Source organism: Kitasatospora sp. NPDC091207, assembly GCF_044768625.1.
Classification (GTDB): Bacteria; Actinomycetota; Actinomycetes; order Streptomycetales; family Streptomycetaceae; genus Kitasatospora.
This window is the reverse complement of sequence record NZ_JBIVVS010000028.1, coordinates 57,672-110,958: the sequence shown is the minus strand read 5'-3', so window position 1 is coordinate 110,958 and position 53,287 is coordinate 57,672. Positions and strand designations below refer to the sequence as shown.

General features: G+C 73.8%; 46 protein-coding genes, 5 pseudogenes and 1 CRISPR repeat array (1 of these 52 running past the window's edge). Of the genes and pseudogenes, 17 read left to right on the top strand and 34 right to left on the bottom strand.

Translation table 11 applies throughout. From position 1 onward, the window contains the following. Positions 1-451: 451 nt before the first annotated feature. Positions 452-733, bottom strand: a complete 282-nt coding sequence (locus tag ACIQTO_RS32640) for a MerR family transcriptional regulator (protein ID WP_328959228.1) — start codon at positions 731-733, stop codon at positions 452-454. Between the two features lie 1,210 nt (positions 734-1,943). Here ACIQTO_RS32640 and ACIQTO_RS32635 point away from each other — a divergent pair. Continuing rightward, entirely contained in the window at positions 1,944-2,168 is a 225-nt protein-coding gene (locus tag ACIQTO_RS32635) for a hypothetical protein (RefSeq protein WP_402395775.1), read from the top strand. 27 nt (positions 2,169-2,195) lie between these two features. Here the strand turns inward: ACIQTO_RS32635 and ACIQTO_RS32630 are convergent, their stop codons facing one another. Further along, the gene (locus ACIQTO_RS32630; RefSeq protein WP_402395772.1) at positions 2,196-2,477 is read right to left on the bottom strand and encodes a hypothetical protein; all 282 of its coding nucleotides are present in this window, start codon (positions 2,475-2,477) and stop codon (positions 2,196-2,198) included. Between the two features lie 196 nt (positions 2,478-2,673). Further along, positions 2,674-3,318 carry a tyrosine-type recombinase/integrase gene (locus tag ACIQTO_RS32625; protein WP_402395770.1) on the bottom strand — a complete coding sequence of 215 codons (645 nt, stop codon included), beginning with the start codon at positions 3,316-3,318 and terminating at the stop codon, positions 2,674-2,676. Between the two features lie 178 nt (positions 3,319-3,496). Between ACIQTO_RS32625 and ACIQTO_RS32620 the strand changes: the two genes are divergently transcribed. Beyond that, positions 3,497-3,886 (top strand): hypothetical protein, encoded by a 390-nt coding sequence (locus ACIQTO_RS32620; protein ID WP_402395768.1) that lies wholly within the window; start codon positions 3,497-3,499, stop codon positions 3,884-3,886. A 329-nt stretch (positions 3,887-4,215) separates the two neighbouring features. On the opposite strand, the gene ACIQTO_RS32615 is transcribed toward ACIQTO_RS32620, so the two are convergent. From ACIQTO_RS32615 to ACIQTO_RS32605, 3 genes and pseudogenes are all read right to left on the bottom strand, one after another. After that, the gene (locus ACIQTO_RS32615; protein WP_402395765.1) at positions 4,216-5,829 is read right to left on the bottom strand and encodes a peptide chain release factor 3; all 1,614 of its coding nucleotides are present in this window, start codon (positions 5,827-5,829) and stop codon (positions 4,216-4,218) included. Beyond that, a complete protein-coding gene (locus ACIQTO_RS32610; protein WP_402395783.1) occupies positions 5,826-6,395 on the bottom strand; it encodes a hypothetical protein in 570 nt (189 codons plus the stop codon). Before ACIQTO_RS32610 ends, ACIQTO_RS32615 begins: the two co-directional genes overlap by 4 nt. 46 nt (positions 6,396-6,441) lie before the next feature. Next, positions 6,442-6,597 (bottom strand): annotated as a pseudogene (locus ACIQTO_RS32605) (hypothetical protein); the annotation flags it as partial. Here ACIQTO_RS32605 and ACIQTO_RS32600 point away from each other — a divergent pair. Continuing rightward, a complete protein-coding gene (locus ACIQTO_RS32600) occupies positions 6,542-6,865 on the top strand; it encodes a hypothetical protein (RefSeq protein WP_402395780.1) in 324 nt (107 codons plus the stop codon). The pseudogene ACIQTO_RS32605 and the gene ACIQTO_RS32600 overlap by 56 nt on opposite strands. Beyond that, entirely contained in the window at positions 6,772-7,302 is a 531-nt protein-coding gene (locus ACIQTO_RS32595; RefSeq protein WP_402395762.1) for an IS5 family transposase, read from the top strand. The genes ACIQTO_RS32600 and ACIQTO_RS32595 overlap by 94 nt, the downstream gene beginning before the upstream one ends. Positions 7,303-7,356: 54 nt before the next feature. Here the strand turns inward: ACIQTO_RS32595 and ACIQTO_RS32590 are convergent, their stop codons facing one another. From ACIQTO_RS32590 to ACIQTO_RS32570, 5 genes and pseudogenes are all read right to left on the bottom strand, one after another. After that, positions 7,357-8,562 carry a cytochrome P450 gene (locus tag ACIQTO_RS32590; RefSeq protein WP_402395760.1) on the bottom strand — a complete coding sequence of 402 codons (1,206 nt, stop codon included), beginning with the start codon at positions 8,560-8,562 and terminating at the stop codon, positions 7,357-7,359. Between the two features lie 91 nt (positions 8,563-8,653). Next, a complete protein-coding gene (locus ACIQTO_RS32585; protein ID WP_402395758.1) occupies positions 8,654-8,872 on the bottom strand; it encodes a ferredoxin in 219 nt (72 codons plus the stop codon). 218 nt (positions 8,873-9,090) lie between these two features. Continuing rightward, positions 9,091-9,309, bottom strand: a complete 219-nt coding sequence (locus ACIQTO_RS32580; RefSeq protein WP_402395755.1) for a hypothetical protein — start codon at positions 9,307-9,309, stop codon at positions 9,091-9,093. Between the two features lie 40 nt (positions 9,310-9,349). Then, a pseudogene (locus ACIQTO_RS32575) lies at positions 9,350-9,556 on the bottom strand (hypothetical protein); the annotation flags it as partial. A gap of 61 nt (positions 9,557-9,617) precedes the next feature. After that, positions 9,618-9,716: pseudogene (locus tag ACIQTO_RS32570) on the bottom strand (GNAT family N-acetyltransferase); the annotation flags it as partial. Between the two features lie 575 nt (positions 9,717-10,291). On the opposite strand from ACIQTO_RS32570, the gene ACIQTO_RS32565 reads away from it, so the two are divergent. Beyond that, complete coding sequence (locus ACIQTO_RS32565) at positions 10,292-11,290, top strand: ArsR/SmtB family transcription factor (protein ID WP_402395752.1); 999 nt, start codon at positions 10,292-10,294, stop codon at positions 11,288-11,290. 54 nt (positions 11,291-11,344) lie between these two features. On the opposite strand, the pseudogene ACIQTO_RS32560 reads toward ACIQTO_RS32565, so the two are convergent. Then, positions 11,345-11,733: pseudogene (locus ACIQTO_RS32560) on the bottom strand (transposase); the annotation flags it as partial. Positions 11,734-12,530: 797 nt separating this feature from the next. Between ACIQTO_RS32560 and ACIQTO_RS32555 the strand changes: the two are divergent. After that, positions 12,531-14,555 carry a transglycosylase domain-containing protein gene (locus tag ACIQTO_RS32555; RefSeq protein ID WP_402395750.1) on the top strand — a complete coding sequence of 675 codons (2,025 nt, stop codon included), beginning with the start codon at positions 12,531-12,533 and terminating at the stop codon, positions 14,553-14,555. Positions 14,556-14,596: 41 nt separating this feature from the next. On the opposite strand, the gene ACIQTO_RS32550 is transcribed toward ACIQTO_RS32555, so the two are convergent. Beyond that, complete coding sequence (locus ACIQTO_RS32550) at positions 14,597-15,745, bottom strand: hypothetical protein (RefSeq protein WP_402395747.1); 1,149 nt, start codon at positions 15,743-15,745, stop codon at positions 14,597-14,599. 348 nt (positions 15,746-16,093) lie between these two features. Here ACIQTO_RS32550 and ACIQTO_RS32545 point away from each other — a divergent pair, with 348 nt between their 5' ends. Both ACIQTO_RS32545 and ACIQTO_RS32540 read left to right on the top strand, forming a co-directional pair. Further along, on the top strand, positions 16,094-16,246 hold the full coding sequence (locus ACIQTO_RS32545; protein WP_402395744.1) for a hypothetical protein: 153 nt from the start codon (positions 16,094-16,096) through the stop codon (positions 16,244-16,246). Then, positions 16,243-16,482: a hypothetical protein gene (locus ACIQTO_RS32540; RefSeq protein WP_402395743.1), complete on the top strand. Its 240-nt coding sequence runs from the start codon at positions 16,243-16,245 to the stop codon at positions 16,480-16,482. Before ACIQTO_RS32545 ends, ACIQTO_RS32540 begins: the two co-directional genes overlap by 4 nt. A 198-nt stretch (positions 16,483-16,680) precedes the next feature. Here the strand turns inward: ACIQTO_RS32540 and ACIQTO_RS32535 are convergent, their stop codons facing one another. Then, positions 16,681-17,604 (bottom strand): LysR family transcriptional regulator, encoded by a 924-nt coding sequence (locus ACIQTO_RS32535; RefSeq protein ID WP_402395741.1) that lies wholly within the window; start codon positions 17,602-17,604, stop codon positions 16,681-16,683. A gap of 237 nt (positions 17,605-17,841) precedes the next feature. Between ACIQTO_RS32535 and ACIQTO_RS32530 the strand changes: the two genes are divergently transcribed. The 4 genes from ACIQTO_RS32530 (at position 17,842) to cydC (ending at position 23,908) form a co-directional block, all read left to right on the top strand. Beyond that, positions 17,842-19,137 (top strand): cytochrome ubiquinol oxidase subunit I, encoded by a 1,296-nt coding sequence (locus tag ACIQTO_RS32530; RefSeq protein ID WP_402395738.1) that lies wholly within the window; start codon positions 17,842-17,844, stop codon positions 19,135-19,137. Positions 19,138-19,197: 60 nt separating this feature from the next. Further along, positions 19,198-20,259: a cytochrome d ubiquinol oxidase subunit II gene (locus ACIQTO_RS32525; protein WP_402395735.1), complete on the top strand. Its 1,062-nt coding sequence runs from the start codon at positions 19,198-19,200 to the stop codon at positions 20,257-20,259. Positions 20,260-20,363: 104 nt separating this feature from the next. Beyond that, positions 20,364-22,094 carry a thiol reductant ABC exporter subunit CydD gene (gene cydD / locus ACIQTO_RS32520; protein WP_402395732.1) on the top strand — a complete coding sequence of 577 codons (1,731 nt, stop codon included), beginning with the start codon at positions 20,364-20,366 and terminating at the stop codon, positions 22,092-22,094. Then, positions 22,091-23,908 (top strand): thiol reductant ABC exporter subunit CydC, encoded by a 1,818-nt coding sequence (gene cydC, locus ACIQTO_RS32515; RefSeq protein WP_402395729.1) that lies wholly within the window; start codon positions 22,091-22,093, stop codon positions 23,906-23,908. The genes cydD and cydC overlap by 4 nt, the downstream gene beginning before the upstream one ends. A 239-nt stretch (positions 23,909-24,147) precedes the next feature. Here cydC and ACIQTO_RS32510 read toward each other — a convergent pair whose 3' ends face one another. Further along, the gene (locus ACIQTO_RS32510; protein ID WP_402395727.1) at positions 24,148-24,585 is read right to left on the bottom strand and encodes a DUF1269 domain-containing protein; all 438 of its coding nucleotides are present in this window, start codon (positions 24,583-24,585) and stop codon (positions 24,148-24,150) included. Between the two features lie 402 nt (positions 24,586-24,987). On the opposite strand from ACIQTO_RS32510, the gene ACIQTO_RS32505 reads away from it, so the two are divergent. The 3 genes from ACIQTO_RS32505 (at position 24,988) to ACIQTO_RS32495 (ending at position 26,970) form a co-directional block, all read left to right on the top strand. Next, positions 24,988-25,164, top strand: a complete 177-nt coding sequence (locus ACIQTO_RS32505) for a hypothetical protein (protein WP_402395777.1) — start codon at positions 24,988-24,990, stop codon at positions 25,162-25,164. 265 nt (positions 25,165-25,429) lie between these two features. Then, positions 25,430-25,768, top strand: coding sequence for a carboxymuconolactone decarboxylase family protein (locus tag ACIQTO_RS32500; protein WP_402395724.1), 339 nt, complete (start codon positions 25,430-25,432; stop codon positions 25,766-25,768). A gap of 692 nt (positions 25,769-26,460) precedes the next feature. Continuing rightward, complete coding sequence (locus tag ACIQTO_RS32495; protein WP_402395722.1) at positions 26,461-26,970, top strand: DUF1269 domain-containing protein; 510 nt, start codon at positions 26,461-26,463, stop codon at positions 26,968-26,970. A 510-nt stretch (positions 26,971-27,480) separates the two neighbouring features. Then, a CRISPR array of direct repeats spans positions 27,481-28,363; the repeat unit is 29 nt; unit sequence GGGAACACCCCCGCGGGTGCGGGGAGCAG. Between the two features lie 307 nt (positions 28,364-28,670). Here the strand turns inward: ACIQTO_RS32495 and ACIQTO_RS32490 are convergent. The 12 genes and pseudogenes from ACIQTO_RS32490 to ACIQTO_RS32435 all read right to left on the bottom strand — a co-directional run. After that, a pseudogene (locus tag ACIQTO_RS32490) lies at positions 28,671-28,853 on the bottom strand (type I-E CRISPR-associated endoribonuclease Cas2); the annotation flags it as partial. A 213-nt stretch (positions 28,854-29,066) separates the two neighbouring features. Beyond that, positions 29,067-30,095 (bottom strand): NADase-type glycan-binding domain-containing protein, encoded by a 1,029-nt coding sequence (locus tag ACIQTO_RS32485; protein ID WP_402395719.1) that lies wholly within the window; start codon positions 30,093-30,095, stop codon positions 29,067-29,069. A 5-nt stretch (positions 30,096-30,100) separates the two neighbouring features. Next, positions 30,101-30,700, bottom strand: a complete 600-nt coding sequence (locus tag ACIQTO_RS32480; protein WP_402395716.1) for a phage tail protein — start codon at positions 30,698-30,700, stop codon at positions 30,101-30,103. Further along, the gene (locus tag ACIQTO_RS32475) at positions 30,697-32,658 is read right to left on the bottom strand and encodes a putative baseplate assembly protein (protein WP_402395714.1); all 1,962 of its coding nucleotides are present in this window, start codon (positions 32,656-32,658) and stop codon (positions 30,697-30,699) included. The genes ACIQTO_RS32480 and ACIQTO_RS32475 overlap by 4 nt, the downstream gene beginning before the upstream one ends. Then, complete coding sequence (locus ACIQTO_RS32470) at positions 32,658-33,080, bottom strand: GPW/gp25 family protein (RefSeq protein ID WP_380581228.1); 423 nt, start codon at positions 33,078-33,080, stop codon at positions 32,658-32,660. Before ACIQTO_RS32470 ends, ACIQTO_RS32475 begins: the two co-directional genes overlap by 1 nt. After that, entirely contained in the window at positions 33,080-33,397 is a 318-nt protein-coding gene (locus ACIQTO_RS32465; protein ID WP_402395710.1) for a PAAR domain-containing protein, read from the bottom strand. The genes ACIQTO_RS32470 and ACIQTO_RS32465 overlap by 1 nt, the downstream gene beginning before the upstream one ends. A 68-nt stretch (positions 33,398-33,465) precedes the next feature. Further along, on the bottom strand, positions 33,466-35,283 hold the full coding sequence (locus ACIQTO_RS32460; RefSeq protein WP_402395707.1) for a VgrG-related protein: 1,818 nt from the start codon (positions 35,281-35,283) through the stop codon (positions 33,466-33,468). Then, positions 35,280-36,101, bottom strand: coding sequence for a LysM peptidoglycan-binding domain-containing protein (locus ACIQTO_RS32455; RefSeq protein WP_402395704.1), 822 nt, complete (start codon positions 36,099-36,101; stop codon positions 35,280-35,282). Before ACIQTO_RS32455 ends, ACIQTO_RS32460 begins: the two co-directional genes overlap by 4 nt. 61 nt (positions 36,102-36,162) lie before the next feature. Continuing rightward, positions 36,163-36,588: a phage tail protein gene (locus ACIQTO_RS32450; protein ID WP_053645909.1), complete on the bottom strand. Its 426-nt coding sequence runs from the start codon at positions 36,586-36,588 to the stop codon at positions 36,163-36,165. Between the two features lie 34 nt (positions 36,589-36,622). Continuing rightward, positions 36,623-36,916: a hypothetical protein gene (locus ACIQTO_RS32445; RefSeq protein WP_402395701.1), complete on the bottom strand. Its 294-nt coding sequence runs from the start codon at positions 36,914-36,916 to the stop codon at positions 36,623-36,625. Between the two features lie 2,923 nt (positions 36,917-39,839). Next, positions 39,840-39,998: a DUF6760 family protein gene (locus tag ACIQTO_RS32440; RefSeq protein ID WP_387888261.1), complete on the bottom strand. Its 159-nt coding sequence runs from the start codon at positions 39,996-39,998 to the stop codon at positions 39,840-39,842. Next, entirely contained in the window at positions 39,995-40,489 is a 495-nt protein-coding gene (locus tag ACIQTO_RS32435; RefSeq protein WP_402395698.1) for a hypothetical protein, read from the bottom strand. The genes ACIQTO_RS32440 and ACIQTO_RS32435 overlap by 4 nt, the downstream gene beginning before the upstream one ends. 173 nt (positions 40,490-40,662) lie before the next feature. On the opposite strand from ACIQTO_RS32435, the gene ACIQTO_RS32430 reads away from it, so the two are divergent. Beyond that, positions 40,663-41,946 (top strand): RNA-guided endonuclease InsQ/TnpB family protein, encoded by a 1,284-nt coding sequence (locus ACIQTO_RS32430; protein WP_402395695.1) that lies wholly within the window; start codon positions 40,663-40,665, stop codon positions 41,944-41,946. On the opposite strand, the gene ACIQTO_RS32425 is transcribed toward ACIQTO_RS32430, so the two are convergent. The 6 genes from ACIQTO_RS32425 to ACIQTO_RS32400 all read right to left on the bottom strand — a co-directional run bounded on the left by ACIQTO_RS32425 (position 41,933) and on the right by ACIQTO_RS32400 (position 51,221). Beyond that, positions 41,933-42,373, bottom strand: coding sequence for a phage tail protein (locus ACIQTO_RS32425; RefSeq protein WP_329884140.1), 441 nt, complete (start codon positions 42,371-42,373; stop codon positions 41,933-41,935). The two genes, ACIQTO_RS32430 and ACIQTO_RS32425, sit on opposite strands and share 14 nt — an antisense overlap. 62 nt (positions 42,374-42,435) lie before the next feature. Next, a complete protein-coding gene (locus ACIQTO_RS32420; protein WP_402395693.1) occupies positions 42,436-43,995 on the bottom strand; it encodes a phage tail sheath family protein in 1,560 nt (519 codons plus the stop codon). Positions 43,996-44,250: 255 nt separating this feature from the next. After that, positions 44,251-46,359: an AAA family ATPase gene (locus ACIQTO_RS32415; protein WP_402395690.1), complete on the bottom strand. Its 2,109-nt coding sequence runs from the start codon at positions 46,357-46,359 to the stop codon at positions 44,251-44,253. Further along, positions 46,356-47,060, bottom strand: coding sequence for a DUF4255 domain-containing protein (locus ACIQTO_RS32410; RefSeq protein WP_402395688.1), 705 nt, complete (start codon positions 47,058-47,060; stop codon positions 46,356-46,358). Before ACIQTO_RS32410 ends, ACIQTO_RS32415 begins: the two co-directional genes overlap by 4 nt. After that, positions 47,057-50,311: a hypothetical protein gene (locus ACIQTO_RS32405; protein WP_402395685.1), complete on the bottom strand. Its 3,255-nt coding sequence runs from the start codon at positions 50,309-50,311 to the stop codon at positions 47,057-47,059. Before ACIQTO_RS32405 ends, ACIQTO_RS32410 begins: the two co-directional genes overlap by 4 nt. A gap of 142 nt (positions 50,312-50,453) precedes the next feature. Continuing rightward, on the bottom strand, positions 50,454-51,221 hold the full coding sequence (locus tag ACIQTO_RS32400; RefSeq protein WP_402395683.1) for a LuxR C-terminal-related transcriptional regulator: 768 nt from the start codon (positions 51,219-51,221) through the stop codon (positions 50,454-50,456). 166 nt (positions 51,222-51,387) lie between these two features. Here ACIQTO_RS32400 and ACIQTO_RS32395 point away from each other — a divergent pair, with 166 nt between their 5' ends. Further along, on the top strand, positions 51,388-52,788 hold the full coding sequence (locus tag ACIQTO_RS32395) for a hydrolytic protein (protein WP_402395681.1): 1,401 nt from the start codon (positions 51,388-51,390) through the stop codon (positions 52,786-52,788). A 326-nt stretch (positions 52,789-53,114) separates the two neighbouring features. Here the strand turns inward: ACIQTO_RS32395 and ACIQTO_RS32390 are convergent, their stop codons facing one another. After that, positions 53,115-53,287, bottom strand: the end of a protein-coding gene (locus tag ACIQTO_RS32390; protein WP_402395679.1) for a DUF4157 domain-containing protein. It continues 1,555 nt past the right edge of the window; 173 of the gene's 1,728 nt are visible here — the last part of the coding sequence; its start codon lies off the right edge, out of view; it ends in the stop codon at positions 53,115-53,117.

Genomic DNA, 53,287 nt, shown 5'->3' with positions numbered 1-53,287 from the left:
GAGAGCTACCTCGCCGGCCTCCACCTCCGCGCCTCGATGATCTGGATCAAAGACCTCACCAAGACCCCTTGATCACGACCAAATACGCTCCCTAGTGCAGCGCCGCGGCGGTCACCCAGTGGCCGTCGGGGGCGGTGATCGGTGCGGTGGGAGCGTGGGCTCGGTCCGGTCAACGGAAAGTAGGCCGGGCCCGGGCCCACGCCGCGGGGCACGCGTCATGACCCGGGCAGAACGGTAGTGGATGAACTGGGCGTGTACTTCCACGGGGCGGCGAGCCGTCGTACCAGGTAGCCCGGGGCCGGTCCGTGCCGGTGGGGCAGGTGTCGGGCGGCCGGGCCGGTGGAGAACGGTCGGCCGGCGAACCGGAACTGGGGGACTCGTGCCCGGGGCGGCCTGCGGTGAGCACGGTATCGCTCACCGCGGGCCGGTTTCGTCGGCCTGGATGGCTGGGTCAGGTGTCGGCGGCGGGTTCCTGGCCGTGCTGGGAGCGGCGGAGCTGTTCGTTGATGTGCAGGGCTTCTTCGAGTTGGTCTTCGAGGATGATGATGCGGCAGGCGGCGTCGATGGGGGTGCCCTGGTCGACGAGGTCGCGGGCGCGCATGGCGATCCGTAGTTGGTAGCGGGAGTAGCGGCGGTGTCCGCCCTCCGAGCGCAGGGGGGTGATGAGGCCCTGCTCGCCTAGGGAGCGCAGGAAGCCGGGGGTGGTGCCGGTCATCTCGGCGGCGCGGCCCATGGTGTAGGCGGGGTAGTCGTCGTCGTCGAACGAGCTGACGGGGTCGGGGGTATGCGGTCGGATGGTTGCCGTGGTCACTGCACCTCTTCTTGTTGTGTCGGGGGACGCGCTGAGGGGCCCCGGGGCCATAACGGCTCCCGGGGCCCCGAAGGGTTTTACACCATCTGCCGGCCCTGTGGCCGACTTCCTTATGTCCGCCTCGCCCCGGGGGTGGGGGCGTGCGGGGATCGCGTATGCGTGACCGGAAACCACCGTCCTTGCCTTGGGGGTCTTCGGAATCCGCCCGGGTGACTGCCTCACGGGCCGGGCGATCCTGATGGCGCTCTGTCCCCTCCGTTCATCCTCTGGACTGGCCGATTACTGCGAACTGCGGGTACTTCCAACTGCCGGGTACTGCGACCTGCTCGGAACTGCGGTACTGCTGGTACTGCGAACTGCGTGGTAGTGCCAACTACCCGGTACTGCTGTGACGGTCCTTGCGGTCCGCCGGTCCCGGCAGCCAGCCCCGTCGCCCGTCCTGCTCAACCGCTCGGCTTGGAACCCCACTGCCGGACTCCCAGCACGCGCGCCCGCAGTCTTGGGCGCCTTCACTGGGATACCGCGTACTGCGACTGCCGGTACTGCCCAACTCGACTTCACCTGCTGGTCATGCACTTACCGGCATGCGGTACCGCTCGGTGGCGGCCCCTGATACCTGCGGGCCGCCTGGCCCGGTCGCCAGTCCCGTCGCCGTCCTGCACCTGCCGTGGCTTCGGGACTCCGCTACCGCGCCGCCTTATTGCGTCACCTTCTTCACGCCCACCTGCCCGGCGCGTCCTGCGTCCTTCTCACTACGGGTACTGCTCCTGCTGAACCGCGGTACCGCTGTGCGGCGGCCCCTGATACCTGCGGGCCGCCAGGCCCGGCCACCGGTCCTGTCGCCTTACTGCACCATCCCTGGCTTCAGGGCCCTGCAACCGTGCCGACCTGCGAACTTCTGTCCTGCTGCCCGCCAGTTCGTGTCTGGCGGGTACCGCTTGATCTCGTCTACGAGAGAAACACTAACCACGGTGTGCGGCAATGTCTACTCCAGCGGGCATAGATTTTTCGGTGTCGGTCGGGCAGGTAGTCTTCGCCCCGCACAGGGCGGGGCGGCGGGTCGCCGCAGCCGCGCCAGGACGGAGGGTGCCGCGTCCGGCGGCCAGGACGACGAACGAACGGGAGGCGAGCGGTGGAAGGGCCGCAGGCCGCGCGGCGGGTGCACACCCCCGACCCCCATACCCAGGCGTCGCTGGCGGCGGCCATCGCCGAAGCCGTCCGCGACCGCGACGAGCGGGTCCTGCGCCGGCTGCTGGCCCGCTTCGCCGAACAGGCCGCCCTCACCGACCTGCCCGCCCTGCGCGATGCCATCGACACCACCGGGCAGCACGGCGACCGCCCGCCGGGAGCCCGTTAGGCCGAGCCGGCCCGCCACACTCCCGGATCAGAAGGCGCGGGCGGCCGCGTCGCAGGTCAGGCAGACGTACCCGGCCCAGCGCGGCGGATACCAGCTCTGTCCCGGCCGCTGCGGGCTCCACCGGTCGACCACCATGGCCGAGGTGTCCATTCCGCACGCGGTCAGCGCCGCCGGGCCGCCGGAGGCGCCCGGCTCCGAGGATGCGGCATGGACCCGCCGCACCGACATGGCATCGACCTGATCGCCGCCGATCCCCAGGACGAGCGAGTCCAGCGGCTCGACCAGTTCCAGCAGAACCACGATGCCCATGGGTCAACCGTGCGCGCGCCCGGCGGCGAACGCGACCGCACCAGGACGCGAGGTGGCCGGCGGTGGACCACGCCGGCCACCCCGCTCGCGGCCAGCCGCGCCGAGGTGGCGTTCATCGGCGTCACCGAGGGGTGCCCCGGGGCGGCGCACCAAGGCCCGGTGTGCGGAGGGAAGGGGTCCCGGCCGCGCCCCGGGGTCAGGCGGAGATCGCGTCGCGTTCGGCCTTGGCCGTGATGGTGATCTTGCGGGGGCGGGCTTTCTCGCTGACCGGCACGCGCATGCTCAGCACGTTGCGCTCCACGTCCAGGTCGATGGTCTTCGGGTCGATGCCCGGCGGGTCCAGGCGCAGCACGAACACCTCGCCGTCGCGGTAGGCGACCAGCGGCATGCCCGCCGGCTGGGAGAGGGTACCGACCAGCTGCTGGGTGAGCCGGTTGAGGACCCACCGCGGCCGCAGGGGCGATCCGTCCGCGTGGGCGAGGACCAGGCCCTCAGGCAGGCCCTCCGGGTCGCCGGCCATCTGGATGGCGGCCTGGCGGTGGAGGGCGGCCATGACTCTGGGGGAGAGGCTGACCCAGGCGCGGCCGGCCTCGGTCTTGGCCTCGCGGAGGTGGATCTTTCCGTTGTCGATGGCGGCGAGGGTCCAGCGGACGTAGAGCTTGCGGTCCATGAGGTGGATGTCCGACCAGTGCAGGGCGAGGACCTCACCGCGGCGCATGCCGGTGCCGAGCATGACCTCGAACAGATCGGTCAGCTGGTCCGCGTACTGCTCGGCGCCGTGCTGCAGGAAGGTCGCGGGGTTTTGGCCCCTCGGAGTCGCCCCCGCGGAGGGAAGCTCCAAACCGCCTCCTGCTGCGTTGGCTGAAGACCGTCGCGGTGAGGGTCGGAGGAACGGTGAGGGCCGGAGGAAGAGGTGCTCTTGAAAGGGCGTAGCCGGCCTGGCTCCCGTCTCGGATACCGTGTTCCTCTACGGGGTGCCATAACGGATGTGACGCCCCCCACCGGAGGTAAGTCAGCGTATGAGTTCAAAGCGCAGCAAGAATCCAGCCCTGCCCGTACTCGACGACGCATTCCGACTCGCGTCGGTCAAGGACGTCGAAGAGTCCGCCCGTGACTTGGCCGCGCGGCTGGCCACCACCGAGCTGCGCCGCGTTTCCCACCCGGGCCGGGTCACCTGGGAGCCCACCGATCAGGCCGAGCCCGTACCGGTCCCGCCGACTGTGGTCGACGGTGACGGGGACCTGTGGCTGCGGGACCGGGGCACTGGCACCTGGACCATGCCCGAGTTCAACCCGGAGGAGTACCCGGCCCGCTGTGGCGAGGTGCTGACGTGGAACGAGCTTGCCTGCGAGTACGGCCCGCTGACCGCATTGGCCGACGACCGCCGCATCGGCGGCCGCCGGCGCTGACCGCGCAGCCCTCTGGGACGACCGCGCCCCTGAAGCGCCCGTTGCGGGTAGCTGGGAGCTCCAGCTCACCGCCGAGCCCGACGATGGCGGCGAGCAGGTGAGCGTGGTGGTGGCGTCCGACGGCCTCGAGCAGCGCGGGGCGGCCCTGGCGCCACCCGACGTCCTCGGTCCGGCCGGCGTCGGTGGCTCACCCGGGTAGCGGTCGGCCTTCGGTTGCCGTGGTGAGCGCGCGGCCCAGCCCGCCGAGCGACTGCTGCCAGTCGGCCCACTGCCCGAGCAGGCCGCGCAGCAGCTTGTCGACGGCGGCCGCCGGGCCGAGAGGTCGGCGATCAGTCCGCCGTGGCGATCAGCGGCTGGAGCAGGATGTCGGGGTGGGCGCGCTGGAAGGCGTTCAGCTGCCACTTGTCGGCGAACAAGGCCAGCAGCACGCCATCCGAGCGGCGGGTGAGCACCTCGCCGCTGATCAGGCGGGCTTTGGCCAGGGCAGCGGCGCCGTCGGCGTCAGTGATCCGGGCCAAGCGGTAGGAGAGCTGGTCGAGGGCGATTGGGGAAGAGAACTCGTGCTCCATCCGGTGCAGGATCACATCGAACTGCATCGGGCCGACCGCGGCCATGACCGGCGCCTGGTCGCCACGCCGGTCGGAGACCAGCACCTGGATCACGCCTTCCTCGTCGAGTTGGGCGACGCCCTTGCGGAACTGCTTGGACCGGCTGATGTCCTTGGGCCGTGCCACCGCGAAGTACTCGGGGGCGAAGGCGGGCAACGGGGGAAACTCGGTCTTCTTGCCGGTGAAGAGGGTGTCGCCGACCCGCAGCGCGCTCGCGTTGATCAGGCCGACCACATCGCCGGGGTACGCGGTGTCGACCACGGTGCGCTCGGCTCCGAAGACGGTGTGCGCGTACTTGGTTGCGAACGAGCGGCCGCTGGCCGCCCGGGTGACGTGCATGCCGCGCTCGAAGACGCCGGAGCAGACTCGGACGAAGGCGATCCGGTCGCGATGGGCCGGGTCCATGTTCGCCTGGATCTTGAACACCAGGCCGGAGAACTCCTCGCCGACCTCGCGGCTGCCGCCCTTGGCCAGCTGGCGGGGCCCGGGAGCCGGAGCGAGGTCGACCACGGCGTCGAGCAGGAGCTTCACACCTATGTTGGTCAGCGCGGCGCCGAAGAAGACCGGGCTGATCCTGCCGGCCTCGAAGGCCTCCTGGTCGTAGCCGGGGCCGGACGAGAGCACCAGCTCCAGTTCCTCCAGCGCGGTCGTCCAGGCTTCGCCCTCCTGCTCGGCGGCCTTCTCGGAGGTGAGCTGCTCCTCGAGGGCGGCGTGCGTGCCGGCCGGCACCTTGGTGTAGCGCAGCATCTGCTCGGTGTTCCCCGCTTCGACCAGGCCGCGCAGGTTGCCCGCGCTGCCCACCGGCCAGACGACCGGGACGGGGGTGATCCCGAGGTGCGTCTCGATGTCCTCGAGCAGGGTGAGTGCATCCTGGCCGCGCCGGTCCCACTTGTTGATGAAGGTGATCACGGGGACGCCGCGATGGCGGCAGACCGCGAACAGCTTGCGGGTCTGCTCCTCCAGGCCCTTGGCCGCGTCGACCAGCATGATCGCGCAGTCGACGGCGGCCAGCACCCGGTAGGTGTCCTCGGAGAAGTCGGCGTGGCCGGGGGTGTCGACCAGGTTCATCACGTGCCCGCGATAGCCGAACTGCAATGCGGCCGAGGTCACCGAGATACCGCGCTCGCGTTCCAATTCCATCCAGTCGCTGGTCACGCCGCGTCGGTCACCCTTGGCGTGCACCGCACCGGCAGAAGTGATCGCCCGCGCGTGCAGTGCCAGCGCCTCGGTGAGCGTGGACTTGCCCGCGTCCGGATGGCTGATCACGGCGAAGGTCCGTCGGCGGCCGGCCTCATGAAGGACCTGCGGGACGGGGGTCGACTGTACGGTGCTCACGTGTTTCCTCGGGTACGCATCGGCAGCAGGCCGGGTGACGCCTCTCCGTACCTGGTGAGCCTGGGATCAGGTCCGCAGGCCCAGGAAGCGATAATAGGCTGTCGGGCGGCGTGACCCCGAAATTCCCGTTCTCTGGGGGAGAGGCTGATCCAGGCTCGGCCGGCCTCGGTCCTGGGCCGGCCGAAGGCCAGGCCGTTGTTGTTGACGGCGGCGAGCGTCCAGCGGACGAAGAGCCGGCGGTCCATGAGGTGGACGTCCGACCAGTGCGGGGCGAGGACCTCGCCGCGGCGCAAGCCAGTACCAAGGATGACCTCGAACCGGTCGGTGAGCTGGTCGGCGTACTGCTCGGCGTACTGCTCGGCGTACTGCTCGGCGTTGTGCCGCAGGAAGCTCGCGGCCTCTTCCGGAGTCCAGCAGGTACGCTCGGCGGCGCGGGGCTTTGGCGGGACGGAGTGCTTGGCCGGGTTGTAGCGCAGCCGCCAGGAGGAGACGGCGTCGTTCAGCGCGTTGCGCAGCGTGGACGCGGCCGCGCCCGGCCTCCAGCTGGGCGGCGATCCACTCGTCAACGTGATGGGGACGAAGGTCGAGCAGCCGGATGTGGCCGAACGCCGGGATCAGGTCGCGCTCGACCCACGCCACGTAGCCGGCGTAGGCGCTCGGTGACAGGTGCGCCCGCTTCGTGACCAGCCACTCGCGCGGGTAACTCGCCACCTTGGTTCGGCGGTTCTCGTACACCCCGCGCAGCTCACCGTCCAACACCGCCCGCATCTCCCACAACGCCTCCCAGGCCGAAGCGCACGCGGCAGGCGACATCGACTGGGACGTCTCGGTCGACTCCACGATCGTGCGGGCCCACCAGCACGCGGCCTGCGCCCGGACCGATCCGCCGTCGGCCCTGGCCTCAAAGGGGGCTGGGCCCGGGGAACACCAGGGCGAGACGCCGTGGCAGAGCCTCGTCGCCCGCCTGGTGAAGGTGATGGTGGAGGCGAGGGCCTTGGCCGCTCGCGGGGCGGGTTCACCAGCAAGGTCCACCTGAGCGCGGACGGCCGGTGCCGCCCGCTGTCCCTGGTCGTCACACCGGGGCAGCGGGCGGACCGCACGCGGTTCGAGCCGGAACTGGAGAAGATCCGTGTCCCGCGGACAGGGCCGGGCAGGCCCCGGAAGACGCCCGACAGCGTGGCCGCCGACAAGGCCTACAGCAACGGCGCGTGCCGCGCCTACCTGCGCAGGCGCGGCATCCGGCACACGATCCCGGGGAAGGCGGACAGTCAGGCCGCCCGCCTGCGCGAAGGCTCACGGGGCGGGTGCCCACCGGCCTTCGATGAGAAGCAGGACAAGAAGCGCAACACCGTCGAACGGGCCATCAACAAGCTCACGCACGCCCGAGCGGTCGCAACCCGATACGACAAGCGCGGATACGTCTACCTCGGCACCGTCACCGCGGCCGCTCTCGTCCTCCGGCTCCGCACATGATCGCCTGGACAGCTCCGCCCGGTACTCCAGTGAGAGTTCTCCTTCGGGCCCCGCTCACCAGGTCACGGGCAGTGACCGCATCCCGTAGATGAACGACTCGGTACGGAACTCGCGCTCGCCGGCCGGCCGCAGCCCCGGCAGCCGGCGGAACAGCGTCTCCAGGGCGATCTGGAGTTCGGCGCGGGCCAGCGGCTGGCCCAGGCACTGGTGCACGCCGAAGCCGAACGCCAGGTGCCGCCGGGCGTCCCGGTCCAGGTCCAGCTCGTCCGTCGCCCGATGGCCGGCGCCGCCGAACACCGCCTCGTCCCGGTTGGCGGTGGAGAGCATCGCCATCACGCCCTCCCCGGCCCGGACGGTGACGCCGCCCAGCTCCACGTCCTCCAGCGCCACCCGGGGCAGGCCGGTGTGCACGATGGTCAGCAGCCGCAACAGCTCGTCCACCGCGCCCGGCAGGGTGGCCGGGTCGGCCAGGCCGGGGATCTGCTCGGGGTGCTCCAGCAGCAGCGCGGTCGACAGCGAGATCATGTTCGCGGTCGTCTCGTGCCCGGCGATCAGCAGCAGCACGCCCATGGCGGCCACGTCGTCCGGGGTCAGGTCGTCCCGCGCCGCGAGTCGGCTGAGGACGTCGTCCTCCGGCTGTGCGCGCTTGCGGGCCGTCAGGTCGCGCAGGTAGTCCAGGACCCCCTCCTGGGCCTCCCGGAGCTGCTCCACGGTGCTCTCCCGGTTGAGCATCGTGCGGCTCAGGCTCTGGAAGCGGTCGTGGTCCTCGTACGGCACGCCGAGCAGCAGGCAGATCACCAGGGAGGGCACCGGCAGCGCGAAGTCGGTGACCAGGTCGGCCGTGGTCCGGTCCGCGGTCATCCGGTCCAGTGCCTCGTCCACGATCCGCTGGATCTCCGGGCGCAGCGCCTCCACCCGCTTGACCAGGAATTCCCCGGTGAGCATGCGGCGCTGGCGGGCGTGCTCGGGGTCGTCGAGCCGCAGGAAGTCCGGATTGTCGGTGATCAGCTCGCGAGCGCCGGCGACCAGCAGCGGGAAGGCCGGGTGGCGTATGTCGGCACTGAACCGGCGGTCGGACAGCACGGTGCGGACCTCGGCGAAGCCGGTGACCAGCCAGCAGAGGTCGCCGTCGGGCAGCTCGGCCCTGGTCACCGGCCCGGTGGCGGCGGCCTCGGGGTACGCGGGCGGCGGGCCGAACGGGCAGCCGCCGGAGTGCCGGGCCGGCAGTGGGAGGACGGGGGTGGTGGGTGCGGTGGTCAAGGCGGGGGTCTCCTCACGTCGCGGGTGTTCTCGTGGGGTTCGGGGCCCGGGAAGGTTCCCGGCGGCCTGCGGGGCCGGCGGCGGGGGTCCGTCAGGCCCCGGTCCGCGCGGGCTCGTCCCCGGTGACGGTGATCGCCCGGCCCGGGCAGAGCTCGGCGGCGAGTCTGACGTCGTCGAACTGCTCGGGCAGCAGGACGGTCTGACGGAGCCTCACGAGACTGTCCCGGTCGTCCTGGTCGAAGACCGCGGGGGCGTTCGTCACGCACATGCCGGAGCTGCAGCAACGGTCCCGGTCGACGCTCACCTGCATGTCGGGCACCTTTCGCCAGGGCGGCGCCGACTGCCCGGCGGCCGCCTCTCGTTGTCACGGTCAACCTAGCCGTCGCTGGTCCGTTCACGGAGGGGTACGGTGGCCGGATCGGGAATGGCTGATTCGGCCCCTGCGTGTGAACCCCCATTGCGGTGCAATGCGTTTCAACCTGCGGTACTTCGCCGGACGGGTCGGCGGACCCGGCCGCGCGGACGGCCTCACAAGCCTTCGGCGGTGGTCAACTCCCGTACGGAGAACACCGTGTCGGCCTCGGCGGCGCTCTTGTCCGGCGGGTAGCGCACCACCCGGGCGTACCGCAGGGCCAGCCCGGCGGGGCAGCAGGGGCTGCGCTGGAGGCCGTCGAAGGCGACCTCGACGACCAGTTCCGGCCGGACCGGCACCGTCCGGGCGTCCCGCCCGGTCTCCCGGGCGAGCAACTCGACGGTCTGCCAGGCGAGCGTCCGGTCGGTCAGCCCCCTCCCAGGCCGGGTACTTGTTGTAGGGGCGTGGTCGGCGGTCCAGGGCGAAGAGCAGGTCGAGCAGGAACCCGACACTGGCCGCTGCGTCGAGGTGGCCGGCGAGCGGGTTGCCGCCGCGGTGGTTCTTGACCGAGCGGTAGAGCGAGTTGGCGTAGGCGTCCAGCAGGGCGGCGGCGGACCGGAAGGCATCCTCGGCGCCGAGTCGTCCCGCGGATCCGCTGCTCGGCGGAGCGGATCAGCAGCGTGCCGATCCCGCGGGACTGCAGGGCCGGGTGGACGCCGAGTTGCCAGAGCGTGCCGGCGCCGGGTTCGACCGTGTAGTCGATGCCGCCGACCGCCGCCGGGAGCCCGACCGGCGTGCACACCGTCAGGTAGTCGACCTCGCCCGCCTCGGCTCGGCGGATCTGGTGGACGATCTCGCGCACGTGCTGCGGGGAGCCGGCCCAGCCGCAGGCCGGCAGGTCCGCGTCTGTGAGGCCGCGCACCGACAGGTGCGCCGGTGCCTTCGCTCGGGCTGCGGTGGCGACAGTGGGGCCCTACGCCTCACACGGGTCATCAGGGACAAGGGCATCGGGCACCTCACAAGCCCTGGCGAAGACCACCAACTACCAGTCGGCACGGTCCACCCTCGGAGCGATTGTCACATAGAGGCTTCCGCGGTCTCCGTCGAGCGGCATCCTGAAACGATCAGTTGGTAGCGATCTGTCAGGTCGGGTGCGCTTCACCGGGCGACACCGGGCGTTCGGTCCCACGAACGCCCGGTCGAGGATCGTGCTCCGGCCCCCACTCCCCTCGTGGTGGGGGCCGGAGCGGGCCTCAGTCGCGCCGACGGGAGAGAGCATGCCAACGGGGACGGCCGGACGGCCATGCATTAGCCTCTGGGCCTAATAGTCAACAACGCGGCAGGTCAGGACGGCTGCGGGGAACCGGAGGAAGGTTCGTGATCGCACTGAGGTTCGGGGTCACGGACCTCGCGAGGACCCGGTTCGTCATATCCCCGTTCGACCACCTGATGGCCGGCTCGGCCCGGTTGGGCGTTCACCAGGGCAGCGGGTCGCGCGGCGAGCGCTGGTGGCGGGACGTCCGCCGCCACGTGCCCCACCGGGCCGTGCGCTTCCTGGAGGTGGTCAACGCGAGCCCGGTCGGCGTCCCCGACTTCATGGTGGCGGACCTCGACGCCGTCCGCCGGCAACTGACCGACGAGCTCGACGCGCTCCTCTCCGTCCCGGAGCAGGCCGTGGAGGAGGGTGTCGCGATGTTCGGCAGCGGCCCGGAAGTCCCCGCCGCCCTGGCCCGGTTGCGCGAGGACGGCAGCCGGGGCCTGCGCGAGGTCAGCGACGGCGCCTGGGCGCTGTTCCGGTCCTGCCTCGCCCCGGACTGGCCCGACATCCGCCGCGCCCTGGAGGCCGACATCGCCGTCCGGGCCCGCACCGCCGCCCGCTCCGGGATCGGCGAGATGCTCAACTCGCTCCACCCGAAGGCCGTCTGGCGGGACGACGGGGTACTGGAGTGCACCCTCGGCGAACTGGAGGGCTCCTTCGAGCTCGGCGGCCGGGGCCTGGAACTGCGGCCCAACTACTTCGTCCAGCGGAGCATCAGCCTGCTGGCCGGGCCGGGCCGCCAGAGCCTGCTGCTGCACCCGATCGCCACCCCGACCGCCGAGCCTGCGGCCCGGACACCGGCCGCCGACGGCCTCGCCGCCGTGCTCGGCCCCGCCCGGGCCCGCGTCCTGCGCGCCATCGCCGGCAGCGCCTGCTCCACCACCGAGCTCGCCCAGCGGCTCGGCGTCACCCCGCCCTCCGCCTCGGCCCATGCCGCCGCCCTGCGCACGGCCGGCCTGATCGCCACCCGCCGCGAGGGCAAGCGGGTCCGCCACACCCTCACCGACGTCGGCCACGACCTGCTCCTCGACAACCCGCCGCCCCAGCAGCAGGCCTGAGGGCGGCGGCCTGCCCGCACCCGGGCTTGTGCGACAAGCTCCGGCGGGCGTCCGCGACGTGCGGCGGGGGTCGTCGATCCAGATCATCGCGCCACGGAGGTGGAGGCCGGCGAGGTAGTCGGCGGGCGACCGTCCCGGCCGCCTTGCTTCTTCCGGCTGGCGGCCTGGTCCTTCTTCTCCTGGATGACGGCCTTGATCGCGCGGTGACGCAGGTGGGTGCGGTTGCCGCGGGACGCGTAGGCCTTGTCCCCGGCGACCGCGTCGGGCCGGGTGCGGGGACGGCTGACCGGCCCGCGGACCCGCAGTCTCTTGAGCACAGGGATGAACTGCGGGCTGTCGGCCGCCTGTCCCTCGGTCAGCACGAACACCAGCGGGCGGCACTTGGGGGCGCCGCCGCCGTCGATCTTGCTGGGTTTCCCGCCCCCGGAGCGTCCGAGCAGCGCGGCGATGAACTCCAAGCCCGCATCAGTCAGTTGCACTCGCGTCACACGACATGAACTTCCTGATCAGACCCGTCCGCGAGGGCGAATCCCACGGATTGATCACGACCCGACACCCGGCCTTGTAGCGCCTTGTCAGGTGGTGTCGTTGGCCTGCACGGGGGATGGGTTGTCGGCAGGTGGGGCAGGTTCCGGTCCTTGTCGCGATGAGGGGGTGGAGGAGGTCCAGGGCCCGGCTGAACGTCAGGCTCTGGCCGGGGCTCGTGGGAGGGCTGCGCTCCGACATCTGGAACGGCGCCGCGGCCGAGTTCGCCGACTGCGGAGCCCTGGCGGGTCCACCCGGCCGGTGGCTGGTGGAAGTTCGACGGCAGGTCCGACCGCGTCGGCCGGCCAGTCTCCTGCGCCCTCCTCGTGTCCCTCGCGACACCCGAAATCGAGACCGGCCGCTGCACACCGACCGCGGTACGGCTCGACGTGCCGATCCCGACCGACCTGGCCGCGCGAGTCGAGACGACCTCCGGACTCCCCGCGCGACTGCCCCTGACCTGGTGGACGACCGGAGAGCGGTCGATCCCGCGCCCCGGACTCGGACCCGGGGCGGGGCGGGCCGTCCGGGTTCCGGCGGCACGGCCCCATCGACCAGACGGGTCGTCAAATCCGTTGTTCTCCAGGCCTTATGGCTGCCAGGGGCGTGCCGGTATGACCATCATCACACCGCCCGACTGCTGTCGTGGTCCGACCTCACGGCATCTATCCCTTCGACGGGGTTCTGTACCCACGAACGAAGCGGAGAACGGACTGTGCGTGCACATCGAGGTGGCGGGGCCGAGGAAGAGAAGCCCGGACGTCGACGGTGGCGGCTGCCGCTGCGGCGGTCCTTGCGGTGGGTCGACTACCCGCGCAGGGGGCGGCGCGGAGTCCGGCGCTGGCTCCCCTCCTGGCGGCAACTGCTCCTGGCGGCGTTGCTGGGCGTCCTCGGCCCGACCGGGTGGCTGGTCTGGTTCTACACCGTCACGCAGGTGCCCGAGGACCTCAACGCCTTCGCCGTCCAGCAGAACAACGTCTACTACTGGGCGGACGGCACCGAGATGGCCCGCATCGGCGAGACCAACCGGCAGGAGGTGCCGCTCGACGGCGTCCCCGAACCGGTGCGGTGGGCCGTGCTCGTCGCCGAGAACGAGACCTTCTACTCGGACCCCGGGATCTCGGCCAAGGGCATCGGCCGCGCGCTCTGGAAGCTGGTCTCCGGCGGCGAGACCCAGGGCGGCTCCACCATCACCCAGCAGTACGTCAAGAACATCTACCTCAACCAGCGTCAGGACTTCTCCCGCAAGCTCAGCGAGGCCGTCATCGCCGTCAAGCTCGACGACCGGATGAGCAAGGACGACATCCTCGCGGGCTACCTCAACAGCAGCTGGTTCGGTCGCGGCAGCTACGGCATCCAGCGCGCCGCCGCGGCCTACTACGGCAAGGACGTCTCGCAGCTCGACGTCAGCGAGGGCGCCTTCCTCGCCGCCCTGCTCAAGGGAGCCGGGCGGTACGACCCGGCACTGAGCACGGCCAACCACGACCGGGCCGAGGAACGGTGGGCCTGGACCCTGGACCGGATGGTCGACACCGGAAAGCTCTCCCGCGCCGACCGTGCCCGGTACACCGTCTTCCCTGAACCGAAGCCGCAGCCGAAGTCCGCCGGCCTCGGCGGTCAGGTCGGCTACCTGGTCGACATAGCCAAGTCCTACATGGAGAGCCACACCGACATCACCCCCGCTGAGTTCGACCTCGGCGGCCACCAGATCTACACCACCTTCGAGAAGCCCGGGGTCACCGCCCTCGCCGCCGCCGTCCAGGAAGCCACGAAGGGCATCGACCCCGGCGCCCGGGACACCGACAAGTTCCTCAAGGTCGGCGCCGCTTCCGTCGCCCCCGACGGGCGGATCGTCGCCCTCTACGGGGGCCCCGACTACCTCAAACAGGGCTTCAACAACGCCAACACCTCCACAGTGCCGCTCGGTTCGGCCTTCGCCCCGTTGGTCTACGCCGCCGGACTCGACCAGGGCGTGCAACGCGTGCGGGGCGCCACCCGTACCCCGGTGACCTCCGGCACCACCTACAACGGGGACAACGGGGTGAACGTGATGACCCCGGAAGGCCCGTACTGGGGGCGTGACGGCAAGATCGCCAAGACCGCCAACGACGGCAAGCGCGACTGGGGCCAGGTCACCCTGCGCGGAGCCGTCGAGCAGTCCGTCAACGGGCCGATCATGCAACTCGGCGTGGACATCGGCCTCGAACGGGTGCAGACGACCGCCGCCGCCCTCGGCCTCCTTCCCAGCATCATGGGCGAACTCAGTCCCGGCTTCGCCGTCGGCAACTCCACCCCCAGCGCCATCCGCACCGCCGACGCCTACACCGCCTTCGCCGCCGGCGGCAGCCGCACCGACCCGTACTCCGTTCTCCGCATCACCCGCAACAGCGAGCCGCTCACGCTGCGCCTGCCCACCGCCGTCCAAGCACTGTCACCGGCCGTCGCCGCCGAGGTCGACGCGGCCCTCAAGGGCGCGGTCCGCGGTGGCAGCGCCGGCTGGGCGGCTGAAGCGGGGTCCGATCCGGCAGCGAAACCCGGCACCACCCCGGATCGCACGGTGGGGTGGGCGGTCGGCTACAGCGGGCAGCTCACCACGGCGGTCACGGTCTTCCGGGCCGACCTGCGGGACATGAAGCTGCTGTCCCTCGAAGGACTGGGCGGGGCCGGCCCGGACACCCCGGACTCGACGCTGCCCGGCCGGATCTGGAGCACGTACATGAAAGCGGCGGGCGGGCGGTAGGAGGACCGGGCGGCTGCGGTCCCGCGGCCGCCCGGCGGTCGTCATTTCACCAGCCGCGACCAGTCCGCCGGCTGTGCCGGGTCCAGCCGGCGCAGCTGGTCCAGCACCTTCGGGTCCTGGGCATCCAGCCAGTCGGCGACCTGGCGGAATGAGGCGCAGCGGACCTCCGCACGCTTGCAGACGCTCTTGATCACGTCCTCGATCGCCTGCATGTAGATGCCGCCGTTCCAGGCCTCGAAGTGGTTGCCGATGAACAGCGGGGCCCGGCTGCCGTTGTAGACCCGCTCGAAGCCCGCCAGGTAGCTGTCCCGGGTCGCCTTCTCCCAGGCATCGAACTTCTTCGGGTCGCCGTTCGTGGTGGTGCCGGACTGGCCGGCCAGGTAGTTGAAGTCCATGGAGAGGTTCTGGGAGGACGTGCCGGGGTTCGGCAGCAACTGCAGCGGGAAGTTCCAGACGCCTTCCTTCTTCACCGGCCACACCTGGAACTCGCCGGGCGAACTGGCGTCGTAGCGGAAGCCCTTGGCCTTCTCGACGGGCAGCAGGTTCTTCTGGCCCTCCAAGCAGGGGGCGCGGCCGCCGACCAGCTCCTTGGTGTAGTCGAACGGGAGCGGCGGCAGGTCCTTGTAGCCGGTGTTGGTACGCCAGTTGGTGACGAAGGATATCGCCTGGTCGAGCTCGGACGTCCACTCCTCGTTGGACCAGTCACCGCCCCCGCCGGGCTGCGGGCCGCAGAAGTGCCCGTTGAAGTGCGTGCCGATCTCGTTGCCGTCCAGCCAGGCCAGGCGGAGCTGCTCCAGGGTGTCCTTGATGTGGGCGTTGGTGGCGAAGTCGATCGATGCGGAGCCCGCGTCGTGCTTCGGGGGGCGGTAGAGCGCGCGTTTGGATTTGGGGAGGAGGTAGAGGCCGGAGAGGAAGAATGTCATCTGGGCGTTGTTCTCCACGCCCAGCTTCCGGAAGCTGGAGAAGAGGCGGTCGTCGCCCTCCAGGGCGCCGTCCCAGGACAGGACCACGAACTGCGGCGGCTTCTCCCCGGGCTTCAGCCGCTCGGGCTTGGGCTGCTTGGGCTGCGGGCCGGTGTCGGAGGTGGAGCCGTCGCCGAGCAGCTTGACCTGGCCGTCCCAGGTCGGCGTGGGCGTGGGGGGCGGGGCCGGGGTCTCGGTGGGGGCCGAGGGCGTGGGGCTCGCGGGCATGGTGCCGGTGGCGGCGGGTCTGCTCCTGGGGGTGGAACATCCCGCGTTCAGGACAAGTGCCGACGCGACTCCCACCGCCAGCACCCCGGTCACACCGCGAGCAGTCCGCACCGTACCTCCGCCAACCCGTCCGACAGTTCAGTCACTGTATTGATAAGACGTGATGGACAGTCACAATGGTTACATGGATGTCATATTGAGAACCCGGGGAGGGGCTTCGTTGCGCAGCGTGGAAACGGCCCGGTAGGCCGTCACGCGACCGCGCTTGGCCTCCAAGTGGGCGGTGACCCGGTCGTCGATGTGCTCCGGGCGCAGATCGAGAGCGCTCTACCGTCCCGACCTGCGGCGATGACTTCACGAGCCCCACAGCGGATCAGCGGCGCCCGGTCGGCGCGCCGCCCGCACTGGTCCCTGGGGCGGCAGGCCAAGCGGCTCGCCGACAGCGGGAGCCTGCTCGACTGGAGCTGGGCGACCTCGGAGTCCGCCGGAGCCTGGTCGTGAGCCACCACCAGCTCCCCACCTGCGAACGCCGGGCTCTGGAGCTGCTCGCCCAGCTCGGCCCCGGGCCCTTCTCGCCGCGCAGCGCGGCGGTGTTGCCGGAGACCTCGGACGACGCGGCGCCGGACCTGATCGACACCCTGATCGACGCCTCACCTGCCGGCCTCGGCCGAGAACGCCCCGGACCGCTACCAGTTCCGCCGGCTGACCCGGGCGCCGGCCCGGGAGCGGGGAGGTGAGGAGCGGTCGGCCGGTCCGGTGAGCCACTCCGTGGTGGCCTGATACCCGAGCGGATCACCGGTACGCGGCGAACGTCCGAGGGGCCTCCGGCTCGGGAGGCGTCAGGTCGATGCTGGTCATCGCCAGATACTTACCGACGGCCGCCTCGGGGTTCTTGGTGAGAACGAGGCACCGGCGCGCCGGGCGCCCGGGGTCGGTCAGGTCCGGTCGCGGGCCGTCCGGTGGTCCGGCCGGCGGTGCGTCATGATCGGCCTGCTGACGGTGAACTCGCGAAAGTGGCGGGCCGCTTCGGAGTGGTAGGCGGCCCGGTTCCACGCCAGGGCCAGCACCCGGTGGCAGTTCGGCGCCGCCACGTGCACCCAGGCCACCGGCACGTGCGTGTCGGTGCCGGCCAGCCGGGACATCGCCGGAATGAGGCCGATGCCCAGGCCGCTGCTGATCATGTCCTGACTGGCGCCCGGCTCGTCACCCTCGCAGGAGAGTCGCGGGGTGAGCCCTTCGGCGGCGAACATCCGGTCCAGCAGGGCGCGTTGCCAGTGCCCGCGGCGGGTGGTGACGAAGGGCTCGTCGGCGAGCTCGGCGATCGTCACGCTCTCCCGGCCGTCCAGCCAGTGCCCGCGCGGCACGGCCAGCAGCACTTCCTCGCGGAGCAGCTCGACCGACTCCAGGTCCGGGCCGTCCAGCGGTTGCGAGGCGACGCAGAAGTCTACTTCTCCCGCGCGGAGTTGGCGGTTCATCTCGTGCACGGTGGACTGGAAGAGCCGCACCTCGGCGCCCGGGAAGGCGGCCCGGAAACCGCCCATCAGATGGGTGACGGTCAGCAGGGTCTCGGAGGCCACGCCGACCCGGCCGAGCCCGGTCTCCCGCGCCTCGCTCAGTGCCCGGCGCGCGTCGTCGAGTTCGCTCAGCGCGCGGTCGACGTGGCGCAGGAACACCACTCCGTACTGGTTCAGCCGGATCCGCCGGCCCTGCCGGTCGAAGAGCGGCGAGCCCAGCTCGGCCTCCAGCCGGGCGATGGTGCGGCTGAGCGAGGGCTGGGCGACCTTGAGCTCCTCGGCGGCGCGGCTGATGTGCTCGAAACGGGCGACGGCCTGGAAGTAGCGCAGTTGCAGCAAATCCACGGTTCACCTCTGCTTATGCCTCACGGGTTATCCATACATAGCAAAACCGGTCTTGGAAGGCATAAGCAATCCTCGCCTAACGTCCTCGGTGGGTTCGCCGCTCAGGGTGGTGGGCGGTACTCCTGCCCACCACCCGAACACGCGAAGCGAGGAACCCTCCCTTTCGTCCCCTCCCTCCGCCTATCCCCTGTCCGCCTGCCGACCCGGAGGCCGACCGCCCCCCAGGAAGGTCGCATCATGAGCGCTGCGGATCTGGCCCGACTCCAGTTCGCGGCCACCACCAGCGTGCACTGGCTGTTCGTCATCCTCACCATGGGGCTGGTCCCCATCGTGGCGATCATGCACACCCGGGCCGCGTACACCCGGGACCCCGCCACCCGCGCGGTACGGGAACGCATGACTCGCTTCTGGGGCCAGCTCTACGTCATCAACTACGCGGTCGGGATCGTCACCGGCCTCGTCATGGAGTTCCAGTTCGGACTCAGCTGGAGCGGCCTGAGCAAGTTCGCGGGCAACGTCTTCGGCGCCCCGCTGGCGCTGGAGACCCTCATCGCCTTCTTCGCCGAGTCCACCTTCCTCGGCATGTGGATCTTCGGCTGGGGCCGGTTGGGCCGCGGCGTGCACGTCACGCTGATCTGGCTGGTCGCCCTCACCGCGTACGCCTCGGCGTTCTGGATCCTGGTCGCCAACGGCTTCCTCCAGCACCCGGTCGGTTATGAGGTGCGCGACGGCGCCGCCTACCTGACCGACTTCGGCGCGCTGCTGACCAACGCCAACGCCCTGGTGGCGCTCGGCCACCTCGCACTCGCCGGGCTCACCACCGGCGGCATGTTCGTCGCCGGCATCAGCGCCTGGCACTTCGCCAAGGGCACCCGGGAGACCGCGCTGTTCCGCAGCTCGCTGCGCCTGGGTGTCTGGATCAGCATGTCGGCCTCGTTCTTCGTCATCATCGTCGGCAACCTGCAGATCCCCGTGATCGAGCGGACCCAGCCGATGAAGGCGGCCCTCCTGAAGGGCAGTGGCGTCGCCGAGGAGCAGGCGCGGCTGGTCGCCCAGCACGGCCCCGGGGACTACGTGCCCTGGCAGGGCTGGGTGAGGAACTCGATGGACCTGATGACGATCCTCGGCAACTCGGTGTCGACCATCACGTTCGTCGCCGCCTTCCTGCTGGTGAAGGACCTGCTGGTGCGCAAACGCTGGCTCGCCTACTTCATGACCGCGATCATCCCGCTGCCCTTCATCGCCTCCGTCGGCGGCTGGGTGGTGCGCGAGATCGGACGCCAGCCGTGGCTCGTCTACGGGGAGTTGACCGTCGAGGACGCGCTCTCGAACGTCGGCAGGGGATCCCTGATGGTGTCCTGCGTGGTGTTCATCGCCATCTTCGCCGCCCTCGCGGTGACCAACTGGACGCTGATCACCCGCTTCGCCCGCCGCGGCCCGGACGGCGCCCAGCTCGGCGCCGTCGAGCCGCCCGCCGACGACCTGCCCGCTGCGGGCGGCTCCGACGGGAAGCAGCCGCTCCCGGCCTTCTGAACCGGACCACCGGCCCCGCGCCGCGATGAACTCCACCGATATGACGGAAGGTTGGGCTACATGAGCCTGGAAACCCTCTGGCTGGCCCTCCTCGGCCTGCTGCTCGCCGGCTACTTCGTGCTCGGCGGCTACGACTACGGCGTCCAGATGCTGTCCCCATTCCTCGGCGCCTCCGGCGGGGCCCCCGGTGACGCCTCCGGCGGTGCCCCCGACGGCACCCCGACCGGCCCGCGGGAGCGGAACGCCGCCCTCGACGCGATCGCCCCGTTCTTCCTCGGCAACGAGGTCTGGCTGGTCGCCTTCGCCGGCGTGATGTTCGGCGCCTTCCCGCACCTGGAGGGCAGTCTGCTGTCCGGCTTGTACCCGCTGATCGTGGCGATCCTGGTCGGCCTGGTGCTCGGCAACGCCGCGATCCAGCTGCGCGGCCGCTCCCGCGACCCCCGGGCCCTGCGCCGGTGGAACGCCCTGGTGGTGCTGGGCGGCGCACTGCCCGCCGTGTGCTGGGGCATCGTGGTCGGCCTGCTGCTGCACGGCGTGCCGCGCCGGGCGGACGGCTCCTTCCACATCGGCGCCGGCGACGTGTTCGCCCCGTTCGCGCTGACCTGCGGGGTCGCCACCGCCCTGCTCTTCGCCGGGCACGGCGCGGCCTTCGTCGCACTCCGCTCGGAGCCCGAACTCGCCTCCACCGCACGGCGGGTGGGCGCCACCCTGGTCGCCGCAGCCGGCGTCGCGGGCGCCCTCGCGCTCGTGCTCTCACTGTTCGGGGCGGGGGCCTCGATGACCAGGCCGGGCACCTCGGCGGTGCTGTTCGCCCTCGTCGTGGCGGCCCTCGCGGCCGGCTGGTGGTACCTGACCCGCGGGAACGACACCCTGGCGTTCACCGCCACGTGCGCCGCGACCGCGCTGCCGGTGCTGCTGGTCGGCGCCGGCCAGTACCCGTACCTGCTGGCCGCGTCCTCCGGGGCGGGGCTCACCGTCGTCGACGCCGTCGCCGACCATGCCACGCTGAAGCTGCTGATCGGGTTCGGCGTGGTGGTCGTCCCGGTGATCCTCGCCTACCAGGCCTGGAGCTGGTGGGCGTTCCGCGGCCGGACCGGCCGGCGCCACCCCAGCTATTTCTGACCCACCGCCGTCGGCCGCCCGCCCGTTCGCGATCGGCCGACGCCCGTCGGCGGCCCGCCACGCGCGGCACGCGGCCGGCGGCAACACCCGGGAGGGACCACGGGATGAAACCGGTCGAACACCGCCTTCGGCGCGAACTCCAAGTGCTGCGCCACCACTTGACCACCTCCGCCGGACTCGCCCTGCTGGGCGCCGGACTCGTCGTCGGCCAGGCCGGCCTGCTGGCCGGCCTGCTCGCGGACGGCTTCGCCGGACACGGCCCGCGGACCACCGGCCTCGCCGCCCTCGGAACCGTCCTCGCCCTGCGCGCCCTGCTGGCCTGGGCCCGTGGCGCCCTCGCCCAGCGCACCGCCGCCGAGGCCAAGCGCGTGCTGCGCGACCGCCTCGCCGAACGCCTGCGGCGCACCGGCCCCCGGCGCCTGGCCGCCCGTCGGCACGGCGAGACGGCCACCCTGTTCACCCGCGGCCTCGACGCCCTGGACCCGTACCTCACGGGCTACCTGCCGACCATGGCCGCCACCGCCGTCGTCCCGCTCGTGGTCGTCGGATGGCTGTGGTGGACCGACTGGAGCTCCGCGCTGATCGTCGTGATCACGCTTCCGCTGATCCCGGTGTTTGGCGCACTCGTCGGGATGCACACCGCTCGGCGCACCGCCCGGCAGTGGCGGCTGCTCGCCCGGCTCGGCGGCCACTTCCTCGACGTGGTCGCCGGACTGCCGACGCTGCGCGCGTTCGGTCGTGAGCACCACCAGACCGGGGTGGTGCGGGAGATGGCCGACGCCCACCGCCGGGCCACCATGCGGACGCTGCGGGTGGCCTTCCTCTCCTCCCTCGTGCTGGAGACCGTCGCCACCCTGTCGGTGGCGCTGGTCGCCGTCCCGGTCGGCCTGCGGCTGCTGGCCGACGACCTGGACCTGCGCACCGCCCTGGTCGTCCTCTTCCTCGCCCCCGAGGCCTACCTGCCGCTGCGCGCGGCGGCCGCGGCGTTCCACGACAGCGCCGAGGGCATCACGGTGGCCGAACGGGTCTTCGCCGTCCTCGACGAGGAGGAGCCGGCGGTGGCGGGCACCTCCGCCGTCCTGCCCGGCCCCGTCCCCGCCGCCGTCGGCCGGGGCCCCTGCCCTGTCACCGTCCCTGTCCCGCACCCCGACGCCCGGACCGCGCGGCTGCGGCTCGACGGGGTCACCGTCCACCACCCCGACCGCGCCGCGCCCGCCCTCGACGCCGTGTCGCTCACCGTCCACCCCGGCGAGCACCTCGCCCTGGTCGGCCCGAGCGGCGCCGGAAAGTCGACCCTCCTCGCGCTGCTCCTCGGCTTCGTCACCCCCGGCGCGGGCCGGGTCCTGGTCGACGGCACCGACCTCGCCGCGCTCGACCCCGAGGCCTGGCTCGCCCAGGTGGCCTGGGTGCCGCAGCGCCCGCACCTGTTCGCCACGACCGTCGCCGACAACATCCGCCTCGGCCGCCCCGACGCGACCGACGCCGACGTCCGCGCGGCCGCCCGGGCCGCCTGCGCCGACGGCTTCGTCGAGGCGCTCCCGCGGGGGTACGCCACGCCACTCGGCGAACACGGCGCCGGGCTGTCCGCCGGACAGCGCCAACGGATCGCCCTGGCCCGCGCATTCCTCAAGGACGCGCCCGTGCTGCTGCTCGACGAGCCGACCGCCCACCTCGACCCGGAGAGCGAGGCCGCGGTCACCCGGGCCACCGTCGACCTCATGCGCGGGCGCACCGCGATCGTGGTCGCCCACCGTACGAGCCTGCTGCCCTACACCGACCGGACCGTCACCGTCCGGGCGGGCGTGCTGGCCGCCGACGGGCTGGTGCCCGCATGACCCCTCCACCGCGCCCCGGAGCCCCGGTACCCTGGCCCGCCACCGCCCCCGGTTCCCAGCCCGCCACCACTCCTGGTTCCCGCCCCGTCCTCCGTCTGCTGCGCCACCTCCTCCCGTACTGGCACCGGCTGCTGCCCGCCGGCCTCGCCGCCGCCGGCAGCGAACTCAGCGGCGCCGCCCTGACGGCCACCGCCGCCTGGCTGATCACCCGCGCCGCCGAACAGCCGCCGATCTCCGCCGTCGCCCTCGCCGTCGTCGCCGTCCGGGCCCTCGCCCTGGGCCGCGGCACCCTGCGCTACGCCGACCGCCTGCTCGGCCACGACGGTGCGCTGCGCGCCGTCGCCGACTTCCGCGCCCAGGTGTACGAGGCACTCGTCCCGCTCGCCCCGGCCGGCACCCCGGCGTTCCGCAGCGGCGACCTGCTGACCCGCCTGGTCGACGACGTCGACGCCGCCCAGGACCTGCTGCTGCGCGTCCTGCTCCCGGCCACCGCCGCCGGCCTGGTCGCGCTCGCCGCCACCGGCACCGCCCTCGCCCTGCTCCCCTCGGCCGGACTGCTGCTCGGGGCGCTGCTCGCCGTGGCGGGCCTGCTGGTGCCCGCCCTGGTGCTCGCGCTGTCCCGCCGGGCCGCCCGCACGGAGAAGACCGCGCGCGCCGAACTCGCCGCGCTCACCGTCGACCTGACCGAGGGCGCCGCGGACCTCGCCGCGTACGGCGCCCGCGGCCGCGTCCACGCGCGGGCGGGCGCGGCGACCGCCCGGATCGCCGCCCTGGAACGCCGCACGGCCCTGACCACCTCGCTCGCCTCCGCCGTCGTCCTGCTCCTCCAAGCCACGGCCACGGTCGGCGTCACCTGGCTCGGCCTGAACGCCCACACCGACGGCCGGCTGCCCGCCGTCCACCTCACCGTCCTCGCGGTGCTCGCCCTGGTCTCCTTCGACGCGCTGGCCGGCCTGCCCGCCGCCGCCCGCCGGCTCGCCGACGTCCGGGCCCGCGCCCGCCGGCTCGCCGACCTCATGGACACCCCGGTCCCGGTCACCGACCCGGCCGACCCAGCCCCGCTGCCCGCCGGTGGACCGTTCGGCGTCGAGATCACCGACCTACGGGTGCGCCACCGCGCCGACGGCCCGGCCGCCCTCGACGGCGTCAGCCTGCGGCTGGCACCCGGCCGCAGGGTCGCGCTCCTCGGCGCCAGCGGCTCCGGCAAGTCCACGCTGATCGCGGTGCTGATGCGGTTCGTCCCGTACGAGAGCGGCAGCATCCGGGTCGGCGGGCGCGAACTGCGCGACTGCTCGGGCGCCGACGTCCGCCGCGTGATCACCGGCGTCACCCAGGACGCCCACGTCTTCCACACCACGATCCGGGCCAACCTGCGCCTGGCCCGCCCCGACGCCACCGACGAGGCTCTGCGCGAGGCCGCCCGCCGGGCCCGGTTGCTCGACTGGATCGAGTCCCTCCCCGACGGCTGGGAGACCGTGCTCGGCGGCGACGGCGCCACCATGTCCGGCGGCCAGCGCCAACGCCTGCTGCTGGCCCGCGCCCTGCTCGCCGACCCGCCGGTCCTCGTCCTGGACGAACCCACCGAGGGCCTCGACCCGGACACCGCCGCCGCCGTCCTGGCCGACATCCTCGACGCCACCCGCGGCCGCACCACCCTCCTGGTCACCCACGACCACGCCGCCCTCGACGCCGTCGACGACATCCTCACCCTCACCGCCGGCCGCCTCGCCACCACCTCGTCGAGGCGATCAAGGCCGACCGCAAGGACCCCGGCGGCCCCTGCGTCGTCCCCGACTGCTCCGCGGTCCAGCTGATCGCCGGCGCTGTCAAGGCCGCCGATCACGGACGGTCCGGGTCGCACCACCTGGGTCAAGGACGGCGTTCGCGTCGCCTACGAGGGACTGACGCTGTACACCTGCGACAAGGACGCGGACGGGCCCGGGTAGCCCACGCCGGCGCTGTGGAGGGGGAGGCTTGGTCCGCGCCGGGGCCGGTGTGGATGCCGATCCGGGAGCGCTCCTGGTCGCCGAAGCGGTCCAGGACCGCTCCCGGGTCATTGCCCGGCGGCCGGCCCGCGGTCAGCGTCGGACGGACCGCTGAAGGCAGCCCTCAGGCGATCTTCCTGCTGCACCGAGAGGTCAGAGCGCATCAGGTCCATGGCGTGCCCCTCGAACGCCTTCGCGATGGCGTCGATCTCAGCATCGGTGCTCAGCAGCACAAGCGCCGAGGTCCCCGGCGTCATCTCGGCTTTCACCGACTCGATCATCGAGCTGTCGATGCCGGACTTGGTCAGCTTCTTGGCGAACGAGGAGGCCTTGCCACCCTCGTCGGTCACGTGCTCCTGACTCTGGGGCCCCGCTGCGTACGGCGGCCAGCGGAGCACGGCGACGTCACGCACATCGAGGTGGCCCGCATCACCCAGCTGCTTGAGCCTGAGGACCGCGTCATCTGCTCCTTCGGTGCCACTGAACCGCCACGCCGTTGTCGACATGGATCTGCTCCTTCCACCAGGCCGGCCGGTTCCGGCCGTGCTCTTGGCCGGCGCGATCCATCCCCCGGTGGAGCCGGCGCCGCCCGTGCGGACGGGGGAGAGCGCGCTGCACGGTGAGCGCGGCCGACCGCGAATTCCGCCCTACCACCATGCTGCGCGCCGCACGGACGCGGCGCATCCGCCCCTCCGGGCGTCGTCGTGGTGGTGCCTGGCTGAGGTCCTGGAGCGGGTGCCCATGAGCGGTCGTGGCCGGTGCCGCCGCATTGGCCGGCGTCGGCGCCCCGCCCTGCCACCGCCTCGTGCGCGGAAGGACCGCCCTCGGTGTCGAGCACGCCATCGAGCAGGACCCGGCCTTCGCCCTGAGGGTCCTCGTCGGCATCGCCACGCACTGCCACCCGCGCACTGCCCCCCGCCGTCAACGACCCCACCACCGCCACCCAGGTCCTGGACCGCAGCGAGGCGTTCCTCCACACCCCCGACACCGCGCGGAGGCGGTTCAGGGCTCGGCACTGGACGGTTCCTGAAACGCGCCGCGCAGCCGCCCGTACGGCCGGCCCACGCCACCGACGGGCGTCCTGACCGGCCCGGCGCGCCGTGGACCACACGGTGGGCCGCGGTGTCTGCGCCGACCTCCGTGCGGCGGCGGTCGAACCGGGCCGCCTTTCTTCGGAAGGCCGTGGTGAGCCGGCCCGTGTCCCGCCCGACCGCGGCGGACCGCCGGCCCCGGTGCGGCGGGGCCGCAGGCCTTCTACGGTGGTGGGAGGACGTCCGACGCTCGCGGACATCCCGTCCTTTCGTGTTGACCCCCCATGCGTCGGCCCTCGCCACCAGGAGGCCAGTCAACATGTCCACCACATCGGAAACCCCCGTCCTGGACACCCTCGCAGCCATGACCGTCGACTCGATCGAGCGGTGCGGGCTGGCCCCGGACATGCTCATCCTCACGCGGATCGCCGCGCTCGCCGCCTCGGACGCGCCCCCGATCTCCTACCTCGCCCACCTCGACCCGGCCCTGCGGGCCGGCCTGACCGCCGACAAGCTGCAGGACGTCCTGGTGGCCATCGCCCCGATCGTCGGCACCGCCCGTGTGATGACGGCCGCCGGGAACATCGCCGGGGCGCTCGGCATCGCGATCGCGGTCGCCGACGCCGAGATCGAAGCCGAGGCCGAGGCACGGGGCTGACCGCCGGACGGGCAGCCCCGGCCTGACCGAGTCACGCCCGGCACCGTCGGCGGGCGGCGGTCCCGAGCCGCCCGCCGACGGTGGCGTGACCGAACCTTGCCGTGACCGAAGCTCGCCGTGACCGGACTCCGCTGTGACCGAACTCCGCCGTGACTGCCGACCCTTCCCCGGGAGGAGCGCCCCGGCGGTCGGACGGCTGACCGCCGTACCACCGGGGAGCGATCGGCGCCTCTCCCGGGCCCGGAGGTGGAGGGCCGCCGGGCAACCGGCGGATGCGGAGATCCCGGGCGCCGCGCAGCATGGAAGGCATGGGTGATGTTGCGAGGGTTCCCTTGTCGGTGACGACGCCCGACGGGGTGGAGACCCGGATCGGTGACCCATGACCGCTGCCGTGAATCTCGCCGGGCCGCCACCGCCGGCCCAGTCGTCACCGCCGGCCGGCCCGGCCGGCCAACTGGCCCAGCTCACCGAGCTGAGGAACGGCAGCCGGATCGCGGACCAGGAGTTCGCCCAGCGGACGAGGAGTTCACACAGGTCAAGGCCGAGATCCTGGCCTGCTGCCGTCCGGACCACACCTCCGATTTCCACCCGCGCGGGCCGACACGCCACCTGCGAACAGGAGCGGCTCAGGCCCGTACGACCCGCCCCGCCGTGTCCTTCCGGACCCGGCGACGACGAACAGGAGAGACACCATGGCCAAGCCCGACTCGGTCTTCATCTTCGTCGGTACCTACCCGAGCGAGGCCGCGGCGCGAGCCGACTACGACATCGTCAAGGAACTGCACTCGGCCGGTGCCGTCGGCAGCTTCGACGCGTCCGTGGTCACCAAGGACAAGGACGGCAAGGTCCACGTCAACAAGGACGAGACGGCCACCCGGCACGGGGCGTGGGGCGGAGCCGCCGCAGGAGCGGTCGTCGGCCTGCTGTTCCCGCCCGCGATCATCGGCACCGCCGCCGTCGGAGCCGCCGTCGGCGGGGTGGGCGGCCATCTGTGGCGCGGCATGTCCCGGGCGGACGTCAAGGAGTTCGGCGAGATCATCGACGAAGGGCAGGCCGCCCTCGTCATCGTCGGCGCGAACACGCTCTCGCAGGCCCTCGACAAGGCCGAACTGAAAGCCGAGAAGCGGATCGCCAAGGAACTCGACGTCAGCACGGACGACATCGACAACGCCGTCCGGCAGGCCGCCACCGAGGTCGCCTGACCCTCCAAGTCCCCGGCGCCCGTGGCTGTCGCGCGCCAAGGCCGGCCGGGCCGCCTCCGTACCAGGGTGGCCCGGCACCGCGGGTTCCAGCGCCCGAGCGAGCCGGCTCCGCGGGCCGATCGGCCAAGGGGTGCACCAGCAGCGACAGGTGTTCCACCGGGCCCGGAACACCACACCCACCCGACCCGGCGGGCACCCCGACGAGGGAGGACCACCGACATGGGCGCACCAGCGCCGGCTCCCGGGCCGACCTCGCTTCCGCGCGCGCTCCTGCCCACCGTCACCGCGGACCCGCCGCACCTCCCCGAACTCCTGACCGCCTTCGTCGTCGACCACCTCGGCGGTCCGGCGGGCACGACCGTGGAGCAGCGCCGCGAACAACAGCCCGACGCCGGCCCCACCGACCTCCAGGCCGCGGTGATCACCCGAGGGCGGCGACGCTGCCAGACCGAAGGTGCCTTCGTGGGCGGGCCCGCAGTGCCTGAACGACCGGAGGCAGGGCCCGCCGTCGGGAACACCCCCGCGGGTGCGGGGAGCAGCGGTTGGGCCCTGGAGGCGGAGCAAGTTAGTGGGGAACACCCCCGCGGGTGCGGGGAGCAGGTCCATTCGGGCGGGGGTCGGTGGGCTTTTGAAGGAACACCCCCGCGGGTGCGGGGAGCAGGTGCTCTTGCCCTGCTGGCCGGGCCCGTGGAGGGGAACACCCCCGCGGGTGCGGGGAGCAGGCCTTCATCCGCTCGCGGGCCGCGGGCAGGCAGGGAACACCCCCGCGGGTGCGGGGAGCAGGCAGTGACGACCTTCAACGCTGGCACGACGATGGGAACACCCCCGCGGGTGCGGGGAGCAGGGGTGCGGCCCCGCCAGCGCCGGGGTGGCGCCGGGAACACCCCCGCGGGTGCGGGGAGCAGGGGTGCGGCCCCGCCAGCGCCGGGGTGGCGCCGGGAACACCCCCGCGGGTGCGGGGAGCAGCAACCCAGGATCGTGCCCACCGGATTTTTGACGGGAACACCCCCGCGGGTGCGGGGAGCAGGAGAATGGGACGGAATCGGTCATAGAACAATTGGGAACACCCCCGCGGGTGCGGGGAGCAGGGGCACCCCGACGGAGACCGGCCTGGTCTGGGGGGAACACCCCCGCGGGTGCGGGGAGCAGAGCCGGGGGCTGGGGAGCCGTCTGAAGGCGAAGGGAACACCCCCGCGGGTGCGGGGAGCAGCCGTTGAGCCGCTTGGCCAGCACCGCAGCGGCGGGAACACCCCCGCGGGTGCGGGGAGCAGGAGCCACGGTGGGACGAGCTGGCCGACGCGGGGGGAACACCCCCGCGGGTGCGGGGAGCAGTGAGCCATGGAGAAGCTGATCCCGGAGAAGCTGGGAACACCCCCGCGGGTGCGGGGAGCAGAGTCGGTGAGCTGGGAATTTGTCAGGGGAAGAGGGTGGGTTGAGCAACTTGCTGAGGATCGGGCATTTCACCCTTTCCGGGTGATTTGGTGTGCTGGCAGTGCTGGTCGCGGTGCTCGACAGGGAGGGTGGGAGGCGAGCGTATGCTCCTCGCATTCCTTCTCGGCGACTCCTTGGTGAAACCGCTGCGCGGCAAAGGGAGTTGGGATGGTGGGCATGTCGTTCGCCCGCGTCTTCCGTGGGCATGGTGCTGCCCGCACCGGTCGCTGTCCTGCGCTGGAGGCTCATCGCCGATCCGCCGTTCGCGGTCAGCGGGGTCCGAAGCGGCGTCGCTTGGCGGCCTTGCTCCATCCCGCGCCCTCGTGCCCGTCCGCATGGGGCGCCGCAGGGGGCGCCGGGCGGGGTGGCGGGCGGTCCGAGGGGCGGTGGATCAGCGTCAGCCCCTCGTGGTCCACCGGATGCCACCGGTGCTCGTGCGTCTCGAACGCGAACTGTCCTCGGGAGCTTACCGGGGCGGCGCCCGCAGGCCGATGCCGCGGTGCTCCTCGATGTGGCGGAGCGCCTCGCTCCAGTGGCCGGCGGTTCGGTGTCAGGGCGGGGCGGGCCCACCGGAGGAGCGGGTGGCACCGCACCTCGGGCTACGAACGGTGCCGGCATCACGTGAACACCCCGGTGGACCCCGTGCGCACGGCGGCCGCGGGGACTCAGGTCCGCTGGAAGAACTCCAGCTCGGCCAGAGCGAGATGGCGGTCGCCGTCCAGGCCCGCGGGGGCGTCGAGGGTCAGGCGGATGGTGGTGGCGTCGCTGATGCCGGTGGGGAAGGTCTGCGGGCCGGGCTTGTCGGTCAGGGTCAGCTTCTTGACGGTCTTGCGGCCGTCCGAGGCCGTCACCTCCAGGTCGATCCGCAGGGCCCGGCCCTCGCGGGCGTAGTCCTCGGGTGAGGTCGAGGCGCCGTTGGTGACGATCACGGCCACCAGGCGGAAGGGTTTGGCGAAGGTGTACGTCACCGAGGCGCCCGGGCCCGGTGCGCCCCAGTAGCGGTTGCTGAGCCCGTCCGTGGCGTTGCCGGCCGGGTGGCCGGGTACTTCGGCACTCGCCTCCACGCGGACCGGGGTCACCGGCTTGCTCTTGCCCAGCTTGTCCCGGGTGTCCTCGATCAGGTGCCGGCCGGCCGGCAGCAGCAGGAAGCCGCCCGCGCACAGGGCCAGTACCACGGCCAGGATCACCAGGAAGCGCGTCGTCCGGCCCGAGCCGGCCCGGGTGCGGCGGCGCAGCGGCCAGATCGTCCGCCACCAGGGGAGCGGCGGTGGGGTCGTACCGGGCGTGAGCGGGGTCGCGCAGCGGCGGCAGAAGCGGCGGTCGGGCGGGTTGGGCGTGCCGCAGGCGGGACAGGGCGTCCCGGCGGCGTCCTCGTCCACCGGGACGGGCCGGACGACCGGACGCGGTGCGACGGCCTTCGCCGGCCGCACGGGTTGCGGCGAGGCGGGGGGAGGAGGATCGGCGGGTGGTGAGGGGTCGGCGGGCCGGGGGACGGCGGGTGGTGCGGGGTCGGCGGACCGGGGTGCGGCGGGGGGTGCGGTGGCCTCCGCCGGGGGGTCGGCAGCCGGAGTTGCCGGGGCAGCCGGGGCCGCCGGAGCCCCCGGGGTGTCCGACCAGTCCAGGTACGAGCCGCAGTTGCCGCAGAAGCCGTCCGTCGGGCCGTTGGCCGCCCCGCACGCGGGACACTCGCGCATCGCCGTCACCCCTCCTCACCCGTGGGCGGCCCCGGTAGGACCTCCACCCGACAGACCGTGTGGACCGGGCAGAGGCTCCGGACCAGCGCGCGGACCCGGTCCGCGTCCACCTCGTGCGTCGCGTCCACCTCGTGCGCCGTGTCCACCGCTCCGCCGTGCCGAGGCCACACCCGGACGAGTACCTCGTCGGCCGGGGCGGGCGGTAGCGCGGCGCCGGCCGTGCTCGACCAGGCGGCCCCGCCGTCCCCACTGATCTCGGCGGACACGCCCAGCACCAGGCGCAGGGCCTCGACCAGGCCGCGCCGGGTGCCGCTCCAGCGGTGCAGTTCCACCGCGCTGGCCACCGCCTCGCGGCGCAGCGCCAGTGGCCAGCGCGGGTCGTCGGCGCCGCCCACCCAGGTGGCCAGCCAGGCCAGGAAGTCGGCCGGGGCCAGTCGCGGATCGAAGTAGGAGGGCAGGTTGTCGAGGGTGGTGAACACCGGGGCCAGTACGGTGTCCAGCCCCGCCGTGAACCGTTGCGCGAAGTCGTCGTCGGCGTACAGCGCCGGCAGCTGCTCGCCGATCGGGTGCCGGCTGGGCAGGCCCGGGACGGCGGCCCGGCTCATCCGCGCACCTCCGGCTCCCGCGCGGTCACGACCACCTGGTGCTGGTAGGAGAAGACCAGCGCGCCCGGGCCGACGTCGATCCGGTCGACCGGGGCGCCGCGCCGGCCCGTGACCGGGTCGGCGGCGAACAGCCGGATCTCCTCCACCACCACGTCCCCGACGGCGCGTTGCAGCACACCGAACACCTCCCCGTACTGCACGGGCCGCCCGAACGGCCGGCCCGTTCCGTCGGGTCCGCCGCGCAAGGGGTCGAGGTGCCGGTAGAGCGCGTCGAGCGCCGCGTCGCGCACCCGGTCGGCGTCCGCGGCCGGTGCCGAGAGCCGGGCGACGACGGTGACGCCCTGGTAGAACGGCGGCTCGACGAGGAGCCGGGTGCCGATCAGGCGCCGCTCGTCGAGGGCCGCGGTGATCCTGGCGAGGACCTGGTCGGACGGGATCAGCTGCTCGAAGCGCAGCCGGCCGCCCTCGTCGGCCACCGCGTCCGGCACCACCAGGACCCGTACCGCGCCCGCGCCCGCGTCCCGGTCGGGCAGGCAGCGGACCCGGCGCACGGAGGGTGCCGCCTGCCGGGCGATGATCTCGTGGTCCTCGGCGGTCACCGCGCGCTCCTGCATGCGCAGCGTCTCCGGTGCCCGCAGCTTGGCGTTGTCGATGGTCTCCCCGGCGACCCCGCCGCGTGCCGCCTCCCGGTTGACGACCCGGGCGACGTACGGGACGGAGCTGCGCAGGACGGAGATCGCGCCCCGGGAGACGTTGCCCGCCGGGCCGCCGCCGGTGCGGTAGCGGGCCACGCGGATCCGGGCGCCCTTGGCCGGTACGGCCCCGCACGGACGCAGGGTGCCGTCGGCCTCGCGCAGCACCGGCGGGAACGCGAACTCGCCGGTGGTGGCGTCCACCCGGACGTGCCGGTCGGCGGGCCCCGAGCGCCCGAAGTGCTCCACCACCTCCCAGCGCTGCCACCCGTCCGGCGAGGACACCTCCACCACCGGGGGTTCCCCGTCGAGTAGCACGGGCGGGCGGCCGAGCCGGAAGGACTGCCCCGCCACCCCCTCCGACACGCCGAGCGGTACGTCGGTCACCCGCTCGGCGTGCTCCACGGCCGTCGTGCCGCCGACGGTGAAGACGGCGGCCTCGCGCACCGTCGGCGACTCCGAGTAGAACGGCTGCCCCGGCTCCGCCTCGGTGACCCGGCAGCGCAGCCAGCCCGCCCTGGTCCCGCTGACCAGCGACGCCGTGTGTCCGGCCGGAACGTACACGATGACCTCACCGGGCCGGTTCAGCCCGCCGGTGCTGTCGGAGCCGGTCTCGCAGCGCTGCCACCGGCCGCCGTCCCACGCCTCCCACACCAGCGGGGGCTGGCGCGGGTCGACGCCGACGCCCTCGACGCGGCTGTCGAGGCGGACCGCGACCACGCAGCGCGGCACCGCCGTCGGCAGGCCGAACAGCAGCGCGTCGCCGGGCTCGGGCGCGGCCTGGAAGCACGGGATGTCCCGGCCCTCGGCCAGCGCGCCCGTCCGGTCGGTCTGCTCGCCGGTGCGGGGCGCGGTGACCAGCCGGGTCAGCTCGCTCGGCACGATGCGCAGGTCGTCGGTGGTGGCGAAGACCACGGTCGCCTCGGTCTCGCCGGCCGCGGTCGTCACCTCCGTCCCCGCGGGCAGCGTCACCGTGTCCGGTTGGGGGGCCGAGAGCCAGAAGTCGACCTCGGCGACGGCCGCCGACGGCGGGTACAGCCGGATGCCCAACAGGTCCAGGAAGGCCAGGTAGTTCTTGTCCGGGACCCGGTTCAGCCGGTACAGCAGCTGGTCCACGAGGTAGGCGAACGTCTCGATCAGGGTGACGCCCGGGTCGGAGACGTTGTGGTCGGTCCACTCCGGGGCGCGCTGCTGCACGTACCGCTTCGCCTCGTCGACGAGCTGCTGGAACCGTCGGTCGTCCAGGTTGGGGGAGGGCAGGGCCATCAGTCCGCGACCGTTTCCTCGGCCCCCTCCTCGGAGGGGATCGTGTAGAAGGGGAAGACCAGGTTGCGCCGGTCGTTGGTGGTGCGCACCGTGTAGCGCACGTCGATGTAGAGGGTGGCCGTCTCCACCGCGTCGAAGGCCACGACGACCTCGTCCACGGCGATCCGCGGCTCCCAGCGCTCCAGCGCCTCGCGCACCTGCTGGGCGATCCGCCCGGCGGTGACGCCGTCGCCGGGGGCGAAGACGTACTCGTGGATGCCGCAGCCGAAGTCGGGCCGCATCGGCCGCTCGCCGGGCGCGGTGCCCAGCACGAGGCGGATGGCCTCCTCCAGTTCCCGCTCCCGCTCGACCATGGCGATCCCGCCGGTCGGCCCGACCCGCAGCGGGAACGCCCAGCCGCGCCCGATGAACCGGTCGCCCATCACAGGCCTCCGATCAGCACGTTCGGCGCACCGGTCAGGACCGCCGCGCCGCACGCCGCCTGGTCGCGGGCCCGCGCGGCGGGCAGTCCGCCGATCAGCACCACGCCCCCGGTGACCGCGGCCGGGTTGGGCACCAGCACGTTCCCCGGCCCCAGGGCCGCGTGCGGCGGCACCGGGCAGACGTGCAGGCTGCCCACCACGGCGGCGGGCCGCCCGCCGATCAGCACCGTCGCCACCCGCGCGGCGGCGCCGGGCGGCGGGGTCGCGATCCGGCCACCGTGGTTGGTGGGGTCACCGGTACGGGCTGCGGCTGGCATCGGGGGCTCCTCGGGGAGAAAGGGGAGAGGGGAGAACGGTTCAGGGAGGGAGGGGCGCTCACGTGCGGTCAGTTGATCCGGATGAGGCGGGCCTTGAGGACGGCGAGCAGGCCGCCGTCGACGGAGACGTCCGCCGTCCCGGACACCTGGACCGACCGGCCGCCGATGCTGACCCCGGCGGTGCCGTCGATGTCCACCTGCCGGCCGGTCACCTTCACGGTGCCCTGCCGGGCGTCCAGCGTGATGCCGTCCCGGTCCAGCAGGACGGAGGTCAGCGGACGGTTCCGTCCCGCGTACACGGTGAGCTCGATCCGGTCCAGGCGGTCGTCCAGGCGGACCTCCAGCCGTTCGTCCCCGGTCACCAGCCGCAGCCCGGAGGGGCCCGGCGCCGGCGCGTCCAGCAGCTCCACGCGGTGACCCGAACGCGAGGCCACCGAACGGCGGTTGACCTTGCCGCTGGTCGCGTCGATCAGCGGCACCTCGTGCGGCGGGGGCTGGTCCACCCCGTTGTAGAGCCCGCCGATCACGTACGGACTGTCCAGCAGGCCCTGCTCGAACCCGACCAGCACCTCGTCGTTGACCTCGGGGCTCACCACCCCGCCACCGCCCTTGCCGCCCCACTGGACGGTGCGCACCCAGTCGGTGACGTAGGTGTCGTCCAGCCAGGGGAACGTCAGCCGCACCGCGCCGCGTTCGGAGCCGTCCGGCTCGCGCACGTCCGTCACCACGCCGATCGCCAGACCGGGGATGCGCGGGCCGCGCCCCGGAGCGTCGGCGCCGGTCAGCAGACCGGGCAGGGAACGGTCCGGGCCGGCGCCGACCCACACGGTGGTGCGGTAGCCGCCGTGCGGCTCCAGCACGTGCTGCACGGCCGTCGCCGTGTACCGGCCGGAGAACGCCGGCCCCACGTTGCCCAGCGCCACCGGTTTGCCCGCCCGCAGCAGCGGATTGCCCTCGGCCACCGCCTCCAGGTCGCCGAAGCCGGCGCTCACCCGGGCCGCCGCCGCGCGGGCGACCGCCGCCGTCTCCGCCTGCGTCCGGTAGGGGGTGTCGGTGACGGCCACCGCCGACGCCCCGAACCGGGCGGCCGACCCGGGGGCGAGCCCCGGCACCACGGTGTCGCTGACCACGGACGGCTGCTCGGCGACCAACGGCCGCTTCGTGGCGACGTCCCAGCCGCGCACCTGCACCTTCGAGGCGCCGTCGGCGGCCGACAGCGCGGCCCGCAGCGCCAGCAGGTTGCGCCCGTACTCCAGGACCATCGGGTCGAGCATGGCCGACGTCGAGGGGGAGGGCGCCCCGGACGCCTTCGCGGGCCGGGTGAACTGGAGCAGCCCCTTGTCGTCGACGCGCACCCGCGCACCGCTCTCGCCCGCGAGGAACTGCAGGAAGTCCCAGTCGGAGACGTTCGCCTGGGACAGCTGCCGGTACGTCACCGGCGCGGCCTCCACCCTCCCGACGGCCAGGCCGGCGTCCGTGGCCACCTTGCGGACGATGTCCGCGGCCGTCATGTTCCGGTACGCGACGACCTTGCGGCCGCGCTGGAGCCGGTGGGCCCTGGAGTAGGCGCGGACGACGGTGAAGGACCCGGTGCCGTCCCGGTCGATCTCCAGGGCCGTGACCTCCCCGTCGAACAGCCGCTCCCGTGCCTGCCCCTTCGCCGTCGTCACCGACACGCGCAGCGGGGAGCCGATGGTGATGCCGGTGGCGCGCAGGAACTCGTGGTCGGGGTCGCGGTAGGTGAGCACGGCGGCGTCCGGCAGGGCCACGTTCTCGTCGACCACGCAGCTGACCAGCTGCGCCGCCCAGATCTGCGGCAGCTCGCCGGGGGCCTCCACGATCGGGTCGGCCGCGAAGGACCTGCCCCCGGAATCGAACCCGCTCACCGTTCCCCCTCGCCGCTGCCGTTGCCGAACCCGTTGCCGCTGCTTCGTCCGCGGCCGAGGCCGTTGTTGAGCCCGTTGTCGAAGGCGTGCCTGTCGCCGGCCGCTCGGGCGTCGTCGTCGTCCCGCAGGGCGGGCACCACCAACTCGGTGCCCGGGGCGAGCGCCATCGGGTCGTCGATGCCGTTCGCCTCCGCGATGACCCGCCAGGCCGTCGCGTCGCCGTACTCGCGCCAGGCCAGCATCGCCAGGCTGTCGCCCGCCACCAGGGTGTGCGTGCTGCGCGCGGTGCGCGCGCCCGACGTCGGGTTCTGGCCGGGCGCGTCGACGCTCGCCTCCTCGATGGACAGCGAGCAGGTCGCCCGCAACGGCGTGCCGTCCACGTCGAAGAGCGTGTACGAGACCGACAGGTTCGACAGCACCCCGTCGAACGAGGTGGTCCGCGCGCTGCCCCACTCGAAGCGCACCCAGGGGCTCGCCGGCTTCTTGCGGCCGAGACTGGCCGGGGTCGGCACGCACGCCTTCATCAGCTTCTCCACCGCCTGCTCCACCGAGTCGTCGTGGGTGGCGGTGGCGTCCAGGAAGACCTCCAGGCTCAGGGTGCGCGGGCCGCTGCCCACGAACTCGGGCAGCGCCGACTGCCCCGCCATCCGGGACGGGGAGCGTCGCCACTCGGTGGTCTTGCCCAGCTGCAGGGTCGAGGGGTTGAACTGGAGGTCGAGCCGGGCGATCGTCCCGCCGGGCTTGGCCCCGACCGAGGCCGGGGGCTCTTTCAGGGTGAGCTGGGCCCTGGCGCGGCTGGCGCGTGCCGAGAAGGCCATGGCGTGGCTTCCTTCCGGAGCGGGAGTGCGGCGGTCGTCGGACGGGGCGGTGGTGGGACGGTCAGGCGGGGACCAGTCCCGCGTGGGCGATCTCCAGGGTCTCCACCGCGGCCGCGGAGTTGGCGGGGTCGAAGGACGGACCCTGCCAGCGGACCGGGACGATCCCGAAGACCTGCCAGCTGATGATCCGGCTCAGATCGGGCCGCAGGGCCACGATCTCGCCGTCCTTCGGCTCGACCCGCCGCAGCGTCTCGTCCAGCCAGCGGCCGATCTTCGCCGTGTCGGCGGTGACCGGCCGGGTGAGGGTGATGTTCGACCAGGTCACGCGACCCGGGAGCTGCCAGGTGAAGCCGTTGTTGCCGCCCTCGGCGTAGCTCTCCATCTCGACCTCGGCGCCCATGCCGGAGCAGGTGTGGAAGGCGCCCAGGTCGTTGCCGCCGATCGCCAGCCGGAAGAACACGCTGGTCGCGAAGATGTTGTCCGTCATCGGTCCGTCGTCCGTTTCTCGTTCGTGCGGGTGCTCAGCGGCGGCCGTCGAAGGTCCTGCCCGCGCGGTCCCGGCCGCGCCGCAGCTCGGCGCGCAGCAGGCGGGTGACCGGGTCGAGCAGGCGGCGTGCCAGGTCGTCCAGGTCGAGGTCGCCGCCCTGCGGTCCGGCGTCACGCGGACTTCCGCCGGTTCGGCCGGAGGCGGTGGCCCGCTGGTCCGGGGCGGTGGTGCGCGGGGAGGTGACGGTGGCCGGGGTGGTGGTGCCGGGGGCGGTGGTGGCGGTTGTGGCCGGGACGGTGCCCCGGGCGCTGCCGGTGTCACGTTGCACGGGGAGCGGGGGCGGGGTCGGGGGCGCCGCCGGGGGGATTCCCGGCGGGCCGCCGGGGTCCGGCGTCCTGGAGCGCACCAGCGGCACCACGGGTACGGGCCGCGCCGAGGACCCGGCCCGGGACGGCTGGACCACCAGCGGTGGCGTGTGCGGGGCGGTCACGGGCAGCGGGCCGGACGGGCGCCCGGGGCCGGAGGTACGGAGGGCTTCGGGCGCCCGGAGGGGGTCGGACGGACGAAGGGGGCCGGCCGCGGACACCGGGTGCGGGCCGGGGGAGCCGGTCGCTCGCTGGACGTGCTGCGGCGCGGCGGTGGAGGGCGGGGCGGCCCAGCGTGCCGCGACCACGGGGCGGCTCACCGCGCGGGCGGCGGTGACGGGGGCCGTCGCGCTCCCCATGTCCCGGCCGCTGCCGAGGGCCAGGGGCCGCGCCGCGAGCAGCTGGACGCTGCGGTGCGGAGCGGCCGGTGCCCGGCCCGGGGCCCCGGCCCGACCGGCGAGGACGAGCGGGACGGGCCCACTCGTCCGGGCCCCTGCGGGTGGCGCGGGAACTCCGGCGCGACCGCCGTGCCGGGACGCGGTGGTCGGGGGCGCGGTGGCCGGGGGCGCGGTGGTCGGGGAGGTGGGAGCTGGTGACGGGGCCGGGGACGCCGGGTGCTGTCCCGCTCCCGGCACGGGCACGGGCACGGGCATGCGCTGGACGGTGGACGGGACGGCGGGGCGGTTGGCGGACGGCGTCGCCGGGCGCGCGGCGGTCGGCGGCATCGCGGGCAGCGGGGCCCCCAAGCCGGCGCGCGGCCGCCGCGTGGTCCGCCCGGGGCCGCCCTCGGCAGCCGGAGCCTCCGGCTGCCGCTGCACGACGGGCAGGGCCGGTCCCGAGGGCGCGGCCGTGGAGGGGGGTTCACCGGCCCGCGTCCGGACGGTCGCGCCGGCACCCAAGGGTGCTGCGGTGGCGGGGAGTTCGGCCAGCGGCGGACCGAGGGCCGGTCGGCCGGCCGCGCGTTGCGCGGGGGTGCCGGGGAGGCTCTCCGTCGGGTGCCGGACGATCGGCATGCCTGGTGCGGGAGGGGCGGGTTCTGGCCCCAGGGGTGCTGCGGTGGTGTGGTGTTCGGCCGCCGGTGCGCCGAGGGTGGGGTGTTCGGCAGCGCGTTGCACGGGGGTGTCGGCGATGGTTTCGGTCGGGCGCCGGACGATGGGCATGGTTGGTGCGGGGGTGGCGAGCTCCGGCCTCGAAGGCTTTGTGGGGGCGGGGTGTTCGGCCGTGCGTTGCGCGGGTGCGTCGGCTGCGGTCTCCGCCTGGCGTTGGAGCGTGGGCATGGCTGGTGCGTGAGGGGCAGGTGCCGGCCCCAAGGATGCGGCAGGAGTGGGGTGTTCGGCCGCCGCTGCGCCCAGGGCGGGGCGGGCGGCAGCGCGTTGCACGGGTGCGTCGGCCGCAGTCTCCGCCTGGCGTCGGAGCGTGGGCACGGCTGGTGCGGGGGTGGTGGCTTCCAGCCCCAAGAGGCCTGCAGGAGAGTGGAGTTCAGCTGCCGAAGCGCCCAGGGCAGGGCGGTCGGCCGCGCGCTGCACGGGAGCCGCGTCCGCGCCCAGCACGGGTGTGCCGGGGTGGTCGGGGGCGGTCTCCGCCTGCCGCTGGACGACGGGCATGGCCGGTGCCGGAGCGGGTGTGGGGCCGACCCCGTCCGAGGGCGCGGCGGGCGCCGGGGCTTCGGACGGTGGGGTGCCGAGAGGGGGCGCGTGGTTGGTTGCCCGCTGTACGGGTGCGTCGGGGGACGGTCCGTCGATGCGTGCCGGGGGGACGGCGGGGCGCACGGCGGGCACCCGGCGCCTGGGTGTGGCGGGCACCCGGGCGGCGACGGTCAGCGGCCGGCCGACAGGGCGCGTCCGCACCACGGCGTGCGGCGCTTCGGCGTGGTCCGCCGGAGCGCCTTCGCCGGGGTGGCCGGGGCGGGTGCCGGTGGTGGTGGGCGCCTCCCGGCCTGGTCGGCGGCCGGTGGCGGCGGGGAGGGAGCCGGCTCCGGCGGCGGTCCGCTGCACGGGCCGGGAGGCGGGGGCCGCCCCCGGGGCGCCCTCGCCGGAGGCGCCGGGGGCCACCGCGATCCGGCGGACCAGCGGGAGCCGTGCGGGCGCCGGCGTACGGCCGGCCCCGGTTGGGGCCGTGGCTGGGACTGCGGTGGTCGCTTCGGCTCGCTGGACGGCGGGAGCGGCGTCCGCGCCGAGCACCGCCGCGGACTGCGCGGGGGTGCGGCCGTGGGTGCCGGACGCGTCGCCCGCCGCCCCGGCCCCCGAGGGGGCCTCCCGCCTGCCGCCGGACCGACCCGGCCGCTCGCCGGCCTCGTCGGCCCGCGAGCGGCCGGTGCCCGGCCTGGCCGCGGGCGCGGCCTGTGCGGACACCGGGGCGCCCTTCGCCGAAGCACGCGCACCCGACCCACCCGCCTGCGGCCGCCCGGTGGCCTGCGCACCCGGCGCGGGAGGCGCCTCCGGCACCGGTGCCCACGCCCCCGCCTCCGGCGCGGTGTCCGCGTCGGACGGGCGCAGCGCCCTGAGCAACAGCGGGCCGCCGCCGCTGTGGGTGGGGTGCGCGGTGGCGGGGCGGGCGATGCCGCGGACGAGGCCGGTCGGGGCGGTCGGCAGCAGGGCGTGGGCGAGGCCGCTGTCGAAGGACGGGTCGCGCCAGGCGGCCAGCCCGTCCCGGAAGGCGAGTCCGTCACTGACGCCCATCGGCGCCCGGGACACGGTCAGGAGGGGTGGCGCGGTGCGGCGCCAGCCGCCGTCCCAGTCCGCGGGTACGCCCGGGCCCCGGCCGGCGGCGGCCTCCTGGACCGCACCCGCCGCGCCCGCACCCGCCGTGCCCGCACCCGCGCCGTCCGAGGGGGCGGCGTCCGGCACGGTGGCGCGCCGGCGCACCCTGTCCCGCCACGCCATCTGCTCAACCGCCTTCGTTCATCCGGGAGTTGATCTGAGCGATCTCGGCGACCCACTGCCGGCGTTCGTCATGGGTGAGGTCGAGGATCTCGTCGCGTTGCCAGTGGAAGTGGTAGGCGATGTACGCGATCTCCTCCCTGAGCCGGGGGAGCGCGTACGTCACGATTCCCCCAGGCGCCCACCGGAGAGGTCGACCTCGAAGCCGCCCTCGCAGTGCGGGCAGGTGACCGCCGCGCGGGTGTGGCCCTCGCTGTTGACGCGCCGGTAGAAGTCCTGGAGGAACGCGACGTCCGTCGCGTACATCCGCTCCACGACCCCGGCGTGCACGTCGGTGACGGTGCCGAGCCGGGTGATGACCTGGCTGAGCAGCACCACGCTCAGGTACGCCGGGTTCTCCTTGACCCGCAGGTCGATCTGGGGCCGCAGCTCGTCGCGGGCGGTGGCCAGGCGCATCGAGCCGTGCCGATGCAGGGTGCCCGCCTCGTCCACGTACCCGCGCGGCAGTTCGAACTCGAACTCGGTGCGCAGCGCGTGCTCCTCGCGCCGCGCCGGAGCGCCGGCGGAGGGTGCCGCCGGGGGTGCCGGGGCCGGGGCGGGCGCCGTGGCCTGGAGGATCTCCTCCAGGTTGCCCGCCGTCACCGTACGTCGCCTCATCGGGAACCTCCGTGGATACCCTCGGCCTTGGCCGGGGGCGGGGGCGCCCCCGCTTGCGGGGGAGGAGGCGGACCGCCTGCGGAGCAGGTCGGGGTGCGGTGTTTGGCCGTCAGGGCGGACCGCCGTGCGGGTGACGGCATCCGGTTGTCAGTGCCTGCCCATAGGTTGGTCCCGTGCATCTCAGGTACTCCTATCGTGTATATCCGACGGTGGGTCAGCGGCAGTTGCTGGCCCGTACGTTCGGGTGCGCACGGGTGGTGTACAACGATGCGCTTGCCCTGCGGAAGGCCGCATGGAAAGCGGACCGGTCGAGGATCCCGACCGGCGCGCCGGCCAAAGCGGTGATCACCGACGCGAAGAAGACGGACGCCCGGTCGTGGCTGGGGTCGGTGTCGGTTGACGCGTTGCAGTCGTCCATCCGTGACCTGGACACGGCCTACCGGAACTTCTTCGACAGCCTGTCGGGGAAGCGGGCCGGTCGCCCGGTGGGCCTTCCGGTGTTCAAGTCGCGCAAGGACAACCGGCAGTCGCTGCGGTTCTCCCGCAACGGCTTCCGCCTGCGGGGCAACGGCAAGCTGAACCTTGCCAGGATCGGTGACGTCCGGGTGAAGTGGTCGCGGGCTCTGCCCGCCGACCCGTCGTCGGTGACGATCGTGCTGGACCCGTCCGGCCGGTACTTCGCTTCGTTCGTCGTGGACATCGAGCCGGACCATCTCGCCGAGCTGGACACCGAGATCGGCATCGACCTCGGCCTGACCACCTACGCCGTGATGTCCGACGGCACGGTGATCGACAACCCGCGCTTTCTGCGGAAGGCGGAGAGGAAGCTCAAGGCCGCGCAGCGGGCGCTGTCCCGTAGGGCGAAGGGGTCGAAGAACCGGGAGAAGGCCCGCAGGAAGGTGGCCAGGGCGCACGCGAAGGTGGCCGACACCCGCATGGACTGGCTGCACAAGCAGACGACCAGGCTGATCCGCGAAAATCAAGCGATCTACCTGGAAGACCTGAACGTGCGCGGCCTGGCCCGAACCCGCCCGGCCAAGTCCGTCCACGACGCCGGATGGTCCACCTTCCGCCGGCTCCTCACCGAGAAAGCCGCCCGCTACGGCAGGCACGTCGGCATCATCGGCCGGTACGAGCCCACCAGCCAGGTGTGCTCCGCGTGCGGGGTCCTGGACGGACCCAAGCCGCTCAACATCCGCGAGTGGACGTGCGGTGCGTGCGGTGCCTGCCATGACCGTGACCTCAATGCTGCTCGAAACATCCTGGCCGCCGGGCGGGCGGACAGGCTGAACGCCTGCGGAGGGCCGGTAGGACCCGGGGTGGCGATCCCACGCCGGGCACGGCCCGTTGAAACAGGAACCCACCGGAACGCCGGCCGCACCGGGCGCAAGCCCCGTGCCGCAGGCGCGACCGGAATCCCCGTGCTTCAGCGCGGGGAGGATGTCACTCGACGATGATCTCCTCGAACACGATGGTCACGGACTCGGTGGCCGCGGCGGACTCGCCGGCTTTGAGGGAGGGGCCCTCCCATTTGGAGGCCCAGCCGTTCATCAGCTGGATGCGCCGGACGGTCTCGCCCGTGGAGTCCTTGATCTCGATGGTGAGGTTCTGCCGGGCGGTGTCGACGGCCCCGTTGTTCAGGGTCTCCTTGATCCACGTGGTGAACTCGCTGCTCTTGTCGAGTCCCCGGGTGATCGTGACCTCGCCGGCCTGGCGGGCGCCGGGCTGCTTGCGGATGATCTGCTTGCCGTCCTTGCTGACCTGCCGGACCTCCACGACCTCCTCCTCGACGGTCAGGCCGCTGATCTCCTGGATCGACTCGACCAGGTAGCCACCGAGCTGCACGCCGAAGATATGGGTGGAAAGAGCATCGCCCTCTGCCATGACTGTCTGTCACCTTTCCTTGCTGCTCGTCCCGGCCGTTCCGGGACCGCCGGACCTGCGGGTCACTCGTCGATGAGGCTGGTGCTGTCGGAGAACTGCGCCAGCCGGAACACCACGAACTCGGCCGGCTTGACCGGCGCCACGCCGATCTCGCAGATCACGCGGCCCTGGTCGATCGATTCCTGCGGGTTGTTGTCCCGGTCGCACTTGACGTAGAACGCCTCGGCGGCCGTCCGCCCGAACAGCGCGCCGCCCCGCCACTCCTCGGTGAGGAACGCGGTGACGTTGCGCCGGATGCTCGACCAGAGCCGGTCGTCGTTCGGCTCGAAGACCACCCACTGGGTGCCCAAGAGGATGGACTCCTCCAGGTAGTTGAAGAGGCGGCGCACGTTCAGGTAGCGCCAGGCCGGATCGGAGGAGAGGGTGCGGGCGCCCCAGATCCGGATGCCCCGGCCGGGGAAGGACCGGACGCAGTTCACCCCGATCGGGTTGAGCAGGTCCTGCTCGCCCTTGCTCAGGCGCAGTTCCAGGTCGACCGCGCCGCGGATCACCTCGTTGGCGGGGGCCTTGTGCACCCCGCGCTCGGCGTCGCTGCGCGCCCACACACCGGCGATGTGGCCGCTCGGCGGGACGGTGGTGTTGCGCCCGGCGGCCGGGTCGAAGACCCGGATCCAGGGGTAGTAGAGGGTGGCGTAGCGGGAGTCGTAGCCCGCCTCGTCGTTGCGCCAGGTCCGCACCTGCTGCGCGGAGAGACCGGGCGGGGCGTCCAGGACGGCGACCCGGTCGCCCATCTGCTCGCAGTGCGAGATCACGGCCAGCTGCACGGTGCGCACGCCCTCGGCGTCGATCTCACCGCGCTGGTGGGAGCCCATCAGGTCGGGCACCGCGACCATGGTGATCTCGTCGATGGTCTCCAGGCCGCCGAGCCCGGTGCGGGCCGCCGCGTCGCCGACGTACTCGGCCGGGTCGAGCCGGGCCACCGCGTCCTGGCCGGCGGCCGGGGCGGGCACGGCGGCGGGCGCGTCGGGCAGGGCCGCGATCTGGTTCGCGGGCCGGCCCTGGGCGGTGCCGCGCTGCTCGGTGACCTCGATCAGCGCCGAGCCGCGGGCCTGGGTGACGAGGTAGCCCTTGACGTTCCGGCGGGCCGACACCTCGAAGGTCTCGGCCACCGCCCCGTCACGGTGGACCAGCAGCCTGAACCGGTCCTCGGGCGGGTTCTCGCCGTCCGCGTCGGCGATCTCCACCGAGACGCCGGTGACGCCCGGCCGGACCGCGAGCAGGAACCCGCCGAGCTCGACGGGCTCCGCCGCGCGCTGCTGGGGGCCCGCGGTGGCGGCCGGCGCGGAGCTGTCCCGGTCGGAGCCGCCGACCCGGACGACGTACGCGGCGCCGCCGCCGTTGGCGAAGTACCCGTAGACCGCGTGGGGCAGGTAGGCGCCCTCGGTGAAGCCGCCGAAGCGCTGGGAGTACTGGTCCCAGCTGGTGACGAGCGTCGGCTCGTGGAACGGGCCGGCCGGGGCGAGCCCGACGAACGCGGCGACGGCGGTGCCGACCCCTTCGATCGGGCGGGCACCGGACTGCACCTCCTCCACGTAGACCCCCGGGGTGAGGTACGTCGGCATGCTCGCTCCTTCGTGTCACCGGTCTTCGGTGGACGGTCTTCGGTGGATCTCCGGCCAGGTTCTGCGGACGGCGGACGAAGGACGAGGGACGGCGGAACGCCGTCGACGGACCCGGTCGCGCTCCGTCGCGCCCCGCCCCACCCTTTCCGGCGGGCCGTCGCCGGCGGGAGGGACCGGGGGACCTGCCCGGGGGCAAGGGCGCTGCCCTCCCCGGCCCTCCCCGGCCCGCCGCGACGGTCCGCCGGCCGTCCCGGCTCAGAGCCGCGTGACCTGGGCCACGTACGGTCCGAACTCGCCCTCCAGCACCAGCCGGCCGAGCTTGCGGTACTCCTGCGCGACCGCCGTCACCGTCTGGGCCATCGTCAGCGGTCCGCCCGACTCGGCGGCGAGGTACGCGGCGGTCACCGCGCAGGCCCGGATGGAGCCTCCGGCCAGGTCGAACCGGTCCGCGCAGAAGTGGAGGTCGAGGTCGTCGCCCCGGGGCACCCGGTCGCCCAGGCAGCGGTCCCACAGGGCGAGGCGCTGGTCGGCGTCGGGCACCGGGAAGTCCGCGATCACGTCCAGGCGGCGGGTGAAGGCCTCGTCCAGGTTGGCGCGCAGGTTGGTGGTCAGGACGGCGATGCCGTCGAAGGACTCCATCCGCTGGAGCAGGTACGCCGACTCCATGTTGGCGTGCCGGTCGTGGGCGTCCTTGACCTCCGAACGCTTGCCGAAGATCGCGTCCGCCTCGTCGAACAGCAGCACCGCGTTGACGGCGGAAGCCTCGGTGAAGATCCGCTCCAGGTTCTTCTCGGTCTCACCGACGTACTTGTCGACCACCGTGGAGAGGTCCACCACGTACAGGTCCATGCCCAGGTCGGCCGCCACCACCTCGGCCGACATCGTCTTGCCGGTACCGGACGAACCCGCGAACAGCGCGATCACCCCGCGCCCGCGCCCGCCGCCGGGCCGCATGCCCCACTGCCCGAGCACCTGTTCGCGGTGGCGGGCGCGCACCGCGAGCTCCCGCAGGCTGCGGTGGGTGGGGGCGGGGAGCACCAGGTCGTCCCAGCCCACCGCGGGTTCGACCCGGCGGGCGAGGCGGGCGAGCCCCGCGCCGTTCTGGGCCCGGACGGCCGTGCGCAGGTCGTCCGGGGAGACCGGGCGGCCGTCGAGCGCGGCCGTGCGCACCGCGGTGCCGGCGGCCCTCCGCAGCTGCCCGGCGTCCAGGCGGTGCGCGGCGACGGACCGGGCGAGCGCCTCGGCCCCGTGCTCGCCGACGCCCTCGTCGCCCCCCGCGCCGTGCTCCTCGCCGGCCCGCTCCAGTGCGTGCCGCCAGCGCGCGACCTGCCGGTCGGGGGCCGGGGCCGCCACCGTCAGGGTGACGGGGGTGTCGGCCGCCCAGGCGGGTTCCCAGCCGCCGCTCCCGTGGGTGAGGAAGGGGAGGCCGCGCAGGGCGTCGCACAGCGTGCGCAGGACCCGGGCCCGCTCGTCGGGCCGGTCGGGCAGCTCCTCCAGCGGCCCCAGGACGACGCCCGCGCCCAGCAGCCGGGCCTCGCGGGCGACGGCCCGGGCGACGCCCGGCACGCCCCGGGGGTCGTGGGACAGCGCCGCCGGGTCCAGGGCCAGCGGTGCCAGCCCGCCCGCCCGCAGCGCGGCGACGGCCAGCCCCTCGGGATCGCCGCCCCGGCTGCGCAGGTGGACATGGCCGGTGCCGGTCCCGGCCGCGGCGGCGGCCCGGCGCAGCTCGGCCGGGTCGACGGCCGGATCACCGGCCGGCCGGCCGAGCACACCGGTCAGCAGCGGGTCGGGCGCGGTGTCGCCCAGCAGGTGCGCGGTGACCCGGTCCGGGACGGTCAGCACCCGGGACAGCGGCGGCCGTTCGGGCTCGGTGACCTCCAGCAGACCGCCCGCGAGGAGCGGCGCGGAGGGAGCCAGCCGGAACCGGGCCGCCGCCGCCCCGCGGTGCCCGCACAGTTCGAGGGCGAGCCCGACGGTGGGCCGGCGGCGCGTCAGGTCGTCGTTGAGGTAGCCGTAGAGCCGCTCGAAGCGGGTGTCCAGGTCCGGGGCCAGGGCCACCAGCAGCAGGTCCAGGTCCAGGGGCGCCAGGGCGAAGCGGGCGGCGAGCACGGCCAGCGGCGAGCCGGGCGGCGGCGCGTCCGGACCGGGCAGGGCGGGCGGAGCGGGCCGGTGGTCCTCGTCCAGGACGCGGGCGACCGCCTCGGGGGTGAGGAACTGGCCGCGGTACGGATCGTCCGGGTCGGGATCGAGCGCGCGCCGGATCGCGACGGCCTCGCGCACCCGCTCCTCGACGACCCGCAGCCGCGTCCACAGGTACGGGACCGGGGCCGTCGTCGCGGCCGCGGGTTCCAGGGTCCGCGTCACGGCTGCCGCTCCCCGCGTCGGCGGCGGGCGGGGGCCGGCCCCCGCTCCCGGGAGCCGCCGAAGCCCTCCGGACCGGGCTCGGCCACCTCCGTGTAGCGCAGGCGGCGCGCGGACCCCGGCTCCTCCGGTGCGGTCCGGGCCGCGGCGCGGACCACGAGCCCCTCGGTGACCGGCGGGGCGACGGCGGTGGTGGCCCCGGCCAGCGGCGCCCTCACCCGCAGCCCCAGCGACGGCTTCAGCTCGCCGCCCAGCGCCGACCACACGTCGGAGGCGGCGGGCGCGTCGAGCCCGGTGCCGCCGCCGTCCAGGCCCACGATGAGGCCGAGTTCGGCGAGCGAGCCGGTGAGCAGGCGCGGGGGCAGCGCGTCGGTGGACACCAGGCACCTCAGCACCTGGGAGAGCAGCCGGTGTTCGTCCTGCGGCCGGCTCGCCCACGCGGTGACGAGGTACGTCAGCTCGAACCAGCGGGCCGGGGCCCGGCGCGCGGCGAGGAAGCCGTCCGCGTCGTACACCTCGCCCGCGCCGCTGGCGCGCCGGGTGTGGTCCTCGCGGACGTCGTACAGGAACACGCACACCGTCGGGGCGCTGCGGCGGGCCGCCCAGTCACGGGTCGGCGCGTCGAACACCACGTCGACGCCCGACGCGTCCAGGCCGGACTCCGCGAGCAGCCGGCGCAGCCCCTCGTCGACCTCGTGGATCATCGGCGGATCATCTCGTTGGGCGGCTGGACCGTGCCGCTGACCACCAGGAAGTCGGTCCGCACCGGGGAGAAGCCGGGGCCGCTCGCGGTGATGACCCGGGGGCCGGTCTGGTCCTTGGCGAGGATCAGCAACTGGCCGATGAACCGGCCGTCCGGCCCGGGGACGGTCGGCGCCGCCGCGGCCGTGATGCCCGGTTGCCAGGTGAACCGCACCGGCGCGCCGGGCGGGAAGTCCTCACCGCGCACCGAGGTGACGAAACCGGGCTTGCCGATCGGCGGGACGGCGACGATCCGCGGCTGGAGGATCCGCAGCTGCTGACGGGCTTCGTTGTCCCCGGGGTCGGCGTCCGTGCCGGTGGTGGTCAGGGAGCCGGTCACCAGGCCGGTGAGGGCCTGATCGGGGCTGAGGACGACCTGGACGACGGTCCGGGCGCCCGGGGCGAGGTCGGGCAGCGCGCACACCCACGCCCGGTCGCAGCCCGGCGGCGGCCCGTCGTGGGGCACGCCCCCGGGCAGGCCCACGCGGAGCCGCAGACCGGTGGCCAGTCCTTCGCGGCCGTTGCGCACGGTGTACGTGAGGACCACGCGACCACCCACGTAACCGGGGTTCGGCTGCGCCGTGAGGCTCAGTCCGGGGCCGGCCGGCGGCGCGGGCGGCAGCGGCGGGGGCGTGCCGACCGGCGACGGGGCCGGCGGCGCGGGGGCGGGGGCCGGGGGCGGCGGCGGTACCGGGGTCGACGGCGGGTCCGCCGTCGGGGTCGGGGTCGGACCGGGCGTCGGCGGGGCCGGCGCCGGGAGCACCGGCACCACGGTCCGGCCGGTGTTGTCGCTGGGACGGGGGTCGAGGACGGCACCGGTGACCGACCAGTCCAGGGGCTGGTCGCCGGGCTCGACCCCGGTGACGGTGACCGTGACCGGCACGGTGGCGCCCGGGCGCAGCACGCCCAGGGCGCAGACCAGCGCCGCCGCGTCACAGACGGCGCCGGGCGCGGCGAGGCCCGTGACGGTCACCCCGGCCGGGGGCGCGACGGTCAGCCTGGTCCCGGGCGAGGCGGCCGGGCCGTGGTTGACGACGTCCACCCGGACGGTCCCGGACTCGCCCGCGGTGAGCGGCGCGACCGTACCGGGTGCCTGGACCGCGAGGTCCACGGACTGCTGGACGCCCGGTTCCTTCTGACGGCCCGGCAGCCCGGCGGTGAGCGGGGTGCGGGCCCCGGAGACCACGTCCACCAGGGACAGCTTCTCCGGGCTGTTGGCGGCCAGGGCGGCCCGGGAGCTGATCACCAGCGTCCTGCCGTCGGAGCTCCAGGCGGCGTCGCGGGGCTGGAAGGGCCCGGTGGCGGTGGTGTCGGGCAGCTCCCGGCCGCAGGCCCCCGGTCGGTCGCGGGCCGCGTCGGGCAGCAGCACCCGGCAGCCGCCGCCCGCCGCGGCGACCAGCAGGATCCCGTCGCGCTCGTCGACCCGGCCGGCGCCGTTCTTGCGGTTGAAGGCGATGGTGGCGCCGTCCGGCGAGAACGCCGGGCTGTCGTCGACGACCTCGCAGGCGCCGGGGCAGTGGGCGGCACTCAGGTCGCGCTGCCGGTCCAGGTGGTCCACGGGCACGGTCCACACGTGCTTGTTGCCCCCGCCGCCGTTGATCACCTGGTTGCGGGTGAACGCCAGGGCCGAGCCGTCGGAGGACCAGGTGGGCTGGGCGTCGCCGCCCTGGAGCTGCCCCTCGGGCGGGACGATCACGTCCCGGACCGCGCCGGTGGCGGCGTCCGCGATCAGGATCCGTCCGGGACCGGAGGCGCCGCCGACCCCGCCGGGGGAGGTCCGGGTGAAGGCCAGGTACCGGCCGTCCGGGGAGAACGTCGGATCGGTGTCCCAGTCCCGGGGGCCGCGGCCCGCCAGCGGGAGCGCCGTCGGGCCGGAGCCGTCGGCGTCCGCGATCCAGATCCGTTCGATCCGCCCGGCCGGCAGGTCCGGTCCGGCCGGCGCGTCCTCGAAGCGGGTCAGCACGATCCGGCGGCCGTCGGGCGTGTAGTTCTGCCGCTCGGTCCACGGGTCGTACCCGGCGGCCGGCCGGAACAGCGGGTCCTTCGCCGGGTCCGTCTCGGTGTCGGCCGCCGGGTCCTCTTTGAGGACGGTCCGGTTGAGGTCGCGGGGGTCGGAGCCGTCCGGCCGGACGTCCTGCAGGGTCACCACGTGCGGGCCGTCCGCCGAGACGCGTTCGACCACCGCGCCACCGCCCTGGAGCGGGCCGAGCCAGGTGGCCGGTCCGACCTCGCGGTCCTCGCTGAGCACCACCTTCGGTTCGTCCTCCGAGAGCGCTTTCACCCGGAAGACGTGGTCCCAGTCGCCCTCACAGCTGCAGGTCCGGTCCGGGCTGAGGAAGAGCAGGTCGTTCCCGTCGGGCAGCCAGGCTGCCCCGTGCGTGCGCCACTGTGCCCGCGGGCCCGCCAGCAGCGGCCCGCCGGTGCGCCCGTCGGTCCACCGCAGCCGGGGCCCGTCCGGTCCGGTGGCGGTGTACGCGATCCGGTCCCGGGTCGCCGGCCCGTCCACCGGGTTCCACACCGGCTCGGTGCCCGCGCCGTCGGCGGGGTCGGAGACCCGGGTGGCGGGCCCGCCCCGCAGCGGCCGGACGTAGACCTGCCGGCCGGCGGCCCGGTCGGTGTCGGAGGAGTACGCCAGCCGCGCGCCGTCGGGCGAGACCGTGGGGTGCTCCTCGTTCGCGGGGGTGTCGGTCAGCCGGGTGAGGCCGGTGCCGTCGGTGCGCACCAGCCACAGGTCGCGCTGGGTGCCACCGGCCCCGGCGGGCCGGGCCGCGTCGAAGACGACCGACCGGCCGTCCGGCGTCAGCCGCGGGTTCGCCGCGTCCAGACCGCTGGTCAGGCGGCGCACCGAGCCGTCGGCGGAGCGCAGGTAGACCTGCGGGGCCTGCTCGTCGCGGCGGCTCGCGAAGACCAGCCGGTCGCCCAGGGCGGCGGGCTGGACGTCGAAGTGCGCCGGGCCCTCGCCGAACAACGGGGGGCTCGTCGTGTCCGTCGCCACCCGGCCGAGGCTCCGGTGGCGGGTACCGGCGTACGCGATCCGGCTCTCCCCGGCGTCGGCCGCCGCGGCCCGGGCCCCGGCGTCGGCCGCGGCGGGCCGGTCCCCGGTGCCGCCCGGGCCGGCGGCCGCCGTCACCGCGAGCAGGGGCGCCAGCAGCAGCAGCGCCGCACCGGCCCTGCCCCAGCGGTGTCGCCGACGGCCGGAGCCACCCGTGCCCATCACGGTCCACCTCACAGTCCGGTCCAGCATCCATGTCCGACGGGCGCCAGCCTGCCGCCCCGCGGCCGCGGCCCGGCAGGGCCCCGGGGCCGGGCCCGGGGGAAGGGCCGGCTGCGCTTTCGGGCAGCCGGTGCCGACCCGCTCAGATCAGCCCGTTGCGCAGCGCGTAGCCGACGGCGTGGGAGCGGTTGCGCAACTGGAGCCGGGTGATGACCTCGTGCAGCACGTTCTTGACGGTCCGTTCGGAGTACGAGGTGTTGCGCGCGATCTCCGCGGTGTCCAGGCCCTCCGACACCAGGCGCAGCATGTCCGCCTCGCGCGGGGTCAGCGTGGACAGGGACACCGCGTGCGGGTCGAGGGCCGACCGCTGCAGGCTGCCGACGTGGTCGAGGAGCTTCGCGAGCAGGTCGCCGGGCAGGACGCCCTCACCGTTCGCCATCGCCAGGACCAGCCGCAGCAGCCGGTCCTGGTCGGCCTCCGCGCGCCGCAGCACCGCGGTGACCCCGCACTCGATGGCGCGCTGTAAGGCGTCACCCGAGTCGAAGGTGCCGACCACGAGCCCGGTGCGGGTGGCGGAGTTGTGGCGCAGCCGGTAGAGCAGGGCGGTCGTCTCGTCGTCCACGCTGTCCACGGCGACGAGCGAGACCCGCGCTTCGTGCGCGTCGGCGTCGTCGACCAGTTCCACCTCGGGCCGCTGGCGCAGCTGTTGGACGATCCCGACGTGCAGGACCGGGTCCGAGGCGTACACGGCCACGGTGACCCGCCCGCCGGGCTCGCCGGCGGCCGCTTCGTGCGCGGCCCGGGCGTGGGCCGGGCGGTGGGCCGGGGCGCGGCCCTGGGGCGGGACGGTCGGCCGCGTGGTGCCGGTGCCGGACGGGTGGACGGTGCCGATGAGGTCGGTGTGGAGCATGAGGCGTACCTGTTCCGTGATGCGTATGAGGGGAGTACCGCGGGATCGAAGGCAACAAAGCGCCTGGACAGGGGAGTTGGGAGGAGTTCGCGGGGGCATCGCGGCTGCCCGGGGCCTTGCCCCCGCGTCCGTGGAGGCGGGCGGGGCGGCGGCGTAGCGTCGCGGCGTGACGACCCCAGCAGCCACTCCCAGCCCCGGCGCGCCCGGCCTCGACATCCCGTCGGTGACGGTGACGCCGGGCGGTACCGCGACCACCAGCCTGACCGTTCGCAACGACGGCGACATCGTCGAGGCGTACCGCCTGGAAGTCGTCGGTGACTGCGCTGCCTGGACGACGGTGGAGCCCGACCGCGTCTCCCTGTACCCCGGCACCTCGGAAACGGTGACCATCCGCCTGGCGCCCCCGCGTTCGCCGCGGGTGCGGGCGGGCGAGGTGCCACTGGCCGTACGGGTCCTGCCCACCGAGCACCCCGAGGCGGTCAAGGTCCCCGAGACCACCGTGCGGGTCGAGGCATTCCGGCAGCTTCGGGCCGAGAGCGCTCCCAAACGCCGCCGCGGCTGGCTGCGCGGACGCTACCGCCTCGCCGTCCACAATGAGGGCAACCGTCCTGTCCAGGTGGGATTCACCCCGGCGCAGCCCGGTGAGGACCTGAAGTTCGACATCCGCCCCGCGGCTCCGAAGCTGGAGCCGGGCGAGTCGGCGGAGGTGGCGCTGCGGGTCCGGGCCGGGAAGCCCGTGTGGTTCGGGAAGCCGGCCACCTGGCCGTTCGCCGTCACCGTGGCGGAGACCGTGACGGAGACCGGAGCGAAGACCGGAGCGAAGACCGGTGCGAAGGCCGGGGCCCGGACCGACGACGCCGGTGAGGACGACCGGGAGCGACCGCGGCCGGAGGCCGAGTTCGTCCAGATACCGATCTTCCCGACCTGGCTGCTGGCGGCCCTGGCGGCGCTCCTCGCGCTGCTGCTGGCCTGGTTCCTGCTGGTGCGTCCCGCCGTGCGCAGCACCGCGAGGGAGGCCGCCGACCAGGCGGTCCAGCAACAGCCGACCCCCACCGGGGCGGCGGCCGGCGGCCGGACCCCGGCGGCGAGCCCCGGGCAGCCGGACTCCGGGGCCGGGAGCACCCCGCCCGGGGCGGGCGCGGGCGGTACCGGCACGGGCACGGGCACGGGCACCGGCACGGGCGGCGGCGCCGGGACCGGGTCGGGGGGCGGGCAGCAGAGTTCGGCCACCATCGACCTGACGACGGCCGGCGGGGAGACCAAGGCCGGCACCTACACCGTGCCCGTGGGCAAGGCGTTCGGGATCACGGACATCGTCGTCGCCAACTTCCAGGGCGACGAGGGCGTCGTGACGATCGGTTTCGGCGACCGCAAGATCACGACGATCGCGCTGGAGACGTTCCGTAACCAGGACTACCACTGGGTCACCCCCATCAGGATCACTGAGAACCAGACCGTGACGGTCCAGGTGACCTGTGCGAAGCCGGGCACCCCGGCCACCGGCCAGCAGGCCCAGGAGTGCCACGAGGTCCTCAACGTGAGTGGCGTGTTGAGCGACCTCAGGTGAACAGATGCCACACGCATCGTCTGTCAGGTTGTCCCGTGAGCAAAGGGGAGCCCGAGTCGTTCCGGCTGAAAACCGACGGTTCGGAGGCCGGGAAGGAACCCTGCTCGTGACTGTACATTCTCATTCCGGCGGCCCTGGGCGGCTCCGGCCCGGCGTTCGAATGTGAACCTGACGGTCGTTCAAATACGGCTGGATCCGATCCCTCCCGGCGCCCGCCCGACCGTTCGGGCGCCGAACGGGCAGGACGGCGGCCGTCCCCGGCGTGTCGGCGCGTACCGGGGGCCGGCCCGCGTCACGGGCCGGCCCTGGTCAGCTGCCGGTACGCGTCACGAACCGGCGCGCCTGCGGGCCGTGTCGCCGGCCAGCGACCGGTCGTGCCGGTACGCCTCCTCCGCCCAGCTCGCGAGGTCGCGCAGTTCGGCCTTGAGCTCGTCCCAGGTCTTCATCAGGGAGCCCATCGTCCGGAGTTCGAGGGGGACCATCATGGCGCCCTCCTCCT

Excerpts from the sequence above, each read along its gene's own strand:
- ACIQTO_RS32465 (WP_402395710.1), bottom strand. The coding sequence starts at position 33,397 with ATGCCAGCCGCAGCCCGTACCGGTGACCCCACCAACCACGGTGGCCGG.
- cydC (WP_402395729.1), top strand. The coding sequence starts at position 22,091 with ATGACCCCTCCACCGCGCCCCGGAGCCCCGGTACCCTGGCCCGCCACC.
- ACIQTO_RS32450 (WP_053645909.1), bottom strand. The coding sequence starts at position 36,588 with ATGACGGACAACATCTTCGCGACCAGCGTGTTCTTCCGGCTGGCGATC.
- cydD (WP_402395732.1), top strand. The coding sequence starts at position 20,364 with ATGAAACCGGTCGAACACCGCCTTCGGCGCGAACTCCAAGTGCTGCGC.
- ACIQTO_RS32530 (WP_402395738.1), top strand. The coding sequence starts at position 17,842 with ATGAGCGCTGCGGATCTGGCCCGACTCCAGTTCGCGGCCACCACCAGC.
- ACIQTO_RS32480 (WP_402395716.1), bottom strand. The coding sequence starts at position 30,700 with ATGAGCCGGGCCGCCGTCCCGGGCCTGCCCAGCCGGCACCCGATCGGC.
- ACIQTO_RS32525 (WP_402395735.1), top strand. The coding sequence starts at position 19,198 with ATGAGCCTGGAAACCCTCTGGCTGGCCCTCCTCGGCCTGCTGCTCGCC.
- ACIQTO_RS32400 (WP_402395683.1), bottom strand. The coding sequence starts at position 51,221 with ATGCTCCACACCGACCTCATCGGCACCGTCCACCCGTCCGGCACCGGC.
- ACIQTO_RS32435 (WP_402395698.1), bottom strand. The coding sequence starts at position 40,489 with ATGAGGCGACGTACGGTGACGGCGGGCAACCTGGAGGAGATCCTCCAG.
- ACIQTO_RS32510 (WP_402395727.1), bottom strand. The coding sequence starts at position 24,585 with ATGTCGACAACGGCGTGGCGGTTCAGTGGCACCGAAGGAGCAGATGAC.
- ACIQTO_RS32550 (WP_402395747.1), bottom strand. The coding sequence starts at position 15,745 with ATGCCCGCGAGCCCCACGCCCTCGGCCCCCACCGAGACCCCGGCCCCG.
- ACIQTO_RS32495 (WP_402395722.1), top strand. The coding sequence starts at position 26,461 with ATGGCCAAGCCCGACTCGGTCTTCATCTTCGTCGGTACCTACCCGAGC.
- ACIQTO_RS32470 (WP_380581228.1), bottom strand. The coding sequence starts at position 33,080 with ATGGGCGACCGGTTCATCGGGCGCGGCTGGGCGTTCCCGCTGCGGGTC.
- ACIQTO_RS32420 (WP_402395693.1), bottom strand. The coding sequence starts at position 43,995 with ATGCCGACGTACCTCACCCCGGGGGTCTACGTGGAGGAGGTGCAGTCC.
- ACIQTO_RS32475 (WP_402395714.1), bottom strand. The coding sequence starts at position 32,658 with ATGGCCCTGCCCTCCCCCAACCTGGACGACCGACGGTTCCAGCAGCTC.
- ACIQTO_RS32500 (WP_402395724.1), top strand. The coding sequence starts at position 25,430 with ATGTCCACCACATCGGAAACCCCCGTCCTGGACACCCTCGCAGCCATG.
- ACIQTO_RS32425 (WP_329884140.1), bottom strand. The coding sequence starts at position 42,373 with ATGGCAGAGGGCGATGCTCTTTCCACCCATATCTTCGGCGTGCAGCTC.
- ACIQTO_RS32455 (WP_402395704.1), bottom strand. The coding sequence starts at position 36,101 with ATGGCCTTCTCGGCACGCGCCAGCCGCGCCAGGGCCCAGCTCACCCTG.
- ACIQTO_RS32620 (WP_402395768.1), top strand. The coding sequence starts at position 3,497 with ATGAGTTCAAAGCGCAGCAAGAATCCAGCCCTGCCCGTACTCGACGAC.
- ACIQTO_RS32410 (WP_402395688.1), bottom strand. The coding sequence starts at position 47,060 with ATGATCCACGAGGTCGACGAGGGGCTGCGCCGGCTGCTCGCGGAGTCC.
- ACIQTO_RS32630 (WP_402395772.1), bottom strand. The coding sequence starts at position 2,477 with ATGGGCATCGTGGTTCTGCTGGAACTGGTCGAGCCGCTGGACTCGCTC.
- ACIQTO_RS32585 (WP_402395758.1), bottom strand. The coding sequence starts at position 8,872 with ATGCAGGTGAGCGTCGACCGGGACCGTTGCTGCAGCTCCGGCATGTGC.
- ACIQTO_RS32485 (WP_402395719.1), bottom strand. The coding sequence starts at position 30,095 with ATGCGCGAGTGTCCCGCGTGCGGGGCGGCCAACGGCCCGACGGACGGC.
- ACIQTO_RS32545 (WP_402395744.1), top strand. The coding sequence starts at position 16,094 with ATGACTTCACGAGCCCCACAGCGGATCAGCGGCGCCCGGTCGGCGCGC.
- ACIQTO_RS32405 (WP_402395685.1), bottom strand. The coding sequence starts at position 50,311 with ATGGGCACGGGTGGCTCCGGCCGTCGGCGACACCGCTGGGGCAGGGCC.
- ACIQTO_RS32640 (WP_328959228.1), bottom strand. The coding sequence starts at position 733 with ATGGGCCGCGCCGCCGAGATGACCGGCACCACCCCCGGCTTCCTGCGC.